The sequence below is a fragment of the Kitasatospora sp. GP30 genome, assembly GCF_029892145.1.
GTDB classification, from domain to species: domain Bacteria; phylum Actinomycetota; class Actinomycetes; order Streptomycetales; family Streptomycetaceae; genus Kitasatospora; species Kitasatospora acidiphila.
The window spans coordinates 1-54,696 of sequence record NZ_JARZAH010000014.1 but is presented as its reverse complement, the minus strand read 5'-3'; the positions used below and the strand labels follow the sequence as shown (position 1 = coordinate 54,696).

Sequence of the window (54,696 nt, the reverse complement as noted above, 5' to 3'; positions counted from 1 at the left end):
GCGCTGCCTCCGGGGCTCAGGCGCTCGCTGGGTCGACCGGTCGGTAGCCGTCCAGCCTCGCTCTCGTGGAACGCGCTTCATGAAGCATGCCGAGCCTTTATGAAACTGGTTGCACAGTAGGCACCCCGGCGCCTACTGTTCAGTAACCACACTCGCGCGAGGAGTCCGGATGACCGCCTACCCCCACCTGCTCAGCCCGCTCGACCTGGGCTTCACCACGCTGCCCAACCGCGTGCTGATGGGCTCCATGCACGTGGGGCTCGAGGAGGCCGAGAACGGCTTCGCGCGGATGGCCGAGTTCTACGCCACCCGGGCCCGCGGCGGCGTGGGCCTGATCGTCACCGGCGGCATCGCACCCAACGAGGCCGGCCGCCCGTGGGGCGGCGGCGCCAAGCTCACCACCGAGGAGGAGGCGGCCGAGCACCGGGCGATCACCGAGGCCGTGCACCGCGAGGGCGGCCGGATCGCCCTGCAGATCCTGCACTTCGGCCGCTACGCCTACCACCCCGAGCTGGTCGCCCCGAGCGCCATCCAGGCCCCGATCAGCCCGTTCGTGCCGAACGAGCTCACCGCGGAGCAGATCGAGCAGACCATCGAGGACTTCGCCCGCACCGCCGAGCTCGCCAAGCAGGCCGGCTACGACGGCGTGGAGATCATGGGCTCCGAGGGCTACCTGATCAACGAGTTCATCGCCGCGCCGACCAACCAGCGCACCGACGACTGGGGCGGCAGCTACGAGAACCGGATGCGCTTCCCGGTGGAGATCGTCCGGCGGGTGCGCGAGCGGGTCGGCGCCGAGTTCATCATCATCTACCGGCTCTCGATGCTCGACCTGATCCCCGGCGGCTCCACGCTGCCCGAGGTGATCCAGCTGGCCCAGGCCGTCGAGCAGGCCGGCGCCACCATCATCAACACCGGTATCGGCTGGCACGAGGCCCGCATCCCGACCATCGCCACCTCGGTGCCGCGCGGCGCCTTCGCCTGGGTCACCAAGAAGGTGATGGGCTCGGTCTCGATCCCGCTGGTCACCGTCAACCGGATCAACACCCCCGAGCTGGGCGAGCAGTTGCTCGCCGACGGCTCGGCCGACATGGTCTCGCTGGCCCGCCCGCTGCTGGCCGACCCGGAGTTCGTCAACAAGGCGGCGGCCGGCACCCCGGAGGCGGTCAACACCTGCATCGGCTGCAACCAGGCCTGCCTGGACCACACCTTCCAGATGAAGATCACCTCCTGCCTGGTCAACCCGCGGGCCTGCCACGAAACCGAGCTGGTGCTCTCACCGACCAAGCTGCGCAAGCGGATCGGCGTGGTCGGCGCCGGCCCGGCCGGCCTCGCCTTCGCCGTCAGCGCCGCCGAGCGCGGCCACGCCGTCACCCTCTACGACGCTGCCGCCCAGATCGGCGGGCAGCTCAACATCGCCCGCCAGGTGCCCGGCAAGGAGGAGTTCAACGAGACCCTGCGCTACTACCGGCACCAGCTGGCCGCGCTCGAGGTCGAGCTGCGGCTCGGGGCGGTGGTGACGGCCGAGCAGCTCGCCGCCGAGGGCTACGACGAGGTGGTGCTGGCCACCGGCGTCACCCCGCGCGGCCCCGAGATCCCCGGCAGCGACCACCCCAGTGTGCTCAGCTACCTCGACGTGCTGCGCGACAAGGCGCCGGTCGGCGAGCGGGTGGCGATCATCGGCGCCGGCGGCATCGGCTTCGATGTCGCCGAGTACCTCACCGACCCCGGCAAGGGCGCCAGCCAGGACCCGGCCGTCTTCTTCGAGCAGTGGGGCGTGGACACCGAGCACACCACCCCCGGCGGCGTGACCCGCCCGGTCCGCGCGGCGTCGCCGCGCACCGTCCACCTGCTGCAGCGCAAGACCAGCAAGGTCGGTGCCGGCCTGGGCAAGACCACCGGCTGGATCCACCGCACCGAGCTCAAGCACCGCGGCGTCACCATGGTCGCGGGCGTCAGCTACCAGCTGATCGACGACGCGGGCCTGCACCTGCTGGTCGACGGCGAACCGCAGCTGCTCCCCGTGGACACCGTGGTGCTCTGCGCCGGCCAGCTGCCGCGCCGCGACCTCCTCGACGGCCTGCGGGCGGCGGGCATCGAGGCGCACCTGATCGGCGGCGCCGACGTGGCCGCCGAGCTCGACGCCAAGCGCGCCATCGACCAGGGCACCCGGCTGGCGGCGGCGCTGTAGCCGCCTGCGGTTCCCGGGGGTGGGGCGGGGTGCCCCACCCCCGGGACGCCGTGTCACTCGCTGATGTAGGCCTGGTACTGCTCCGCGGTCAGCAAGCCGTTGACGGCCTTCGGGTCGGTGACGTCGAGCTTGATGAGCCATGTGGCGTGGGGGTCCTCGTTGATGAGCTCCGGCTCACTGTCCAGGTCGCCGTTCACCTCCTCGACCTTCCCGGCGAGCGGCACGAACAGCTCGCTCACGGACTTGACCGACTCCACCGTCCCGAAGGCATCATCCTGCTCGAACTGCTTGCCGACCTCGGGAAGCTCCACGAACACGATGTCCCCGAGCTGCTTCTGCGCGAAGTCGGTGAGGCCCACCGTCCCCACCTTGCCCTCCAGCAGGATCCACTCGTGCTCCTTGGTGTAGCGGTACTCCGTTGGGTACATGAGGCAGCCTCCCGGTGTGATCGGTGGGTACGGCTGGGAAGCCTACTGACGGACCGTCAGAAAGCTCGTCAAGTACCGCGGGAAACACCAGAACGAGTGATCCCACTGGCCCGTACACCACTCGATCATGTATCGTGCGGCGGCCCTGACCAGGGCTGAGCAGCGGAGATGAGCGAGGACGAGTGGGCAGCTGGGAGCGGGCGCTGGACGCCGCCGGGATACGGGATCCCCGGCTGCGCGATGACTACGGTCGGCAGCGCGAGCAGGTGACCCGCTACCGGCGCGAGGCCGCCCTCGCCGCTCGGCTGCTGCTGCCCGCCGCGCTGGTTCCGCACGTGATCGCCGCCACCGCGTTCATGCACCGCACCGACGGCCTGCTCGACAGCGGGCCGGTCGCCGAGCGCAAGGCGGCGTTCGCGGCCTGGGAGGGTGAGGTCGCCGACAGCCTCGCTGCGGGGACGACGGACAACCCCGAACTGCGCCCGCTACTGAACACCGTGGCCGCGCACCCGGTTCTCGCCGGCCGAGTACGGGACTTCCTCGCCACGGCCACCGCCGACCTCGACTTCGCGGGATTCGCCGCCGAGGCCGACTACCAGCGATACCTGGACGACTACTCGCTGCCCGCCTTCATGGTCGTGGCCGCCCTGCTCGGCCCGACCGGCGACCAGTCCGCCTACCGCGCGGCCTGCCGCACCTACATCGACGGCAGCCAGCGGCTGGACTTCGTCAATGACCTGGCGGAGGACCTGGAAGGCGGCCGACTCACCATCCCCGACGAGTATCTGACGCTTCATCAGGTAGCTCGCGACGACCTGGCGCAGGGGCGCTCCGGTCCGTCCGTCGCGGCCCTGCTCGCCGAGCAGCTGGACCGGGCCGACCGCACCCTGGCCGAGGGGCGGGCCGTCATCGACCTCGTGCCGCCCGCGCACCGCCCGATGGTCCGCTGCATGGTCCGCCTGGAGGAGCTCACCAGCGCCGCCGCCCGTGCCGACATCCCCGCGCTGCTCCGCCGCTCGGCCGGCCCCGGCAAGCCGGCCGCGCTGCGGCTGCTGGGCACCGAGTACCTGCGGGCACGCCGTCTGCGGGGGTGACGAGCACCACTTTCCAGCGCCCGTTCATCGCACCGTAGGCTGGGCAGCTGATCCGACCGCCGCCCCAGGAAGCGAAGACCGCCTGTGTTCGGAGTGCACCACCTGGCCACGTATGTGCTGGGCGCCCTTGTGATCGTCCTGCTGCCCGGCCCGAACTCGCTCTATGTGCTCTCGGTGGCCGCCCGCAAGGGTGTGCGGACCGGGTTCCGGGCGGCGGCGGGGGTGTTCACGGGTGACCTGACGCTGATCACGCTCACCTCGTTCGGGGCCGCCTCGCTGCTGCGGGCCGATCCGGCGGTGTTCGCGGTGGTGAAGTTCGGCGGTGCGGGCTACCTGCTGTGGATGGGCGTGGGCATGCTCCGGTCGGCGCGTGGGCTGTGGCGCCAGCGGGCGGGGGCGGTGGCCGCCGCCACTCCCGAGGCGGTTGCGGAGGCGGAGGCCGCCGCCGAGTCCGTCTCCGGTGAGCGTCCGTTCCGGCGGGCGCTGGTGGTCAGCCTGCTCAATCCCAAGGCGATCCTCTTCCTGCTGTCCTTCTTCACCCAGTTCGTCGACCCCTCCTACGGTCTGCCGGCGCTCTCCTTCACGCTGCTGGGCGGCATCCTGCAGACCTTCAGCGTGCTCTACCTGACCACGCTGATACTGGTGGGCACCTCGCTGGCCGCGGCCTTCCACCGCCGCAAGCGGCTGTCGGCGACCATGACCAGCAGCGTCGCGGTGCTGTTCGCCGGCTTCGCGGCCAAGTTGGCCCTCTCCTCGGCCGCTTGAGCCATCCCGCGAGTCATCCCGCTTGAGCCAACCGGCCGGGCCGCTGGTCGGCTGGGCAGCCGTCACTAGAATCGGCCCATGTCGCTGCCGCACGCCATCCTCACCGCCCTGCTGGAGAAGCCGTCCTCGGGGCTGGAGTTGACGCGGCGGTTCGACAAGTCGATCGGGTTCTTCTGGTCCGCCACCCACCAGCAGATCTACCGCGAACTGGGCCGGCTGGAGCAGTCCGGGTTGATCCGCTCGCTGCCGCAGCCACCGAGCCGGGGGCAGCGCAAGGAGTACGAGGTGCTGCCCGCCGGCCGCGCCGCCCTCGTCGAGTGGGTCGGGCAGCCGCAGGATCCGAAGGCGGTCCGGGAACCACTGCTGCTGCGGCTGCGGGCGGCGGCCACGGTCGGTGGGCGCGGGCTCGCCGAGGAGCTGGAACGCCACCTGGAACTGCACGAACGCCAGCTGGCCGAGTACCTGGAGATCGAGCGGAACGACTTTCCGGTCGAGCGCGCCGCGGAGGAGAACCGCCTGCAGCACCGGGTGCTCAGCGCGGGCATCGGCCTGGAGCGGTTCTGGGTGGAGTGGCTTCGGGAGACGCTGGCGGTGTTGCGGCCGGGCGGGTGAGGCAGGTCACGGCTGCCCGCCCCGCGGGCGCTGTCACATTCGGCCGGGCCGCTCCGTCGGTGCTGTGTAAGCGTCGACACGGCAAGGAGACCACCATGGACGCCCGGCTCAACATCTACGCCAGCCCCGTCGGCGGCACGGTCACGAAGTACCTCAACGCAGCCGGCAAGGCGGTCTCGGACTCGACCCTGCCCGCTGCCACCCAGGAGCTGGTGAAGATCCGCGCCAGCCAGATCAACGGCTGCGGCTTCTGCACCGACATGCACACCAAGGACGCCGCCCACGCCGGGGAGACCTCGACCCGCCTCAACCTGGTCGCCGCCTGGCGCGAGGCCACCGTCTTCACTGAGGCCGAGCGCGCCGCCCTGGAGCTGACCGAACAGGGCACCCGGATCGCCGACGCGGCCGGCGGTGTCAGGGACGAGGCATGGGCGAACGCCGCCGAGCACTACGACGAGGAGCAGTTGGCCGCGCTGGTCTCGCTGATCGCCGTGATCAACACCTACAACCGGCTGAACGTGATCATCCGCCAGCCGGCCGGCGACTACCAGCCGGGCATGTTCGGCTGACGCCGGCAGCCCCGGGGGCCCGCCGGTCCGGCGGACCCCCCGGTTCGGCAACGCGGGGCAACTCTGCGGTAACTCCGAGGCAAAGCTACGAATTGTGAGCAAACGTCAGGAGAAATAGGGGGTATTGGTCACGGCCCGTCGCCGCTATGCTCGGCTCCTGCCAAGCGAGGCACACCCCATGCGCAACCGGCTCAACTCCGGTTGCTGACGCCTGCGCGCACCCGAGTGCGCCGGGCCTGACGGGGTGGTTGCTCGCGAACCTTTCCCAACGCAGGGGGGTACATGACCATCAATCGTGCCCAGTGGCGTGTTGCGACGAGCGTTGCGGCGATCCTGCCGCTGGTCGCCGGCGCGCTCGTGATCGGCATGCCGTCCGCCCAGGCGGACTCCGTTCCGCACGGCCGGGCCGCGCTGAACGACACCAAGCCGGCCTGGGCGACCAGTGCCGCCGACAAGGGCGCCACCGCGGACTCCGCGCCGGTGACCGCCCGGGTCTACCTGGCCGGCCGGGACCCGCAGGGCCTGACCGCCTACGCGCAGGCCGTGTCGGACCCGAACTCGCCGCTCTACGGCAAGTACCTGACGCCCGAGCAGGCGCAGGCCCGGTTCGGCGCCACCCAGGCGCAGATCGACGCGGTCACCAACTGGCTGAAGTCGTCGGGCCTGACGGTCACCGACGCCAACCAGCACTACGTCTCGGTCTCCGGTGACGCCGCCGCCGTGCAGAAGGCGTTCGCCACGCCGCTGCACGAGTACAGCAAGGACGGCAAGACCTACCACGCGCCCCAGCACGCCGCCTCCGCCCCGGCCACCCTGGCCGACGCGGTGCTCACGGTGACCGGCCTGGACAACGCGCCGCACAAGTCCACCCCGCAGGACACCCTGCCCGGCCCGACCGCCGGCTTCCGCAACGCGGGCCCGTTCTCCACCTACTACGGTCAGAACGTCGCCACCACGCTGCCGGACGCCTACGGCAGCAAGGTCCCGTACGCGATCCACGGCTACACCGGCGAGCAGCTGCGGGCGGCGTACGGCGCGGGCAAGTACACCGGCAAGCACGTGACCGTCGCGATCACCGACGCCTACGCCTCGCCGACCATGGCGGCCGACGCGGCCCAGTACGCGCAGCGCAACGGTGACGCGCCCTACCGCAAGGGCCAGTACAGCGAGGAGCTGCCGGCCGCCTGGAACAGCACGGACTCCTGCGGCGCGTCCGGCTGGTACGGCGAGGAGTCGCTGGACGTCGAGGCTGTGCACGCGGTCGCGCCGGAGGCGGACATCAAGTTCGTCGGCGCGTCCTCCTGCAACGACCCCGACCTGCTGGACGCCCTCACCAAGGTCGTCGACAAGCACCTGGCCGACATCGTCTCCAACTCGTGGGGCGACGTGGAGGCCAACGAGACGCCGGACCTGGCGGCCGCCTACGACCAGACCTTCAAGCTCGGCGCGGTCGAGGGCATCGGCTTCTACTTCTCCTCCGGTGACAACGGCGACGAGCTCGACAACACCGGCAAGAAGCAGGTCGACAGCCCGGTCAACTCGGCCTGGGTGACGGCGGTCGGCGGCACCTCGCTGGCCGTCGGCAAGAACGACACCTACAAGTTCGAGACCGGCTGGGGCACCGGCAAGGCGCTGCTCTCGGCCGACGGCAAGAGCTGGGAGAGCCTGCCCGGCGCGTTCACCGGCGGCGCCGGCGGCGGCACCAGCTCGCTGACCCCGCAGCCGGCCTACCAGGCCGGCGTCGTGCCGGACGCGCTGGCCAAGGCCAACGGCAGCACCCCGATGCGCACCGTGCCGGACATCGCGGCCGTCGCCGACCCCAACACCGGCTTCCTGGTGGGCCAGACCCAGACCTGGCCCGACGGCAGCGTCTCCTACGACGAGTACCGGATCGGCGGCACCTCGCTGGCCTCGCCGGTGATCGCGGGCATCCAGGCGCTGGCGCAGCAGGCCCAGCACTTCCCGATCGGCTTCGCCAACCCGGCGATCTACGCCCGCTACGGCTCGCCGCTGTTCCACGATGTGACGGACCACCCGCTGGGTGCCGACAAGGACATAGCGGAGGCCCGGGTCGACTTCGCCAACGGTGTCGACGCCTCCGGCGGTCTGAAGACCTCGGTGCGCACCCTCGGCAAGGACTCCTCGCTGCAGGCGACCGAGGGCTACGACGACGTGACCGGTGTGGGTTCGCCCGCCCCCGGCTATGTCGCCTCGTACGGCCCGCAGTTCAAGCACTGACAGCCGCACCCCACCTGGAACAGCCCCTGGACCCCCGTGGTCCAGGGGCTGTTCCGCGGTCCGGAGCCGATGTGCGGTCAGAACCGCCGGAAGCCTTGCCCACCGGCCCCCGGGGCTCGATCGTTGGACGTGAACCAGTTCTGCGAAGGGGGACGCGGACCATGGCACGGGGGAGCGCCGCGCGCACGCGGCGCGGTGACTTGCTGCGCGCCGCGCTCTGGGGCGGCAGCGCGCTGGCGATCGACGGGGTGCTGCTGTGGGCGGTGTGGCTGCCGGGCCTGCGCGTGGGTGCGGTGGACGGCTCGTTGGCCGAGTTGGAGGTCCAGTCATCGGTGAACCGGACGGTGCTGCTGCTCCTGCTGGTGGGGGCCGGCGCCGGGATCGGGGCGCTGGCGGCCGGCTACTGCCCCTCCGGTGCCCGGCGGCTGCGCTGCGCGGCGGAGGGCGCGCTGCTGGTGCACCTGGCGATCCCGGTCTTCCTGCTGGTCCGCTGGATGATCTACCCGCCGGCCCTCGCCCCCTTCGACCACCTCTAGAAGACTGTCCGGTGGACGGCCAGCTCGATCTCGTGGAACGGACTGTCTCCGGGCACCAGCACGGTGGCGCCGGTGGGTTCGAAGTCGGCTTTGCGGTAGAGGGCCTGGGCTCGGGGGTTGTCCTCGTGCACGAAGAGGCGGACCCGCTCGACCCGGGGCTCGGTCAGCGACCAGAACCACGCGACGGCGGCGCCGAGCAACTGCTCGGCGATGCCCGCGCCGCGAGCCTCGGGCCGCAGGAAGACGCCGAGCAGATGGGTCTGCGGAGCCTTCGGCGCTCCTCCGAAGGCCCAGTCGCCGCTGGGCAGTTCGACCCGCGCCGTGACCGTGCCCAACCACTCCCCGTCCGGGGCCTGCGCCACGAACTGCCGCAGCGACGTCCCTTCGGCGGAGGCCCGCGCACGTCCCTGCCATTCCCCGTCGGACCTGGCGGTCGCCTGCTCCAGCGTCTCCAGGAAGGCCAGGTGCGCGACCGGGTCCCGGAGCGCGAGCAGCCGTATCTCCTTGGCCTTGCGCCAGTCCTCGGCCAGAACGGTCTTGATGGTGTGCGTCATCCTGTGATCACCGCACCCGGTCGCACGGTGTCCGTAGGGACTCTCGACGGCCGCTGGCTGGATGTGGCGGCACTGGACGGAGAACACGCCTCGGGTCTACCACGCTGACCCGAGCAACACCCGGGAGTACCACGAAGTGGTGCTGTCACACGGCCGGTCAACTATGCGGCCCGGGGTAACAGTTGTTAACGACTCATCAAAAATCGGACTGGTGGTCACCTGCTGTCAGCACAGGCCTCTGACCTGCGTGGACGCGACCGATCAGGAATGGCCGGGCTGAAAACTGGCTATCCGTCAGGGAGTAGGCCACGATCGGAGGGTAGGGTCGGTGGGCCGAGGCTGCGGGAGCTTTCGCCGCCTCGCGCCGAGGTGTTGAGGGTTCTGAGAGAAACATGCTGACTGTGCGGGGCGACCGGTGTTCGAGGTTCGGGGCGAGTTCGACGGGAGTGGGGTGGTGAAGGCGCTGCAGGAGGGGGATCCCGCGCGGGTCGGTCCGTACGAGCTGGTGGCCGTGCTCGGCTCGGGCGGAATGGGCAAGGTCTACCTGGGGCAGCGCGACGGCGTCGCGGTCGCGGTCAAGGTGATCAACGGGGAGCTGGCGCACGACGCCGAGTTCCTCGCCCGGTTCCGCCGCGAGGTGGTCGCCACCCGAGCGGTGTCGGGGCCGTACGTGGCCGCCGTGGTGGACCACGACGTCGATGCGGAGCAGCCCTGGCTGGCGACCGAGTACGTGCCCGGTCCCTCGCTGCACGCGGTGATCGCCGAGCATGGTCCGCTCGGGGTCGTGCCAGTGCGGGCGCTGGGGATGCGGTTGGCCGAGGCACTGGCCGCGATCCACGAGGCGGGGCTGGTGCACCGGGACGTCAAGCCCGGAAACATCCTGCTGGGCCCGGACGGTCCCCGGCTGATCGACTTCGGGGTCGCGCGTGGTGCGGCGGTGACCACCCTGACCCAGACCGGGGTGCTGCTGGGCACCCCGCAGTTCATGGCACCGGAGCAGCTACAGGGCAAGGGCCGGGTCGGCCCGGCGGCCGACGTGTTCGCGCTAGGACTGGTGCTGGCCTTCGCCGCGACCGGTCAGCACCCCTTCGGCCAGACCGACTCCTTCGGGTTCGGCTTCCGGATCGTCTACGAGGAGCCGAACCTCGACGCCGTGCCGGCCGAGCTGGTCGAGGTGGTCCGGAGCTGCCTGGTCAAGGACCCCGAGCAGCGGCTGACCACCGAGGCGCTGGGGCGGGCGCTGAACCTGGGCGAGGCGACGCTCGATGTCAGCGGCGTGACCAGTCTGCGCGAGTACGCCGCCCATCCGCCCACCATTCCGGTCCTGCCGGAGGGGCCGAAGAGCGGCCGGCGGGCCCAGCTGCGGCGACCGTGGGTGATCGCTGCGGCGGCCGCGGTGGTGATCAGCGTGGTGGTCGCCGCCGTGCTGGGTCTGGACGGGCGGACGACGGCGGACAACCAGGGCCTGGGATCGCCGAGCGCCAGTCACCCGGGCTCCTCGGTGCCGGCGACTCCCACGGCGGGTTCCTCGGGTGCGAGCGGTTCGCCGTCCTCGGCCGCGCCGTCCTCCTCGCCACCGTCGTCGTCGCCGTCGGCCGCACCGTCGAGTGGCGCGCCCTCGCTCACGCAGACGCCGAGCGGAGCCACCGCCAGCCCGCCCAAGGGCTCCGGCAGTGTGGGCACCGGAGGAGGATCCGCCCCCGGGACGGGCGGGAACCCGGGTGGCATCAGCGGCAGTGCCACGAGCGCAGGCAACTCCGGCGGCACGCCTGGCGGTACGTCAGGAGGCAGCACCCCGCCCCCGAGCCCGGCCCCGCCGCAGGGCTCCCCGCCACCGGACATGACCCAGTTCAGCTACAAGTTCAACGAGTTCTGCGCCGGCGCGTGCTCGATGCCGCTGACCGTGAGCTGGACTGCTCTGTCGGGCGCGACCCGCTACGACATCCACTACGACAACCAGACCGCGAAGGTGGACACCATCTACTCGGCGACTGGTACCAGCTACGTGATCAACGGCCCGTACTCCGGAGACCACATCTGCCTCACGATGCGAGCCGCCAATCAGTACGGGGCCTCGGCCTGGACCCAGACCGGTTGCTTTGACGTGCCGTACTAGGGTCTGTTGCGAAAGCGCTGGTCAAAGCCACTCGTTGATGGCGGCGACCAGCACTGTCGCTTCGTAGTGCACGGCCAACTTGTCGTACCTCGTGGCAACCGCGCGGTGGCGCTTCAGGCGATTGATCCCGCACTCCACAGCGTGGCGCTCCTTGTAGTCCTCCTTGTCGAAGGCCGGCGGCCGGCCGCCTCGGGAGCCGAGCTTCTTCCGGTTGCGGACTTGGTTCGGCCTTCTCCGGGATGGTGCACTCGATCCTGCGTCTGCGCAGGTAGGAGCGGTTCGCGCGAGAGCCGTAGGCTTTGTCGGCGCGAACCTTGTCCGGTTTGGTGCGCGGCCGCCCCGGCCCGGTGCAGGGAACGCGGATGCGTTCGAGGACGGGCTGGAACTGCGGGCTGTCGTGCCGGTGCCCGGCAGTGATCAGCAGCGACAGCGGCTTCTGCCCCTGCTCGGTCGCGAGGTGGATCTTCGTGGTCAGGCCGCCGCGGGAGCGTCCGAGCCCGTGATCGTCTGGCTCGGCGTCGATCCCGCCGGCGGCTCGCGTTGCAGATCCCTTTTTTACGCGCGCCGGCGGCGTGCTGGTGGGCGCGGCAGACGGTCGAGCCCACGCTCACGTCCCAGGTGATCAGGCCCTGCGCGTCTGTCTGGACCTGCAGTTGCTCCAGGATCCGCTTCCAGGTGCCGTCGCGCTGCCAGCGACGAAAACAGGTCGTAGACCCGGTCCCACGGACCGTATCGCTCGGGGACGTTTCGCCACGGGGTGCCCGCCCGGGTCGCCACCGTATCCCGTCGATCAACTGCCGACGAGTCCACGTCCGCGGCCTGCCCGCCTTCTTCCCCACCGGCAGCAACGGCTCCAGCCGAGCCCACTGGCCGTCCGTCAGATCCCCTCGCGCCACACAATGATCATCGCAACCCAAGATCCACTTTCGCAGCAGACCCTAGTTGACCGGCCTTCAGACACGCTGCCCCCGAACGGCGGCGGCCCCTCACCCGGACGGCCGTGCTGACGCGCCGTCCGGTGTGCGGCCCTGAACGCTGGAGGGGTCGCGACACCGAGGAGGCTGTGATGTTCCAGGGCTTCAAGAAGTTCATCATGCGCGGGAACGTGGTCGACCTGGCGGTCGCCTTCGTCATGGGTGCCGCGTTCGTGGCGGTGGTGAACAGCCTGGTCAACGACCTGCTGACGCCGCTGATCGCCGCGATCTTCGGCAAGCAGGACTTCTCCGCGCTCACCTTCACGATCCACCAAAGCCTGTTCCGCTACGGCGCCTTCATCAACGCCCTGATCTCGTTCACCCTGATCGCCGCCGCGCTCTACTTCTTCGTGGTGGCACCGCTGAACGCGTACAACGATCGCAAGCGCCGCAAGGCCGGGCTGCCGGCGGCCGAGGAGCCGCTGACCGAGGTCGAGCTGCTCACCCAGATGCGCGACCTGATGCGCACCCCGCCGCCGCGCATCTGAGCCACGCTCGCCCACCGAAGGCCCACCTGGCGACGGGTGGGCCTTCGGCATGTTCCGGCCCGGCCAGGCGCCCCTATGATGACGCAAAGGTTTTCGGAAAGTTTCCGAAACATCTTGCTTCTCTCGGAGGCGACCTGATGGAACGTCAGACCGATGTGCTGGTGCTGGGCGGCGCGGGAGTGGACAGCATCGTGCACGTCCCCGAACTGCCACTGCCGTACGCGGACAGCTATCCGGTGCCGCGCATCGAGACCCGCGCCGGGCAGACCGGGGACTTCGTCGCGCTCGGCCTGCACGCACTCGGCCTGCGCACCCACCATCTGGACCTGCTCGGCGACGACCACGAGGGCGAGCTGGTCCGGCGGCTGCACCAGGACCGGGGGCTCGGGCTGACCACCTTCCCGCTGCCGGGCGGCACCCGACGCGCCGTCAACCTGGTCGGCCCGGACGGGCGCCGGCTCTCGCTCTACGACGCCTCGCGGACCGAGGCGGCCGACCGGCTGCCCGTCGAGGCGGTCCGCGCGCTCGCGGCCGCCAGTCGCCATGTGCACGTGTCGATCACCCAGCCGTGTGCCGAGGCGCTGCCGGAGCTCGGCGAGTCGGGAGTGACGGTCTCCACCGACCTGCACGACTGGGACGGCTCCGATCCCTACCACCAGCCGTTCGCCGACGCGGCCGACCTGGTCTTCGTCTCCACCGCCAAGCTGGCCGACCCGGAGCGGACCATGCGGCGGATCGTCGAGCGTGGTCGGGCCCGGGCAGTCGTCGCCACGGCCGGCGCCGAGGGCAGCTACCTGCTGGCGGACGGGGAGTTGACGCACACGCCGGCCCTGGCGCCACCGGCCCCGGTGGTCGACTCCAACGGCGCGGGGGACGCGTTCGCCGCCGGGTTCCTGTTCGGCTGGCTGGCGGGGGAGTCACCGCAGCGGTGCGCGCGCTACGGCGCGATCACCGGGGCACACGCCTGTACGGTGCCGGCCACCGGTGTGGATCCGCTCGGGCGGGCCGAACTGCTGGCCCGGGCCGCCCGGTTGGGCTGAGCTGACGCCGCTTGGCGGCGGATGCTGCTGAGCTGCGGATGCTGCCGAACGGCAGGTTTTGCCAGCCGGCAGATTTTGCCAAACGGTCGACCAACGCGGGCGCCGAACCGGATAGCGTGCGAAACATCCACGAAGTGACGCCCGCGAAGGGGGCATTGCCATGCGCGTGATCGATCTGGCGGCGACGGCGGCCGAGTTGCCGCAGGTCTGGACGTCCGACCAGGTGGCCCGGGTGGGCACCGGCGAGATCCGGGTGCTGCGCATGGATGGCGGCGAACTGCCCTGGGAGGTCCACGAGATGGACGAGGCACTGATGGTGGTGACCGGTCGGATCAACCTGGAGCTGGCCGGACGGGAGGTGCCGGTGGCGGCCGGTCAGCTGATGGTGGTGCCGGCAGGCACCGACCACCGGGTGGCGGCGGGAAGTTGGGGCACCCTGGTGCTGCTTCCGGCCGCACCTGTCACAATGGCCCCCGATCCGGGCCGGACCACCGAGACGCCATGAGGTGAGGATGAGCAGCACGCAGCGACCCGTGGCCGCGGCGGGACGGACGCCGGCCCGGCCCACCCTGGAGGAGGTGGCGGCGCTGGCGGGTGTCGGCCGCGGCACCGTCTCCCGGGTGGTCAACGGCTCACCCCGGGTCAGCGAGAAGGCCAGGGCGGCGGTGCGGCAGGCGATCGACGAGCTTGGCTATGTGCCCAACCGGGCGGCCCGCACCCTGGTCACCAGCCGCACCGACGCCATCGCCCTGGTGGTGCCGGAGGCCGAGACCCGGCTGTTCTCGGAGCCCTACTTCGCCGACATCATCAGCGGGGTGTCCGCCGAACTCGCGGAAACCGAGATGCAGTTGCTGCTGGTGCTGGTCCGTGACCAGCGGGAGCGGGACCGGCTGTCGGCCTACCTGCGGGCCCAGCGGGTGGACGGCGTGCTGCTGGTCGCGGTGCACCGGGACGATCCGCTGCCCGGGGTGCTGGAGCAACTGCAGATCCCCACCGTGCTGGCCGGGCGGCGCGGTGAGCGGGAGACGCTCAGCTGCGTGGCCGCGGACAACGCGGGCGGGGCTCGGACGGCGGTGCGCCACCTGCTGCGCCGCGGCTGCCGGCGGATCGCCACCATCACTGGGCCACTGGACCTGGAGGGCGCGCAGGCCCGGCTGGCCGGCTACCAGGAGGCGCTGGCCGACCAGGGCCTCGACGACGTCGGGCAGTTGGTGGCGAACGGCGACTTCACCGAGCAGGGCGGCCGGGCCGCGATGACCGAGCTGCTGGAGCGGCAGCCGGAGTTGGACGCGGTCTTCTGCGGCTCGGATGTGATGGCCGCCGGTGCCCTCCAGGTGCTGCGGGCGGCCGGGCGGCGGGTGCCGCAGGACGTGGCGCTGGTCGGCTTCGACGACTCCATCGTGGCCCGGCACACCGATCCGCCGCTCACCAGTGTCCGGCAGCCGACCGAGGAGATGGGTCGCACCATGGCGCGGCTGCTCCTGACGGAGATCGCCGAGCCGGACCGGGCCCGCCGCCAACTGGTGCTGCCCACCGAGCTGGTGGTGCGAGACTCGGCCTGACGGACCATCAGCTCCACGTCCCGGTGAGGTGCGGCCGGCGGTGCCGCGGTCGGTCCCGTGCCAGGTGGTGCTGCCGCTCAGCGGGCCGCTGCTGCAACGGCCGGTGCTCAGTCGATCGGGTTGTTGAGGTCCCCGCTCAGGTCGGGGATGGTGGCCAGTACCACCGGCGAGACGGGAGCCAGCGGGTCGACCGGGTAGGGCGTGGCGCCCTTGGGCACGGCGACCTCGACGTACAGCTGGTGCAGGGTGAGGGTGAACTTGTAGCCGCCGTACCCGTCGCCCTCCTGGTACCACGTGACGCCGTCCACGTTCGGCCCGATGTCGTGCTTGTGCGCGTCGAGCGAGGCCGGGCGCGGCACACCGCAGCGCAGCACGGTGCGCGGCGAGGTGGCCCAGACGGCCACATACGGTGACGGGTCGGTGCGCGGGTGGCCCTCGAAGGTGGCGGGCAGCTGCTTCATCAGCGCCTGGCAGGGGCCGACGGCATCTGCGGGGGGCCGCGGCGCGGTGGTCGGCGGCTGGTAGGGGCCGGTCATCATCACGGCGGCGACGCAGCCGAGCAGGACCACCGGCGGCGCCAGCCAGCGCACCGGCGCCGGGACGGCCTGGAGCGCGCGCAACGGGCGACGGGATTCGGACACCGGCCGATGGTAACCGGCGCCCGTTGCGCGCTCCCGCCCGGGTCAGTCCTGGCGGATCGCGGAGACGTCGAACTCCAGCGTCACCTTCTCACCGACCAGGACACCGCCGCCCTCCAGCGCGGCGTTCCAATTGATGCCCCACTCCTTGCGGTTGATCGTGGTCGACCCGGTGAAGCCGAGCCGCAGGTTGCCGTACGGGTCGCGGGCGGAGCCGTCGTACTCGACGTCCAGGGTGACCGGCCTGGTGGTCTCCTTGATCTTCAGATCGCCGGTGAGGCTGAACCTCTCACCGCCCTTGGACTCGATGCCGGTCGAGGTGAAGACGATGTCCGGGTAGGTCGGGGCGTCCAGGAAGTCATTGGTGCGCAGGTGCTCGTCCCGCTTGTCGACGCCGGTGGCGATGCTGGCGGTCTTGATGGTGAGCTCGGCGCTGGATTTGGCCGGGTCGGCGCCGTCGATGGTGGCGCTGCCCTCGAACTCGCCGAAGTAGCCGTGCACCTTGGTGACCATGGCGTGGCGGGCCACGAAGCCGATCCTGGTGTGGGCCGGGTCGAAGATGTAGCGCCCGCTCAGCTCGGCGGGAGGAATCGTGGTCATGCGCAGCTCCGGGGGGTTCGCGGGTTCGGGCACCCACGACGGTAGGCGGCCCGCCCGGCGTTCCTGCCGCTACGGCACGGGCCGCTGGGCGAGCCGCCCCCGGATGGGCTAGCGCAGCTGCGGCGGCGGGCCCGGCGGGTTGCCCGGCTCGGGGTCGCTCGGGTCCGGCGGCGGCACCGGCGAGGGCGGGGGCACCGGGCCGGGCTCCGGCGGCAGTGGCTCGGGAGGTATCGGCGGGTGCGGGGGCGCGGCGTCCGGATCCGCCGGGAAGGGGATGGTCATGATCGGTCACCTCACTGTGCCGCCTACCCGGCGATCCCACCCCGAACCGCGGAGACGAGGGGAGATAGGCTCCCGACCATACGTTCGTATTGACCTTGGGAGGGGTTGGGGATGCTCGACGGCCTGGCGGAGTACTGCACCAAGGCGCTGGGGGAGCACGACTGCCCGTCGGTCTCGATCGCGGTGGCCCGGCGCGGTGAGGTGGTGCTGGAACGCGCCTACGGCTGGGCCGACATCGAGGACCGACGCGCGGCGACCACCGCAACTGCCTATGCGTTGGCCTCGATCAGCAAGGCCGTCACCGCAACTGCCGTCTGCGCGGCGGCAGATGACGGGCTGTTCGGGCTGGACGACCCGGTACCGGGCCCGGATGGCGAACCGGCGCCGACGGTCCGGCAGTTGCTGCAGCACCGCGCCGGTGTGGGCGCGTACTACGACTTCCACTACGCGGACACCCCGCGGCCGATCGACAGCGACCGCTACCAGGTGCGGTTCCGCGAGCCGGGCAGCGGCTTCGAGTACGCCAACCTCGGCTACCACCAGCTCGGCCGGCTGCTGGAGCGGGCCGGCGGCCGCAGTCTGGCCGACTGCCTGCGGGAGTGGGTCTTCGAGCCGCTCGGCATGGCCGACACCCACCTCGCCGACCGATACCCCGGCAGCGCCCCGATCGCCCGCCGCTACACCCCGGACGGCCGGGCCTACCCGCCCGTCGCCAGCAGCGGCACTCCGGCCGCCTCTTCGGTCTGGACCACCGCCGCCGACCTGGCCCGCTTCGGCCACCTGGCACCGAGCCTGCTGCGTCCGGAGACCGCCGCTGCGGCCGTTGCGGGGCTGCCGATCACCGAGCACGTCGGCTACGGCCTCGGCTGGATCGTCTCCACCGGCCCGGGGCCGCAGATCCGCAGCCACGGCGGCGGCATGGGCGGGGTGGCCGCGATGCTGATCGCCGCACCGGAGCAGGAGCTCTCCGTCGCCGTGCTGACCAACAGCACCAACAAGGCGGCCCGGGACGCCATCGTCGAGCACGTCATGACCGAGCTGGTCCCCGGCTACCGCACCGAGCAGATCACCCCGTTCGCCGCTGACCCCGCCCGGCCGCTCACCCTGCCCGCCGGCAGCCGCTGGGCCGGGAAGGTCGCCACGGCGGATGGTGAACTGCCAATCGGAATAGAGGTTCTGACGGAGAATCAGATATCGTTCGCGATCGGCGGCGAAGCCGTCACGGCCCCGGCCGGCGCCCATGCGGAAATCGGGCTGCGCGCTGTCGCGGAGCTCCAGCTCCCCACCGCCGACGCCCGGGTGAACAGCCCTTTGCTGGCGCTGGAGTTGAACGAGGTCGACGGCCGGCTGGTCGGCCGGGCCACCGCCTGCAAGGCGGGTGACGGCACCGGCTGGCTGGGCAACTTCCTGCCGCACCGGTGTGAGCTGGATCGAGTCTGACCTCGGTGACCTCGCACAGTTCACCGGGCTTGATCGAGTAGTTGCCGACCGGCCGTCGCGAGGTTCAGGGCATGCACTGAACAATGGGTCGCATGCCCACGTTCAATATCACTCCCGGCGTCGCGGATGCCGCCGAGCTCGGTCGCCTGCTGCTGACCGCCTGGCTGGAGACCTATCCCAACCCCGATGCCGGGATCGACGAGGCCTGGATCCGGTCGGCGCAGGGCCACCAGGTGACGGAGCAGGGCATCGAGCGCTGGCGGACCTTTCTCGCCGACGTCGAGCGGGCGCCGGGCGACCACTTCTGCCGGGCGGTGCACGGTGCGCCGGACGGCCCGCTGATCGGGATGGTCTGCGGGCTGCGGGCCGAGGAGGTCAGCCTGGGGCCGATGTATCTGCTCGGCCCGGCGCAGGGTCGCGGGGGCGGCAGTGCGCTGATGGCCGAGTTCCTGGCCTGGGCCGGGCCCGATCCCATTGCCCTCTGGGTGACCGAGTACAACCAGGCGGCAGTGCGGTTCTATGCGCGGCACGGGTTCGCGGCGACCGGCGAACGCCAGGTGTGGAAGGAGCGGCTGCCCAATCTGCGGATGGTCCGCCCGGGCGGTGGCGTGCGGTGACGAGCCTGTTTCACCAGGTCATCACCATGATCAACATCTTGGGGGCGACTCCGGCCAGTGCGGACACACGTGCGAGAGTTGAGGGCAGAAGGGGACGAGATGACCGTGCAACTGTCTGAAGAACTCTGCGCCGCGGTGGCCGCCGCCGACCCGCTCGGCGCCGATCGGGTCCTCGCCACCCTGCCCGAAGTGAACGAGCGGGGCGACCTGCGCCGGCTCGCCGCCATCCTCGCCGAGCTCGGCGAGGCCGCCGCGCGGGCCGGACTGTTCACGCTGAAGGACCGGTTGGCAGCGATGCGTGACCTCGGGATGCTGCTCGGCTCGTTCAAGCGGTACGGCACGGAGCCGCTGGCCGCCGTGCCCGCGGCCGAACCGCTGCTGCTGCGCCTCGGCGACGGGACCGACATGGTGCCGCGCGACACCGTCCTCCACTACGGCGCCTGGAACCCGTCCGGCGGTCGGCAGCGGATGTACACCGGTGCGTTCGAGGAGGGCGTGCTGATCGAGTCGGTGCGGGTCAGCGCGATGGGCCTGGAGCGGTCCGCGCTGGAGCTCGCCGTGCTCGACAGCCTCGACCCGGCGGATCCGCAGTACGCCGAGACCCTGGCCCGGGCCACCGAGAGCTTCATGGTGCTGCCCGATCAGATCGGTCGAGTGGCCGAACTGGTGCCCCCGGCCGAGTTCTTCATCGCCCGGCTGCGGCCGTACATGGAGGACGTGGCGGTCGGCGGCCAGACGTTCTACGGCCCGGCCGCCGCCCATGTGCCGCTCTACCTGATCGACCACCTGCTCTGGTCCAGCGACCGGGTGGATCCGGAGCACGCCGCCCTCCACCAGGGGCTGCTCGACTACGGCCTGCCGGAGTGGGGCCGGCTCTACCGCAAGCGGCAGGGCTGCGAGTCGGTGGTCAGCCAGGTGGTCCGGGCGCTGCTGGCGGCCGGACCTCAGGCCTCGCCGCAGCTGCTGGCGTCCGGTCACGCGGTGGCCGAACTGCTGCGCTTGCTGGTGGTGTTCCGCGGCCGGCACCTGCGGCTGGTCCGCGACGCCTACACCGTCGAAAGCCCGTACACCACCGGCAGTGCCGGCGCCGCGCCCGAGGTGGTGAAGCTGGTGCTCGACCTCACCCGGGACTGCGAGCGCCAGTTCGCCGGGCCGGTCGGCTCGGCCGACGACCCCACGCCGTGACCATGAAGTTCGGCGTATAGCGGATCTCCTGACGCTGGATCAACTCCAGTGCAGTGTCCAGCTCTTGGGCGGCGATCAGCCCACCGGCCAGCAGTGGGGCGCGCAGCTGGCGCAGGGTCAGCACCAGGAACGGGGTGCCACCGGGCAGCAGCGGCGCGTGCACCAGGGCGCCGATCTCGGTCAGCCCGGCCCGGGCCAGCGCGTCCGGCAGCCACCGGCCGCAGCCGGCATCGCCGCCGGCGCCCCCGAAGACGGCCTGCAGCGCCGAGTACAGGCGCTCGGCCAGCTCGGTGTGGCCGGCCGGCCAGTACCGGGCCGCCGCGGCCGCCATCGCACCCTCGACGTCGAAGTCCTCGACCATCACCCAGCCGCCCGGCCGGGTCGCGGCGGCCAGCCGGTCCAGCGCCTGCTCGCGGGCCGGCAGGTGCTCCAGCAGGGCCCGGGCGTGCACCAGATCGTAGGCGTCGGTGGGCAGCGGGTCGGTGAGCAGGTCCTGCGGGCGCACCGTGAGGTTGGGCAGGCCGTGGCCCTCGGCGAACCGCGGGTCCAGGTCGATGGCCAGCACCGAGCCGCGGGTGCCGACCCGCTCGGCCAGCCAGCGGGCCACGCTGCCGGCCCCGCAGCCCACCTCCAGGCACTGCCAGCCCTCCGCCACGCCGAGCCGGGCCAGCCGGTCCAGGGTCACGCCGTCGTAGACGGCCTCCAATGCGGCCAGCCGCTCGTGTTCGCGCTCCCACTCGCGGTCGAAGACATAGCGGTCGGCGGTGTCGGGCCGGCCGTCGCGTGCGCCATCGGTCACCGGTGCTGTTCCTCCAGGGTGTCGATCCCGTAGTTGTTGATCTTCGACTCTAACCCGTGCCGACCTGCGGCCGTTCCAGCGGGCCGAGCCCGGGCATCGGGCAAGATGGCCGGTGAGGATCGGGCGGGCGTGAGCGGAGGGCGGGCAGGTGCGCGGATTCGGACGAGTGGTGGTCGGCATGGCGGCCGTGCTGGTGCTGGGCTTGGCGGTGCACGGGGTGAAGCACGACGGCGGTACCGGCCGAGCCGCCGCACCGACGGCAGCGGCCTCGGCGCCGGGCGGTCCGTCGGCGAGTCCCTCGTCGGACCCCTACGACCCGGCGCATTTCGCGGCGCAGGTCAAGGCACGGGCCGGGCAGGCCGGGATCGACCCGCAGCTGCTGATGGCGATCCTCTACAACGAGTCCTACAAGCCGCACGACCCGGCCGCGGAACGCGCCTGGCAGGCACTCAAGCCGGACGCGGCGTTCGGCATCGCCAACATGCACCGCGCCGCCTTCGACGACACCAAGGCCGGGCGGGACTTCGCCACCCGGCGCTGGGAGGAACTGCCCGACGACCCGGACCTGGCCGTCGAGGCGGCCGCCTGGTTCCTGCACGACCTGGCCGCCCAGCTGCCCGCGCACCCGGCCGAGGGCCTGACCCGGGACGAGCTGCTGGCCGTCGGCTACAACGCGGGCGCGGGAAACATGCTGGCCATCGCCCGTGGCACCACCCCCGGCCCGGCCGCCCGCTCCTACCTGGACCAGCTGCACGCCAACTGGGACAAGGCGGCCCGAGCAGTGGCCGGCTGATCCGGCCTCGCTGGTTGCTCCCAACGGGTGTGCTTCAGCCCGTTCGGCGCAGTCCGCCTCGTGGCGGGCGGCGAACGGTTCGCAGACTCGCGGCAGGGGGTGAACTCGGACCGGGAGGTCGCTATGAACGAGGTTCTGCGCCACGCCGCCGCCACGGCCGGGATAACCGCCCTCGCTTTCGGGGCGGCTGCCTGCGGCAACGCCAAGCAGGCGGGCGGCGGCGGCAGTGCCACCGGCTCGGCCGCGGCGATCACGATCGGCCTGCTGCTCCCGGAGTCCAAGACCACCCGCTACGAGCAGTTCGACCGCCCGCTGATCGAGGCCCAGATCAAGGCGCTGGCCCCGAACGCGACCATCGACTACTACAACGCCAACCAGGACGCCACGGTCCAGCAGACCCAGGTGGACACCGCGCTGACCAAGGGCGACAAGGTGCTGATCCTGGACGCGGTGGACGCCAAGGCGATCCAGTCCTCGGTGCAGAAGGCGCATGACGCCGGCGCCAAGGTGGTGGCCTACGACCGGCTCGCCCAGGGCCCGGTGGACGCCTACGTCTCCTTCGACAACCGCAAGGTCGGCCAACTGCAGGGCCAGGCGCTGGTGGCGGCGGTCGGCGGCAAGGCGGCGAACGGCCAGATCATCATGATCAACGGCTCGCCCACCGACCCCAACGCGGGCGAGTTCAAGGCCGGCGCGCACAGCGAGATCGACGGCAAGCTGAAGATCGGCAAGGAGTACGACACCCCGAACTGGGACCCGAACAACGCCAACCAGGAGGCCAGCGCCGCGATCACCGCGATCGGCGGGGCCAATGTGGTCGGCGTCTACTCGGCCAACGACGGCATGGCCGCCGGCATCGCCACCGCGCTCAAGGCGGCCAACCTGACCGTGCCGCTGACCGGGCAGGACGCCCAGCTGGACGCCGTGCAGCGGATCCTGCTGGGCACCCAGACCATGTCGATCTACAAGCCGTACAAGCCGGAGGCGAACACCGCGGGCAGCATGGCGGTCGCCCTCGCCCGGGGCGAGGCGCTCGCCGCCTCGGTGGCGCCGACCACCGCCGTCAACGGCAGCAACACCACGGTCAAGGCCGAGCTGATCGCTCCCACCGTGCTGACCAAGGACAACATCAAGACCACCGTGGTAGCCGACGGCCTCTACACCGTCGCCCAGATCTGCACCCCGGACTACGCGGCCGCCTGCAACGCGGCCGGTCTGCACTGACCGGGGGTCCGCCATGACAGCCGGCCCGGTTCTGGCGTTGCGCGGGGTGTCCAAGCGGTTCGGTGCCGTGCAGGCGCTGACCGACATCGAACTGGAGGTGACCGCCGGCGAGGTGCTGGCCCTGGTCGGCGACAACGGCGCCGGCAAGTCGACGCTGATCAAGGCGATCGCCGGGGTCCACCAGCCGGATGACGGAGTGATCGAGTGGGAGGGCCGGCCGGTCACCATCCACCGGCCGCAGGACGCCCAGAGCCTGGGCGTCGCCACCGTCTACCAGGACCTGGCGCTCTGCGACAACCTCGACGTGGTCGGCAACCTGTTCCTGGGCCGCGAGCTGACCCGGTTCGGGGTGCTGGACGAGGTGGCGATGGAGAAGCGCTCCCGGGCGCTGCTCGACACCCTGTCGATCCGGATCCCCAGCGTGCGGATCCCGATCGCCTCGCTCTCCGGCGGCCAGCGCCAGGTGGTCGCCATCGCCCGCTCGCTGATCGGCTCGCCCAAGGTGGTGCTGCTCGACGAGCCCACCGCGGCGCTCGGCGTGGAGCAGACCGCCCAGGTGCTGGACCTGGTGGAGCGGCTCCGGGACCAGGGCCTGGCGGTGCTGCTGATCAGCCACAACATGGCCGATGTGATGGCCGTCGCGGACCGCATCGCGGTGCTTCGGCTCGGCCGCAACAACGGGGTCTTCGCCCGGCGGTCGACCACCCAGGAAGAGATCATCTCGGCCATCACCGGCGCCACGGACAACGCCGTGACCCGCCGCCAGGCCCGTGGCACGGAGGGTTCCGCATGACCTACGACCCGAACGCCCCGCGCCCGGAAGGCCGTTACGAGACCGGCGGGCCGCACCACCGCCTGCCCGAGGAGTCGATGCCCACCGGCGGGGTCAACGCACCCGTCCCGGTCGCCGCGGAGGCCACCCCGGCGGTGGACCCGCGGCTGATCATCCGCCAGGAGGGCGTCAAGGGCTACCTGGGTGAATTCCGGCGCCGGCTGAGCAGCGGTGAGCTCGGCTCGCTGCCGGTGATCCTGGCCCTGATCATCATCTGGGCCGTCTTCGGCAGCCTGAACAGCAGCTTCCTGTCGGCGCAGAACCTGTCCAACCTCTCGCAGCAGATCGTCGGCACCGGGATGATCGCGATCGGCGTGGTCTTCGTGCTGCTGCTCGGCGAGATCGACCTCTCGGTCGGCTCGGTCAGCGGCCTGTGCGCGGCGATCTACGCGGTGCTGGAGGTCACCCACGGGGTCAACCAGTGGCTGGCGCTGCTCTGCGCGCTCTGCAGCGGCGCCGCGGTCGGCCTGGTGCAGGGCTTCTTCTTCGCCCGGGTCGGGGTGCCGGCCTTCGTGGTGACGCTGGCCGGGAACCTCGGCTGGAACGGCCTGATGCTGCAGGTCCTCGGGGCCAGCGGCACGGTCAACCTCAGCGGCCGGGACATCGTCTCGCGGCTCTACAGCACCATCTACGAGCAGCAGATCGCCGCCTACGGGCTGGCCACCGCCGGGGTGGCGCTATTCCTGGCCGCCTCGCTGGTCGACTCGGCGCGGCGCCGGGTCAACGGGGTGCCGTCCCGGCCGGTCACCGACATCGCGCTGCGCACCGTACTGCTGGCGGTGGTGGCCTACCTGGCGGCCTACACCCTCAACCAGTACAAGGGTCTGCCGCTGGCGCTGGTGGTGTTCCTGGCGTTCATCGTGGTGCTGGACTTCGTGCTGCGCCGCACCGGCTACGGGCGGCAGGTGTTCGCGCTCGGCGGCAACATCGAGGGCGCCCGGCGGGCCGGCATCAACGTCGCCCGGATCCGGATGTCGGTCTTCATGATCTGCTCCACCATGGCGGCGATCGGCGGGCTCTTCCTGGCCGCGCAGATCCAGTCGGCGAGCCAGACCTCCGGCGGTGGCAACCTGCTGATGAACGCGATCGCGGCGGCCGTGATCGGCGGCACCAGCCTGTTCGGCGGGCGGGGGTCCACCTGGTCGGCGCTGCTCGGTGCGCTGGTGATCGGCTCGATCCAGTCCGGCATGAACATCGAGGGCCTCAGCAATGCCATCCAGTTCATGATCACCGGTGCGGTGCTGCTGGCCGCCGTGGTGATCGACTCGCTGGCCCGCCGCACCCAGAAGGCGGCGGGGCGGGCCTAGGCCCCGGGCTGGGAGCCAGTGGTGGCGAGGGCGAGGACCGCGAAGGCGAGCAGGATGGCCGCGGCGGCGCGCGGGCCGGCGGCCGGCCCGGGCACCAGGTGCAGCGCCAGGGTGACCGCCGCGACGCCCACCGCGGTGCCCAGGCTGCGGGCCATGTTGACCATGCCGCCACCGGTGCCGGCCGCAGAGCTCGGTATCGACCGCATCACCTGGGTGTTGTTGGCCGGGATGTAGACGCCCAGCGACAGACCGAGCAGGGCCAGCGGCAGCGGCAGCAGGGCGGCGTCGGCGGGCAGCACGACCAGCAGGACCAGCGCGGCCACGCCGCCCAGCGCGCCGGCCCGGCCGCGCTGCCGGTCGCTCCAGCCGGGCGGGAGGATCCGCTCGGCCGCCGTCGCGGCCAGGGCGAACCCCAGCGGCAGCGCGGTCAGCACCAGGCCGGTGGCCAGCGGTGAGCCGCCCCGGTGCGCCAGCGCGGCCGGCACCAGCACCAGCGGGCCGAACAGCACCAGATAGCCGCAGAGCCCGCCGAACAGGCCGGGGCCGAGCCGCCGCTCCCGGAGCAGCGCCAGATCGATCAGTGGGTGCGGGCAGCGGGCCTGGCGACGCAGGAACGCCCAGCCGGTCAGCAGCGCGGCCGCCCCGAGCAGCGCCGCCGACCAGGCCGGCAGGCCCAGCCCGGAGGCCACCGAGAGGGCGAGCAGCCCGGCGGTGCTGGCGGCGGCCAGCAGCAGCACGCCCGGCCGGTCGATCCTGGTGGCGGCGGCGCACTGGCGGGTGCGCGGCAGCAGGTAGTGGCCGGCCGCCAGGGCCAGCACACCGACCGGGACGTTGACCCAGAAGACCCAGCGCCAGCCGAGCGCGCCGACCAGCACGCCGCCGATGGTCGGGCCGAGCGCCAGCCCCAGCGCCTGGCCGGCCGCCTGCATGCCGAGCGCGGCGCGCATCCGGCCCGGCGGTGCGCTGGTGGTCACCAGGGCGACGCTGTTGGCCTGGAGCAGCGCGGCGCCGATCGCCTGCACCACTCGGAACAGCACCAGCGCGGCCAGCGTGGGGGCCAGCCCGCAGGCGGCCGAGGCGGCGGTGAAGACCGCGAAGCCGTAGAGGTACATCAGCTTGCGGCCGCGCACGTCGGAGAGCCGGCCGATCGGGACCAGCAGGGCGGCCAGGGTGAGCAGGTAGGAGAGCGAGACCCACTCCACGCCGGCCGGGCTGGTGTGGAAGTCGGTGCGCAGCGGCTGGTAGGTGAGGGTGACGATGCTGGCGTCCAGCTGGCCCATGAAGGCGCCGAAGCAGACCGTGCCCACCGCGAGCCGCCAGGCCCACCGGGATTCCCGGACCAGCTCGGGCCGGGCGCGCTCGGTGGTGAGCAGTGTGCGCACCGCGTTCACGAATCGGCCCCCCGTGTCTCGTCTTTCCTGTCGGGAACAGAGTACCTCGGTTGCCGACATAATCGGCAGGGGAGGTGTCCGGTGCACGGGGTCCCGACTGTGAGCTGTGGGCTCTTGGCCATGATCGTGCGGGGCGGTAGCGTCCGATCATGATTGATTCGACGATGACCATCCGGGTGGCCAGGCCGTCCCGGGATCTGGCCGCGGCCGAGCGCTTCTACGTCGACGGCCTCGGCCTCGGCGTGCTCTGGCGGACCACCGAACGGGTCTCGGGTGAGCACGATCTGCTGATGGTCGGCCCGGCAGGCGGCGCCTGGCACTTCGAGCTCACCCACGATCCGGAGAATCCGCTCGACCCCACGCCCACGGTGGACGACCTGTTCGTGGTCTACCTCGGCACACCGGTCGACGAAAAGCTGATCGAGCGCCTGCTCGCCGCCGGCGGCACCCGGGTGCCCGCGCACAACCCCTACTGGGACCGCTACGGCGTCACCGTCGCCGACCCGGACGGCTACCGCCTGGTGCTCTGCTCGCGCGGCTGGTCCGCCTGACCCTCCTGACCCGCCGTCAGACGGGCCTGCGCGGCGCCAACCGGACCGGCCAACACCGCTGGTAGCGTCGGGACATGACCACCACTATCCGCCGGGCCGTGATCCCTGCCGCCGGTCTCGGGTCCCGACTGCTGCCGCTCACCAAGGCCACCCCCAAGGAGATGCTGCCGGTCGGTGACAAGCCGGTGATCGAGCACACCGTGCGCGAGCTGATCGCCTCCGGGATCACCGACATCACCATCGTCGTCTCCGACAACAAGGACCTGATCCAGCGTCACTTCCGGCCCAACCCCGCGCTGGTGGACCAGTTGCGGGCGGCCGGCAAGGACGCCTACGCGGACGCCGTCGAGGAGGTCGGCGAGCTCTCCCGGGCCGGCCACCTCACCTACCTCGACCAGTACGGCCCGTACGGCAACGGCACCCCGGTGCTGAACGCCGCGCGCAACCTCGGCGACGAACCCATGCTGGTGCTCTGGCCGGATGACGTCTTCGTCGCCGAGGTGCCCCGCGCCCAGCAGCTGATCAAGGCCTTCGAGAAGACCAACTGCCCGGTCCTGGCCCTGATGCCGATGGAGCGCTCGGAGTCCCACCGGTACGGCGTGCCGGTGGTCAAGGAGGACCTGGGGAGCGGGCTGCTGCGGATCACCGGGCTGGTGGAGAAGCCCGAGCCCGCCGCCGCGCCCTCCGAGTACGCGGCGATCGGCGGCTATGTGATCACCCCGGCCGTCATCGAGGAGCTGCGCCGGCAGACCTCCCGCTGGTACGAGCACCGCACCGGCGAGGTGTACCTGACCGATGCGATCGCCGCCTACGCCGCCGAGCGCGCCGTCTACGGCCAGGTGATCCAGGGGCGTTGGTACGACACCGGCAACCCGCTGGCCTATCTGACCGCGCAGTTCGCCGCCGCCCTGGCCGATCCCGAGTACGGCCCGGCGCTGCGCCGGCTCGCCGCCGAGCTGAGCTGAGGGGTCCCCCGGGGATCGAGCGGGGCCTGGGAGCAGGCCGGCCCCCGTCGCGCGAACCGTCAGGTCAGCGGGTTGAGCGCGAGCGCGGCCAGCAGCGCCGCGCCGTCGGCGAGCACCGACTCGTCGAAGGCGGCCTCGGGGGAGTGGTTGTAGGGCGCGGTGGCCAGCTCGCGCCCCGGCAGCAGGGCACCCAGGAAGAAGTAGGCGCCCGGCACCTGCTGCAGCACGTAGGAGAAGTCCTCGGAGCCCGCCTGCGGGTGCTCGACCTCGGTCAGCCGGTCGCCGCCGAGCAGGGTGCGCACGGTCTCGGCGACCCGGTCCGCGTGCTGCGGGTGGTTGGCGGTGACCGGGTAGCCCCGGTGGTACTCCACGTCGGCGGTCAGCCCGTGCGCCGCCGCGACACCGTGCACCACCGGCGGCAGCACCGCCATCGCCCGCTCCCGCGCGGCGGGGGAGAAGGTGCGCACGATGGCGGTGAACCGTGCCTCGTCCGGGATCACGTTGGGCACCTCGCCCGCGTGGAAGGTGCCAACGGTGACCACCACCGGGTCGAAGATCGAGAAGGACCGGGTGACCGCCGTCTGCAGCGCCGTCACCGCCTCGCAGGCGGCCGGCACCGGGTCGAGCGCGGCGTACGGGGCAGAGCCGTGCCCGCCGCGCCCGCGCACCACCACCCGCAGCTGGTCGGCCGCCGCCATCGCGGTGCCGTGCCGCACCGCGACCTGCCCGGTGGGCAGTCGGCTGGAGAAGACGTGCAGGGCGTAGGCGGCGGCGACCGGGCGGTCCTCGCCGGCGGCGGTGAGCAGCCCTTCGTCGATCATCAGCTGGGCGCCGCCGTCGGTCTCCTCGGCGGGCTGGAACATGAAGACCACGTCGCCCGGCAGCTCGGCCCGCCGCTCGGCGAGCAGCCGGACGGCGCCGACCAGGATGGCCATGTGCAGGTCGTGCCCGCAGGCGTGCATCCGGCCGGGGATCGACGAGACCGGACCGCCGGGCTGCGGGCGTTCCGGCACCGGCAGCGCGTCCATGTCGGCGCGCAGCAAGACCGTCGGTCCGTCACCGGCCCCCCGCAGCACGGCGGTCACCGAGTCCAGCTCGCGGCCGCGGGTCACCTCCAGCGGCAGGCCGTCCAGCGCGGCCAGTAGCAGCCGCTGGGTGCGGGGCAGCCGCAGGCCCAGCTCGGGCACGGCGTGCAGGTCGCGGCGCAGGGCGATCAGGTCGGGTTGCAGGGCGGCGGCACTCTCCCGCAGGTCCATTCGTCGACTCCCTGGGGTTGACGGTATCGGCTGGCTTCCAGCCTGCCACCGGAGGCGGCGGTTGGACCGTCAGGCAGGCTGCGGCAGGTCGAAGAGCGGCAGGCAGCGGTCCAGGCCGTCGATCGCCACCGGGGTGGTGCGGTGCCGCTCCCAGGCGGCGCGGTCGATCCGCAGCCGGGTGTTGGCCACCCGCTCGCCGCGCACCACGTGGTGCTCCACGCCGTCCTCGCGGTAGCCGAGCTTGCGGGAGACGGCGCGCGAGGCGTGGTTGTAGGCCATGGCACCGGAGGTCGCCTCCAGCGCGCCCAGGCCGGTGAAGGCCAACTCCAGCACGGCGGCCCGCATTTCGGTGCCCACCCCCTGGCCGTGGTGCCGCAGGCCGAGCCAGGAGCCGCTGCTGACCTCGCGCCGGACGGCGAAGTCGCGGCCGGTGACGGCCTGCAGGCCGAGTACCTCGCCGCCCCGGAACACGGCGAGGGTGAGCGCCCAGTCCTGCGGCGTCCAGGTGCCCCGGCGCAGCCAGTGGTGCTGGACGACGGAGCGGGCCCGCTCGGCCGGCGGCAGGTCGGTCCAGGGCACCAGGAAGGGCATCCGTTCGGGCTCGTGGACGCCCTCGGCGGCGAGGTCGGCGAGCCGGGCGAGCTCGTCCTCGGTGGGGAGCCGCAGTTCGAGGCGGGGCGTGGTCAGGCGCAGGCCCAGCAGGGGCCAGTGGTCACTCAGCATGACGGAATTGTGGTGAGCCGCCGGGCCGGTCGTCATCCGGTTATTCCGGATCCGGTCGCTCGGAGCCGTCGCCGTCCAGGGTGGCGCGGATGGCGGGGGCGAGCCGGGCGACCAGCTGATCGGGCGTCAGCGCGGCGATGGCGGGCAGCCGGATCAGGTAGCGGCTCAGCGCCAGGCCGAGCAGCTGGGCGGACAGCACCCCGCCCATCCGCGCGGCCGTCTCCGGGCCGATCGCGGCGGCCAGCGAGGGCGCCACCTGCCGGGCGAAGACCTCGTGCAGGCGCTCGGCAGCCCGCTCGTTGGTGACCGCCGAGCGCAGCGTGATCAGCAGCGGATCATCGGCTGCCGCACCCTCCCAGCGCTCCAGGAAGTGGCGCACCACCGCCTCGGCCAGCTCGGCCCGCGGCACCGCCGTGTAGTCGGGCATCTGCAGGTCGATGGCGAGGGCGGTGTCGAAGAGCTGCTCCTTGCTGCCGAAGTAGCGCATCACCATCGACGGGTCGATGCCCGCGTCCGCCGCGATGGCTCGGATGGTGGTCCGCTCGTAGCCGTGGGCAGCGAAACGCTCGCGGGCGCTGCGCAGGATGGCCGCCCGGGTGGTGTCCGCGGACCGGCGCGGGGACGTCTGGTGTTCCTGAATCATGCTGCCCACCATATGCCAACGTTTGTTGGCCAACACCCGTTGACATGCCGTCGCTCTCGGGGGATTGTTGTCAACAAGCGTTGGCCAACAAGCGTTGGCATCAACCGAAGGGGGCACCACCATGACCAGCACCGCACGCTTCGAGGCGGCACTTCCCGAGACCACCACCGTGGCCATCGTGGGCGCCGGCCCGAGCGGTCTCACCCTCGCCATCACCCTCGCCGAGGCGGGCATCGACTTCGTGCTGCTCGACAAGCTCGCCGAGGGCGCCAACACCTCGCGGGCCGGAGTGGTGCACGCCCGCACCCTGGAGGTGCTGGAGCAGCTCGGGACGGCCGAGCAGCTGATCGACACCGGGCTGCGGCTGAGCCGGTTCGCGGTCCGCGACGGCGCCCGCCCGCTGGTGCAGCTGTCGTTCGCCGGCCTGCCGACCAAGTACCCGTTCGCGCTGCTCACTCCGCAGTCCACCACCGAGCGGGTGCTGCGCGAACGGCTGGAGGCGCTGGGCGGCACGGTGCACCGTCCGTACCAGGTGGCCGACCTGGCGCAGGACGCGGACGGGGTCGTCCTCACCATGAGCACCGGGGAGCGGCTGCGGGCGGCCTACGCGGTCGGTGCCGACGGGATGCACAGCACGGTCCGGGAGGCGGCCGGGATCGGGTTCACCGGCGCCAGCTACGACGAGTCCTTCGTGCTCGCCGACGTCCGGATGGACTGGGCGCCGGGCCGCGAGGAGGTCAGCCTGACGCTCGGCGGGGACGGGGTCTTCGTGGTCGCCCCGCTGCCTGGTGACAGCTACCGGGTGGTCGCGGTGGTCGACCAGGCCCGGGCGCAGGCCGCGCCCGACCTGGAGACCGTGCGGCGGCTGGTCGAGGAGCGGGTGCCCGGTCAGGCCGTGGTGCACGAGGTGCGCTGGTCCTCGCGGTTCCGGGTGCACCACCGGGTGGCCGACCGGTACCGGGCCGGTCGCGTCTTCGTGGTCGGGGACGCCGCCCATGTGCACAGCCCCGCGGGTGGGCAGGGAATGAACACCGGTATCCAGGACGGCTTCGCGCTCGGCCGGGCCCTCGCCACCGGCGACCTGGACGGCTACGAGGAGCGCCGCCGGCCGGTCGCACAGCGGGTGGTGGCGTTCACCGACCGGATGACCCGGATCGCCACCGCCACCGGCGTCGGCCGCCACCTGCGCAACGCAGTCCTGCCGGTGCTGGGCCGCACCCCGGCCTTCCGGCGCCGGATGGCCTACGAGATCGCGGAGTTGAGCTACCGCTGAGCGGGCGCCACGGTGCCGGTGAGGCCATCCCAGTTGACGGTGAGCTCGGCACCGTGGAACTCCCGCCCCAGCCGGGCCAGCATCGCCTCGGCGGCGCGCCTGGCCTGGTCGGGGTCGGCGTCGTCCGACAGGCCGCCGAGCCCGCCGCAGACGAAGCCGCCGCCCTCGGGAGTGATGCTGTGCCGCCACTCGCCGCGAGCGCGCAGCAGGGTGATCCGGACCGGCAGGCGCGGTTGGAAGGCGCTCATACCGGCAGCAACCTCTCGATCAGCGCGCCCAGTTGGCGGGCGTTGCGGCACGGGTGCATGGGGACCACCGAGGCGTAGGGGGTGGCCGCCGAGTCGCCGCCGTCCCAGAGGGAGGGCGGTTCGGGGTTGAGCCAGAAGACCCGGCGGGCCCGGGCGGCGATCAGGCGCAGGGCGGGCAGGTTGGGGTCGCGGCGGTTGGTGCGGGCGTCGCCGAGGATCAGCACCGAGGTGCGCGGGCCGACCGCGTCCAGCCAGCGATCGGCGAACTCGCCCAGCGCCGTGCCGTAGTCGCTGTTGGTGTGCAGCCCCATCACCGGGGCCTCGGTGAGGATCCGCTGCGCCGAGGAGCCGAGCGCCGGGCTGATCAGCTCCGTCACCTCGGCCATCCGGTTGACGAACCCGAACACCCGCACCCGGCTGAACTCCGCGCGCAGCGCCTGCACCAGCAGCATGGTGAAGTCGGCGAACCCGGCCACCGAACCCGAGATGTCGCACAGCAGCACCAACTCCGGGCGCTGCGGCCGCCGGTGGCGGTACGCCGGGCGCAGCGGAACCCCGCCGGTGGAGAGCGAGCGGCGCAGCGTGCGGCGCAGGTCGATCTCGCCGTGCGAGGTGCGGCGGCGGCGCGCGGCCAGCCGGGTGGCCAGCTTGCGGGAGAGCGGGCGGACGGCGCGGCGCAGCTCGGCGAGTTGGTCCCGTCCCGCGTACAGGAAGTCGATCTGGTCGACGGTGGGCGCCACCGCGCGGCGGGCGATCCGGTCGGTGCCGCGCAGTTCGGCGATCCGGCGGCGGGCGTCGGTGCCGACCATGCCGCGGAACGCCTGGATCCGGCGGCGGATCTCGTCGGCCTCCAGCCGCTCGGTGAAGTCGGGCGCGCTGTCGCGGTCCGCGCGCAGGGCGGCCAGCACACGGGCCAGCAGGATCTGCGGGCGCAGCCGGTCCAGGGTCTGGGAGGCCGAGTAGCCGTTTGAGCCGGGGGAGTTGCCGTAGCGGCCGAGCGCCTGCACCGCCTCGGCGGCCAACGCCGCCATCGCGGCCTGGTCGTTCGCGGCCAGCGCGGCGGCCAACCGGTCGCGCAGCTCGGTGACTTCCGCGGTGGGCTCATCCGGCGCGCCCACCCGCAGCGGGAAGTACAGGTCGAACGTCGCGTCGAAGACCGCCCGTTGCCGTTCGCCGCGCAGCAGTGCGGCGGCCAGGCCCTCGCGCAGCCGCTCCCGGTGCGCCAGGCCCAGCACCTCGACCACCGCCGCCGCGTCCACGGTCTCGCTCGGGCCCACCCGCAGCCCGTTCGCCCGCAGCGCGTGCACGAAGGCGGTCAGCCGCTCGGCGATCACGCCAGCGCCAACTTCTCGGTGGCGCGCCCGATGTCCTCCTGGTGCTTGAGCAGCACGCCGAGGGTGGCCCGCACCACGGCGTCGTCCAGAGTGTCGGCACCGAGCGCCAGCAGGGTGCGGGCCCAGTCGACGGTCTCCGCCACCGAGGGGTGCTTGCGCAGCTCCATGGCACGCAGCGCACCGACCACCGAGACCACCGACGCGGCCAGCGCGGCGTCCAGCCCCGGCACCCGCAGTCGGACGATCCGCTGCTCCAACTCGGCGTCCGGAAAGTCCAGGTGGAGGAAGAGGCAGCGGCGGCGCAGCGCCTCGGAGAGCTCCCGGGTGGCATTGGAGGTGAGCACCACGAACGGCCGGCGCTCGGCGGTGACGGTGCCCAACTCGGGGATGGTCACCTGGAAGTCGCTGAGCACCTCCAGCAGCAGGCCCTCGACCTCGACATCGGCCTTGTCGGTCTCGTCGATCAGCAGCACGGTCGGCTCGCTGCCGCGGATCGCGGTGAGCAGCGGGCGCGGCAGCAGGAACTCCTCGCTGAAGATGTCGGTGCGGGCCCGGTCCCAGGTCTCGTCGCGCCCGGCGGTGATCCGCAGCAACTGCTTGGCGTGGTTCCACTCGTAGAGCGCCCGGGCCTCGTCGACACCCTCGTAGCACTGCAGCCGCACCAGCCGGGCGTCGGCCACGGCGGCCACCGCCTTGGCGAGTTCGGTCTTGCCGACGCCCGCCGGGCCCTCGACCAGCAGCGGCTTGCCCAGCCGGTCGGCCAGGAACACCGTGGTGGCGACCGCCGTTGAGGCCAGGTAGCCGGCCTCGGCCAGTCGCGTCGTGACCTCGTCCACCGAGGTGAAGAACCCCGTCGTCATGCCGTCAACTCCCACCCGTCGAGTCTGCCGCGGCTCAGCTTAGCCGCGGGACCAGCCGGAGGTTACTGTCTGGTAGCCGATTGCGGTCTCACCTTCCGCCGCCCGGCTGCATAGAGTGGGCCGTCGCACCCCAGCGACGTTGACGGCCCGGAGGTTTGTGGATGGACGCCCGCCCGGTGACGCTGCCCGGTCCGGAGGGCGGCCCGGGGCAGAGCCAGCCGTGGAACCGGCAGCGGTTGCGCAGCAACAACGAGTGGCTGCTGCTGGAGCGGCTGCGCACCGCCGGGCCGGTGTCGCGGGCCCAGCTCGCCCGCGACACCGGACTCTCCAAGCCGACCGTGTCGGCCGCGCTGGCCGTGCTGGAGCAGGTCGGGCTGGTGCGGGAGGCCGGGCGGCTGACGCCGGAGCGCGGGCGGGTGGCGGTGCTCTACGAGCCGGACCCGGCCGCCGGGCACGTGCTCGGGGTGGACATCGGGCGGGCCCGGCTGCGGGTGGCGGTCGCGGACCTGTCGGGGCGGATCACGGCCCGGCGGGACGTGCCCAACCGGGGCCGCAGCGCCAACGCGGTGGCCGACGCCGTGGTGGCCGCCGCCCAGGAGGCGATCGCCGAGGCGGGCCTGGCACCCGGCGAGGTGGTGCACGCGGCGGTCGGCTCGCCCGGTGTCTGGGACGAGTCGCAGCAGCGGGTGCACTACGCCACCAAGCTGCCCGGCTGGGGGCGGCGCGGGCTGTTCGAGCGGATCGAGGCGGGCCTCGGCACCCGGATCAGCGTGCACAACGACGCCAACCTGGCCGCCCTCGGCGAGTACGCCGGCGGGGCCGGAACCGGCAGCCGGGTCTTCGTCTACCTGCTGATCGGCTCCGGGCTCGGCATGGGCGTGGTGGTCAACGGCGAGATCCAGCAGGGCGCGCACGGTGCCGCCGGGGAGATCGGGTTCCTGCCGCTGCCGGGGAGCGGCGTCAACCTGGAGCAGGCGGCGGCCGCCGAGTCGGTGGTGCGCGAGGCCAGGGCGGCGGGGATGACCGGGCCGCTGACCGCCAAGCGGGTCTTCGCGGCGGCCCGGGCCGGTGACGCGCGGGCGATGGCGGCGGTGCTCCGCGAGTCCGAGCAACTGGCCTTCTCGGTGGCGGTGGTGGCGGCCGTGCTGGACCCTGACCTGGTGGTGCTGGGCGGCGGCCTCGGCAACGGCGCAGACCTGCTGCTCGCCCCGGTGGAGCAGGCCCTGCACCGCCTCAGCCCGCTGCGGCCCCGGATGGCCGGGAGCCTGCTGGGGGACGAGGCGGTGCTGCGCGGCGCGTTGGCGACGGCGCTCGGCACCGCCCGGCCCGAGGTCTTCGAAACCCTGACCTCAAACCCGAGCTGACTGGACGTCAGCTTCCAGATACTCCTCGCGGATCTCCTGCGGGCCGAACGGCCAGACCCGCTCCACCTTGGACCAGATCAGGAAGGCCAGCACCCCGGCCGCCACCCAGGCCAGCGACCATTCGATCGGGTGGTAGCCCGGCGCGTTCCGGTCGGCATAGCCGTAGACGACCAGCCAGCCGATGGCGGCCACGATGCCCGGCACCGGATAGAGCCACATCCGGTACGGCCGCGGCAGGTCGGGCTGGCGCCGGCGCAGCACGGTGACGGCCAGGATCTGGGCGAAGGCCTGGACGATCACCATCACGGTGGTGAGCAGGTTGATCAGGGTGTTGAGGTCGGTGTGCCGCCCGATCAGGAAGCCGACCGCGGTGACCGCGCCCATGGTGAGCAGGCCGAGCACCGGAAACTCGTGCCTGGCGTGCAACTTGGCGTAGGAGCGGAAGAACACCCGGTCCCGGGCCGCGTCATACGGCACCCGCGAGCCGCCCAGCAGCCCGGTCAGCACCGAGGCGAACGCGGTGACCAGGATCAGCACGGTGACCACGTCGGCAACCCTGGTGCCCCAGGCCAGTTTCAGCACGGCGGAGGCGACCGACTGGGAGGCCACCGAGTTCTTGTCCAGCATGTCCTGCCAGTTGATCGCGCCCAGTACGCCGATCTGCAGCAGCAGGTAGATCACCATGATGCCGAGGATCGAGTAGCCGATGGAGCGCGGCAGCACCTTGCCGGGCTGCTTGACCTCGGCGCCCAGGTAGGCGGTGGTGTTGTAGCCGAGGTAGTCGTAGATGCCGATGGTGAGGCCGGCTGCGAAGCCCAGCCAGAACTGACCGTGCGTCAACTCGACTGCGTGCGCCGGCCAGGTGAAGGCCCGAGTGGCGGAGAAGCGGCTGTAGGAGGCGGTCAGCACGGCGGCCACGGCGACGATCATCACACCCCACATCGCGGTGGCCAGTTTGGCGATCCGGTCCACCTTGCGCCACAGCAGCAGGACCACCGCCACTACCGTGGCCAGGCCCACCAGATCGCCCTGGGTCTTCGTCATCTCCGGCCACAGGAAGCCGAGGTACTGCACGAAGCCGACCACACCGGTGGACATGATCAGCGGGATGAAGAGCATCGCGGTCCAGACGAACAGGAACGGCATCAACCGCCCGCTGCGGTACTGGAAGGCCTCGCGGAGGTAGACGTAGGAGCCGCCGGCTCCCGGGAGCGAGGCGCCGAGCTCGGCCCAGACCAGCCCGTCCACCAGGGCCAGCACCGCGCCGGCGATCCAGCCGATGATCGCCTGCGGGCCGCCGAACGCGGCGACCATCAGCGGAATGGTGACGAACGGCCCGATGCCGCACATCTGGCTCATGTTGATCGCGGTCGCCTGGAACAGGCCGATCCGTCTGCTGAGGGTGCCGGACACGGGCAACTCCGTGGGGTGGAGGGGCAGGTGGGGGTGTCGCGGGGTGGACCATAAGTTAGGTTTCCTAACTTGCCCCGTCAAGACCCGGGGCGGCGGATGAGCCCGGTACCGCGACGTCCGGCTGAGTTCACTCGACGTTCACCGCCCGTGCGTCGGGCGGTCCGGGGACTGCTCTTATGTTTCCCCGTGGAGTAAGTTGTCCATACAACTCAGGGATGGGAGCAACGTGAGCAGCACGCTGGACTCGGCCGATGTGGTGATCGTCGGCGCCGGTATCGTCGGCCTGGCGCATGCCTTCGAGGCGGTGGAGCGCGGCCTGACGGTCGCCGTGGTGGAGCGCAACGACCGGGCCGTCGGCGCCTCGGTGCGCAACTTCGGGCACGCCTGCGCGACCGGGCTGGACAGCGACGGGCTCCGCTACGGCCTGGCGGCCCGGTCACGCTGGCTGCGGCTGGCCGAGGAGGCCGGCTTCTGGGCCCGGCGCACCGGCACCGCGATGGTCGCCCGGGCTGCCGACGAGCTCGCCGTGCTCACCGAGTTCGCCGAGCTGCGCGGCACCGACCAGGTCCGGCTGCTCACCCCCGCCGAGCTGGCCGAGTACGTGCCGACCGGCCCCGGGGTGCTCGGCGGCGCGCTCTTCCCCGATGACCTGCGGGTCGACCAGCGCGACGCCGTCGGCGCCATCGCCCGCTACCTCGCCGGGCGGGGCGTGCGCTTCCACTGGGCCACCGCCGCGCACGGCGTGGACACCGGCACCGTGCGCACCAGCCGGGGCGAGGTGCACGCCGACACCGTGATCATGGCCACCGGGCACGACGTCGACCGGCACTTCCCCGAGCTGGCCGACCGGGCCCGGATCAAGCGCTGCGTGCTGCGGATGCTGCGGGTCGCCAACCCGTTCGGCGACCGCGTCATCGAACCGGCCGTGCAGACCGGCTTCTCGCTGCTGCGCTACGACGGCTTCGGCGCCTGCCCCAGCCTGGCGGCGGTGCGCGAGCGGCTCACCCGCGAGCAGCCGGAGCTGGTCGGCATCGGCCTCAACCTGATGTTCACCCAGCGCCCCGACGGCACCCTCACCATCGGCGACACCCACGCCTACGACACCACACCCGAGTTCTTCGACGAGGAGCGCCTGGACGCCGCCGTGCTCGGCGCGACCGCCGGCCTGCTCGGCGTCGACCGCCTCGACGTCCTGGAGCGCTGGCGCGGCGTCTATGCCTCCAGCACCGAGCCGTTCCTGATCGCCGAGCCGGTCAAGGGCGTGCACGTCGTCTCGGTCACCTCGGGCGTGGGGATGACCACGGCCCTGGGCCTGGGCGCGGAGGTGCTGGCGAGCATCGCGGGCTGAGCAACGACGCGGCCTGCCGCCCGGCCGAACTCGGCCGGGCGGCGGGCTCTTTCGCGGGGGCTTTCCGTGCAGGCCTTTTCACGCGGGCTCTTTCACACGGGCCTTTTCATGCGGGCTCTTTCACACAGGCTTTTTCACGCGGGCTTTTTCACGCGGGCCCTCTCATGTCGTCCGCTCCCAGTCGAGGCGTTCCTGCGCGGTGGCGCCGCGGCGGGCGATCGGGAGCACGCCGGTCGCGGCGGCCAGGCCGTAGGGCGGCATGTCGCCGTAGATGGACTCGTAGTTGCCCGCCGGCACGAGGTAGGTCTCGTGCCAGATTCCCACATGCCGACCGGACTTGCGCTCCATCCGGTTGCCCATCGCCCAGGCCTTGCGGTGCAGGCGCGCGGGGTCGATGGCGTACTTCAGCAGCTGCTCCTTGGACCGCCAGTACTGCACCACGTAGTAGGTGCGCGGGGAGCCGGTCAGCAACTGGTAGCCCAGCAGGCCGCTCTGCTCGTCGGCGCGGAGCTCGCGCAGCATCCGGGGCATCGCCGTCAGCACCGGTAGCCAGTGGTGCGGTGCCCAGAAGTGGTTGATCCGCATGCCGATCAGGAAGACGACGAGGTCGCCTTCGGCCGCTGCGGTGGTGCGTCCGCCATGCGGTTTGGCGAACATCGTCGGTTTGGCGAACATCGGCTGCCCCCATGGCCCGTGGTGTCGGCGCGTAGCACCGTGACTGGAGCGCCGCGCCCGTCCATGATGGGATAGTGGCACTAACCAATGAGGGGCACAAGAGGATGCGCTTGGCCGAGCTGAGCGAGGCGAGTCAGGTCTCCATCCCGACCATCAAGTACTACCTGCGCGAAGGGCTGTTGGCGCCCGGCCGGCGGGTCAACGCCACCCAGGCCGAGTACGACGAGTCGCACCTGCGCCGGTTGCGGCTGGTGCGCGCGATGATCCAGGTCGGGCGGATCCCGGTGGTCACGGTGCGCGAGGTGCTGCGGCAGGTCGACGACGACTCGCTGGGCCGCAGCATCCGGCTCGGCGCCGCGCTCTGGGCGCTGCCGAGGGCCGAGGACCCGGATCCGGCCGATCCCCAGGTGCGCGGCGCCACGGCCGAGGTCGACCGGATGCTCGCCGAGGTGGGCTGGGATCACGCCGCCAAGATCGGTCAACTCTCGCCAGTCTACCGGGAGTTGGTTGACGCAGTGGCCTCGCTCGGGCGGCTCGGCTACCCCGTGGACGCGGCCGAACTGGCGCCCTACGCCCGGCTGATGGAGCAGACCGCGACGCACGACCTGGACCGGATGGAGCAGCAGGACGGCGAAGTGGCGCAGGTGGAGGCCGCGGTCGCCGCCGCGGTGCTGTTCGAGCCGGTGCTGCGCTGCCTGCGCCGGCTCGCCCAGGAGCAGGAGGCCATCCGCCGGTACGGGCTGTAGGTGCGCGCCGGGCCGCCTCACGCGGGAGGCAGCCCGGCGTTTGTGACGGTGCGTCAGTAACGCGGGGTCGCCGTCAGCGGCGCCGTGGCGTGGTGGTGGCGGGCCGGCGCGGCACCCGACGGCACGATGGAGAACGAACCGCCCTGCAGCGCGGTCTCGGTGTACTGGCCGCTGTCGATGGCCTGCGGGCCGACGGCGTCGAAGGACTGCCCGTTGACCGTGACGTTGGAGAAGTCCAGCTGATTGAAGGACGGGTAGCTCTGGGTCGGCGACTCGATGACGGCCTCGGCGCTGACGTCCTGGCCGTTCAGCTGCTGCTGGGTGCTCTCGGTCCAGCCCAGGGTGTTGTCGGTCAGCGAGATGGTGTACGTGCCGGAGCCGTCGGTTGTCACCGAACCGGTTAAGCTGTCACCCGAGTTGACCTGGTCGTTGAAGTAGACCGGCGCCGCGGGGTACATCTCGTACCAGGCGGAGAGGGCCGGCGAGCCGCTGGAGCAGTCGACCTGCACGCCGGTCTGCTCCACGGTCTGCGAGCCGTAGCCGTCGATGCCGACCCAGGGCGCGAACAGGTCGTTGCTGGTGTTGCAGGTCACCTGCGGCATGGTCCAGGAGCCGGAGATGGACTGGAAGTTGCTGCCGGTGGCGACATAGCCGCCCCAGTTGCTGCCGCCGGCGAACCCGGTGGTGTGCTGCCCGAACGCCGGGTGGGCGGTGGACGTGGCGAGCGCGGGGGTGGTGGCGGCGACAGAGGCCGCGAGGGCGAGGGCGGCCGCAGCGGCGGCGGCCCGCAGACGAGCGTGGGACATCGTCGAACTCCCTGGATGTCGTGGGGGACTGACGACACCCGAGGCCTGTTGTGGGGTGGCCCGGGGTGCCGTTGGTGCCGACCAGCCTGAAGTCTGGGAGGACGCTGGGAGAAGGGAGGGCGGGCTACCGGAATACGACATGGCGGGAACCTGTCAGCGGATCCGGCGGGCACCGGGCTGGTGACCTCGCCACGTGCCGAAGCCGGGTGGCGCGGTGATGAGCCACCCAGCTCACGTAGTACGGCAGTTGCTACTGCGTCAGGGTCCAGTTCTGGTGGCTGTCGCCCGTGCATGCCCAGTCGCCGAGCACCGAGCCGAGGGCGTTCGCGGTCAGGCAGCCGTTGTCATTGGCGATGATCCGGTAGGTGCCGTCGCCGTTCGGGGTGACCCGCCAGTGCTGCTCGGGGCTGTTGCCGTAGGTCCAGAGCTGGGCGAAGTAGCTGGTGCCGTCGACCACCGTGGAACGGTTTGTGTTGGCGTCCAGTGAGCTGGTCGAGGAGAGCAGCGGCTGGAACCAGTAGCTGCCGTCCGGCTGCTGGATGAGGTTCCAGTGCTGCGCCTGCGGGTAGCCCGGGTTGGGGCTGTAGGCCTTGACCTTGGTGCCGTCGGCGGGGTTGGCGTTGTCCATGTCGGCGACCCAGCCGGTGGCCGGGTTGGTCAGCAGCACATTGCTGGTCGGCAGGCCGGGGCCCGGTACCGGCTCGCCGAGCATGCAGCCGCCGGCCCGGTTGGACCAGAGTGGCTGGGCGGCGAAGGTGCCGCTGGGCAGCGAGATGTTGCCCAGACCCTGCCAGGCGCACTTGTCGCCGATCTCGCCGTCGGTGGCGGTCCAGCCGGAGCCGACCGCGAAGTCGGTCACGGTCTCGGCGTACTCGTGACCCTCGACGATGCCGAAGCCGTCCAGGTAGCCGTTGGCTCCGTTGACCGCGCCGGTGCCGCAGCTGCCGTCCGGCTGGTAGGGCAGGTTGGTGTAGGCGATGTTGCCGTACTGGGTGTTGGCATCGCTGTGCCAGGCGCAGAAGCCCCCGCTGGTCGGGAACCCGCCAGGGTGGGTACCCGAGGGGCTGACCACCACGTACTGGGAGTTGGCGTTGGAGCCCGCGTTGGTGTTGCCGAAGTAGGCAGCCGCGCGGCCGGCCTCGTTGGCCAGGTCGCCGTCGGAGGCGTTGGCCGGTGCCGCCGAGCCGTTGTCCATCCAGACGCCCGCGTAGACCGGGCCGCTCTCGGTGATGTGTGCGGCACTGGCTGGGCAGCTGGTGCTGCCACTGGCGACACCGTTGCAGTACTGCGTCATGACGGCGGACCAGGTGTCGTTGGCGGTGCCGAGGCCCTGGAACATTCGGGTCAGGTAGTCCGGAACGTTGTGGGTGTCGCTGTTCCACTGCGAGCCCCAGAAGACCAGGTAGACCTTGGGGTTGGTGGAGACACCCTGTGCGCCGCCGTTGAAGGTCAGCGGCGCCCCGGCGTTGGCGGCCTGCGGTGCGGCCGCCCGGCTGCCGCGCTGCGGCACCTTGCCCGCGATCGGGTCGAGCCGGTCGATCCGCACCTTGGCCGGCACCGCGGCGGCGTTGCCCCCGCTCTTGGCGGGGACCGGCGCAACCGCGGTCGACGGCGTGGCCGCGGTCGCGGCCTGCGTGCCGGCGAGCAGCACGGCGCAGAGCGCACCGGCCAGCCCGCCGATCCTGCGCGAAACGCGCATGGTGGAACCTCTCTCGCAACAGCCGCCGGCCACTCCGGCGGCGGGTACGAGCACCGTAGGAGCGGCCGATCGACAGCGCGTCGACGGTTCGTCAGAGCGCCGTTCAGCGATCGCTCATCGCGGATGGATTCCGAGCCAGTCGGCGGCAGGGGCGCCAACGGCCAAGCTGAAGCGGCGGCAGACGTGCACCCGGGAGAACTGGCGCCGCATCAACTCCTCGTCCTGCAAGGCGGCGTGCATGAACAGCATCACCGGGCGCAGGTCCGCGCGCGGCTCGGGAACCGCGCGGGCCGGCTCGCCGCCGTCGGTGTAGCGGTTGGCGTAGACGTGCAGGTAGTGGCTGCTCTCGGCGAACCCCATGGCCCGGTACCAGGCCAGGGTCTCCGGCCGGTCCCTGGTCCAGGCATCCAGTACCGGCACGCCCGACGCTCGGACGCGCCGCAGCGCCTCGTCGAACAGCGCCCGCCCGATGCCCCGGCGCTGGTGGTCCGGGTGCACGGCGATGGTGTCGATGGTGGCGAGCCCGTCCTCCACCGCCACATCGATGATGCCGGCGACCTCGCCGCCGGCATCGGCCATCAGCAGCTCGAACCCCGGGCGGTCGATGCGGGGCTTGCTGGTGACGACGTCGTCGAAGTAGGGCGTGGCGAGGAAGGAGAGCACCCGGCAGCGGAGCCAGGACGGCTCGTCAGCGGGGGTGTACTCGCGCAGGGTGTAGGTGCTGTCCGGCATGGTGATCCTCACGGTGTTCGGGTGTCTGGGGGACGCGGAGGCACGGTGGTTGGATCACGTCCGCCATCCTGCGCGGCTGCGGTGCACGGGTCAACGGGGTTTCGGGCCGCCGATGATGGTCGCCGCGGCGTTCGCGCGGGAGATTGTTACAGTCCGGCTCGGGATGGTGATCGTCGCGCCGGGTAGGGTCCGAATTCCGAACAGGAGGTGGGCCTTGGGTGGTTGGGGAGTCTGGTTGGCGAGCGCCGTTGGGGTGCTCGTGATGGGGGCGGCATGGTGGCGGTTCGGGCCGTGGGGGCGCGGGTGGGCCGATCTGCGGCAGCGGGCGCGGGCGCGGCGGCGACTGGCCGCCGAGCAGGGCTGGGAGTACGTCGACGAGCGGCCCGAGTTGCTGCGGCGCTGGCGGCAGGCGATCGTCGAGTCCAACGACGGGTCGAGGGCCAGATTCGTGGTGACGGGCACCCTGGACGGCCACCGGGTCACCGTCTTCGACGCCGTCACCCCGCAGCCAAAGTCGCCATGGGACTTCCGGCTGGCGCCGCACACCCTGCGCACCGTGCACCTGGCGGAACTGCCCGACCGGCTGCCCCTGGTCGTGGTGTCCCGGCACTCGCTCGCCGTGGACACCATGGTTCCGCTGCTCAAGCAGGCTGCCCTGCGGCGTGGGCACCGCCTGTACGAAACGGGTGACGCCGCGTACGACGCCGTACACGTCGTGGAGACCACCGATCTCAACCTGGCCGAGCGCCTACTGACCCGCGGCGTACGGGAGTTCACCGACGACCGGCCCTGGCTGGAGTGGCGGGTGGACGGCGACCAGCTCTGCTACGTGGGCCCGTACGGGCCGGCCCTGTTCCGCGAGGACCGGCAGCCGCTCCCCGAACTGCGCTCGCTGGTCCGGCTGGTGGCGGAGTTGGACCCGCGGCTGTGGGGCGAGGCGCAGGACGCCGGCCCCGGCACGCCCGCCGGTCGACGCGCAACGACTCGCGAGCACCGCCCCACCACCATGTACCGCGGCGGACCGGCCCACACCGGCGTCTTCCCCGAGGGCACCCCGCCAGCCGGATTCCGGCCCTGGCGGGTCCGCCTCCCCTCGGGCCTCGGCTCCGCGCCCGCGGTCTGCGACGGCACCCTCTACCAGGGCAGCCTGAGCGGCCACTGCTTCGCGCTCAACGCGGCGACGGGCGAGGAGCGTTGGCGGTTCGCCGCCGGCGCCAAGGTCGACGGGACCCCGGCGGTCGGCGACGGCGTGGTGTACTTCACCACCGAGGACGGCCTGCTGCACGCGGTGGGCACCGACGACGGCCGGGAGCGCTGGCAGCGCCGCGTCGGCCAGTCGGCGCCGCTGGCCCTCGATGACGGCGTGCTGTACGTGGTGCACGTTCCGCGGGATGTGATGCGCGGCGCGAGCTCGCTGCGGGCGCTGGATGCGCAGACCGGGGAGCCGCGTTGGGAGGTCCGGCTGCCCGACGGCTCCGCGTCCGGCCCGGCGGTCGCCGACGGGCGGGTCTATGTGCAGGGCGCCAAGGCCGAGTTGAGCGCGTTCAGGGTGCGCGACGGCAAGCGGCTCTGGCACAACGACGCCGGCGAGCGGTACATGGCGACCTGCGCGCCGACGGTGGCGGACGGCACGGTCTACATCGGCACCGGCTCCGGCCGGTTGGACGCCTTCGACGCGCGCACCGGTGAGCACCGCTGGGGCGCGCAGGCGTCCGGCACCATCGACAAGAGCCCGGCGGTGCTCGGTGACACCGTCTACATCGGCGACAGCGCCGGCGGCGTGTACGCGGTCGACGCGGTCGAGGGCCGGCAGCGCTGGCAGCTGCCCAGCCCGCACGGCGGCTCGGCGGTCACGCTCAGCGGGTCCTCGGCCTGGGTGGTCAGCGGCGTCGGCAACCGCACCCTGCTCCGGCTCGATCCGGCCGGCGGCGCGGTGCGTTGGCGTGTGCCGCTGGACAGCCCGGGGAGCGATCCGGTCGTCGCCGATGGTGTGGTCCATGTGGTCACCATGAAGGGAAGCGTGCTGGCGGTGGATGCCATGACGGGGCAGAGCCAGTCCAAATGGCGCTCAGCTAGGCGGATATGATGGACAATCAGAAAGACGGGCGAATCGAGCGACTGCGCAGCTCCGTCGCCCACCTGCTGCGCGACGCCGACCCCGCCACCGGCTCACAGCTGCTGGCCCTGGAGGCGGCCCGGTTCGGCTACCCCGACCTGGCCGCCGAGTTGGACGAAGTGGCGTCCACCGGGCAGCCAGGCGGTAGCTGGACGGTCGACTGGGCCACCGGTCGCCAGGCCGACCAGCGGCTGATCCAGGTGCTGCGCGCCGGCGGACTGCAGCCGGCGCTGACCGAACTCGACGGCCGTCCGGTCGTCGTCGGTGACGAGTGGCCCGACCAGGTGCGGGTCTGGGACGCCCTGACCGCCGAGACGGTGAACGCCTTCGAGGTCGAGCGGGACGCCCGGGTGGTGGCGGCGCTGACCATCGGCGGCCGCCCGCTGGTCCTCACCGGACACGAGCAGCACGATCCCGAGTACCGCTTCGACCCGGCCCGCAGTGGCGACCGGCTGCGCGCCTGGTGCCTGCGCACCGGCGAACCGGTCGGCGAGCCGCTGACGGTGGCCAAGGGCAGGATGATCACGGCGGCGAGCGTCACCCTGGACGGCCGTGAGTTGCTGGTGACCGGCGGGTGGGACGGGCTCACTCGGCTGTGGGACCTCGCCACCGGCGAGCAGGTCGCCGAGCTCGTGGGCGGCCACCACGGCTGGGTGGTCGCGGTGGTCACGGTGATGCTGAACGGCCGGCCGGTCGCCATCACGGCCGGCGAGCGGGACTGCGAGGTGCTGGTCAGGGATCTGACGAACGGTCAGACCGAGCCGCTGGTCGGCCATCGGGCCCGGGTGGCGGCCGTGGCGACGGCGGAGTCGGCGGGGCGGACGGTCGCGGTCACCGCCGGCGACGATGGCGCCGTGCAGGTGTGGGATCTGACGGAAAGTCATCTCATCCACAGCCTGCTGACCAGCCGTGGCGACCGGGTCGGCGCAGTGGCCGCCGCCACCGTCGACGGCCGCACCCTCGTCGTCACCGGCGGCTGGGACGGCGGGGTCCGGGTGTGGGACCTCGCCACCGGCCGGCCGATCGCCGAACCGTTCACCGGCCATGAGCAGCCCATCGACCGGGTCGCCCTCACGATGATCGACGGCCGCCCCGCCGTGGTCGCCACCGCCACCGACGGCCTGGTGCGGGTGTGGTGGCTCACCGGAATCCGCCTCGACAGCGCGCCGCCCACCATCGCGCAGGCCGCCCCGGCGTGGCTGGGCAGCAGCGTGCTGGACGAGCGTCGGGTGGCCGTCAGCTGCGGCCATGACGGCGCGATCGGTCTCTGGGGAGTGGCGGAAGGGCCGCGGGAGGTGGCCGCATTGCCCGGTCACGGCGCCGGGGTCGCCGCTGCGACCACCGTCGAGTCCGACGGCCGCCGCCTGCTGATCACCGCAGGCCGGGACGCGACGGTGCGCGTCACCGATCTCACCACCCGCCGGAGTGCCGCCCGGCCGCTCACCGACTTCCCGGCCGAGGTCAACTCCCTTGCCACGGCCGTGTTGGACGGCGTGCCGGTGCTGCTGGCGGGGTGCGACGACGGGACCGTGCACGTGCGGGACCTCGCCTCCGGCATACCGGTGCTGCCACCGCTGAAGACCGGCGACTCGCCCGTCCACGCGGTGGCGACCGCGGTGGCGGACGGGCGGACCGTCGTCCTCACCGGCCACTCGCACCATCGCGTACAGCGCTGGGACCTGGCAGAGCGACGGCAGTTGGGCATTCCGCTCACCGGCCACCGGCGCGCGGTGAGCCGGATCGTGACGACCGTGCTCAACGGCCGGACCGTCGCCGTCACCGGGGCCGGCTACGACAACTGGATGCGGATCTGGGATGTCGCGACCGGCCTGGAGACCGGGATGGGCCTGCGCGGGCACGGCCGTGGCCGGCTCACCGCGATCGAGACGATCGAGTGGGAGGACCGGGTGTACGTCGTCAGTGGCGGCGACGACGGTACGGTACGGCTGTGGGATCCCGTGGCGCACACCCCGGTCGGGTCACCCCTGCGATTCCCTTATCGGGTAGGGATGTTGGCCGTCACCGGACCAGGTGAGCTGCTGGTGTCCTTCGGCGACGAGCTGGCGCTGCTCAGCCTGCGACCGCATCCGCGTCACGGCTCAAGCTGACGCAGCCTCAGGTACCCGGCGCCGAGCGCCAAGCAGACCCACGCCACCAGCACCGCCAGCCCGCCGCCCGGACCGAGCCGGGCGGCGTGGTGCGCCCCGCCCACCGCGAACATCCGCAGCCCCGCCTGGTCGGGCAGATAGGCGGCGAACCGGCCGGTGGCGTGAATGGCGGTCAGCAGCTGGGAGATGAAGAAGTACAGCGGGGCCAGCACTGCCAGCGCCGCCACCGGGCTGCGCAGCACGGCCGCGACGCCGGTGCAGAACAGGCCGGTCAGCACCAGGTAGAGCACGCCGCCGGCCAGGGCACGCGGCAGTTCGGGAGCGTCGAGCGTCGTCCCGTAGCGGCCGAGCCCGGCCTCGGTGGCCAGGTAGCCGAAGAAGACCGCCGGGATTGCCACGGCCAGTGACACCGCCGCGCTCACCAGCAGCTTCGCCGCGTAGAAGGCACCCCGCCGGGGCACGGCGAGCAGCGACTGCCGGATCATGCCGGAGGTGTACTCATGACTGATCGTCAGCACCCCGAAGACGATCAGCGCGAACTGGCTGTAGCCGATCACCGACAGCCCGGCCGACTCTGGGTCCCAGTCGGGGGAGAGCTTCGAGGAGCCCTGGGCGATGGCGCGTTGCACCGACCAGCCGGCGACCGCGCCGAGGCCCACCTCAAGGAGCAGCAGTACCCCCAGGCAGACCATCGCCGAGCGCTGCGTGCGCAGCTTGGTGAGTTCGGAACGCAGGACCGCGAGCCTCATCACGCCTCCTTCAGCAGGTTGAGATAGGCCTCCTCCAGGGAGCCCGCCGTTCGGCTCAGCCCGTCCAGAACCAGCTGGTGCCGGGCGGCCAGCGCCCCCACCTCGGCGGCGGTGACCCCGGTGACCGCGAGCGTGCCGTCCGGAGTCTGCTGCGCCACGGCACCGGCGTTGCGCAGCAGGTCGGCCAGCCGCGCCGGTTCGGTACAGCTCACCCGCACACCGGGCGCGACATGCCGGGCGATCAGCTCGGCGGTGGGCAGGTCGGCCAGCACCCGGCCGCAGCCGATCACCACCAAGTGGTCGGCGGTGCGGGCCACTTCGGCCATCAGATGACTGGACACCAGCACCGTCCGTCCCTCGTCGGCGAGTTGGCGCAGCAGCGAGCGCAGCCGGCTGATCCCCTCGGCGTCCAGGCCGTTGAGCGGCTCGTCGAGGACCAGCACGCCCGGGTCGCCGAGCAGTGCGGCGGCCAGGCCCAGGCGCTGCGTCATGCCCAGGGAGTAGCCGGCGATCCGGGTGCGCCCGCGCGCCGCGAGACCGGTCTGCTCCAGCACGGTGCGCACCCGGGCCGCCGGTAGCCGGTTGCTCTCGGCCAGCCAGCGCAGATGCTGGTAGCCGGTGCGGCCCTTGTGGACGGCCCCGGCCTCCAGGAGGGCCCCGACCTGCTTCAGCGGTTCGTCCAACTCGCGGTAGCCGGTGCCGTTGATCAGCGCGCGGCCGTCGTCGGGCCGGGCCAGCCCGAGCAGGATCCGCAGGGTGGTGGACTTGCCCGCGCCGTTGGGGCCGAGCAGGGCGGTCACCCGGCCGGATGGTGCGCGGAAGCTGACGTCGTCGACGGCCAGTGTGCCGCCGTAGCGTTTGCTGAGTTGCTCGACCTCGATCACGCCCGCCAGAGTGGCAGCGGCCCCGCCCGGCTGTCGTCAGAGCGGGAGGGGACTTCGGCCGTCCCCCCAGGGGCGGACGCACCCGTAGGATCACTCGCGAAAGCCGGCCCGGATCAGCCCCGACTCATAAGCGACGACCACCAGTTGGGCCCGGTCCCGGCTGTTGGTCTTGGCCAGCAGCCGGCTCATGTGCGTCTTCACGGTCGCCGGACCGACCCGCAGCCGGGCGGCGATCTCCGGGTTCGACAGCCCGCGCGCGACCAGCTCCAGGACCTCGCGCTCGCGGGCCGTCAGCCCGTCCAGCAGTCGGGCTGCCGCGGCGGCGAGGTCGGGGCGGACCGGACGAGCAGCCGTGTACTCGGCGATCAGCCGGCGGGTGACGCTGGGTGCGAGCAGCGCCTCGCCGGCCGCCACGGTCCGGATCGCGGTGAGCAGTTCGGGCGGCGGCGTGGTCTTGAGTACGAAGCCGCCGGCACCGGCGGCCAGCGCGCCGAAGACGTGCTCGTCGGTGTCGTAGGTGGTGAGGACCAGCACCCGCGCCGCCGCCGTGCGCGGATCGGCGGAGAGCAGCCGGGTGGCCGTCACACCGTCGGTTCCCGGCATCTGGATGTCCATCAGCACCACGTCGGGGCGCACCCGCGCGACGACCTCCACGGCCTCCCGGCCGTCGCCCGCCTCGCCGGCCACGGTCAGATCCGGCTCCGAGTCGACCAGCAGCCGCAGCCCCGCCCGGATCAGGTCGTGGTCGTCCACGATGACCACCCGGATCCCGCTCAACGGCCCGCCTCCTCGCCCATCCGGCTGATCGGTGCACCCTCGTCCAGCGCCTTGTCCGCCAGGCCCGCGCCCAGCGGTATGGCCGCCAGCAGTCGGAACCCCCCGCCGCGGACCGGCTCGGCGGTGAGCGTGCCGTCCAGCGCGGTGACCCGCTCCCGCATACCGGTCAGCCCACGCCCGAAGGAGAGCCCCGGCGGCAGCGGCGCGGCCCCGGCGGGCCCCGCATCGGTGATCTCGACCTCGGCGCGCTGCGCCCGCACCGACACCCGCACCCGGCAGCGGGTCGGCGCGGCATGCCGGATCACATTGGTCAGCCCCTCCTGCACGATCCGGTACACGGCCTGGTTCACCCGGGGCGGCAGCACGTCCAGGCCGGCGAACTCGGCGGAGGTCTCGACTCCCACGGCGCGAGCGGTGTCGACCACCCGCAGCAGGCGGGCCCGCAGCGGCTCGTCGGCGTCCCCGGGCGGGCCGTCGGTTCGGAGTATGTCGAGCATCTCGCGCATCTCCGCGATGGCCTCCTTGCTCGCGGTCTCGATCAGCCCCAGCGCATCGACCGGCCGTGCCGGCTCCCGGTCCGCGAGGTGCCGGCCCACCGACGCGTGGACCAGGATCACCGCGAGCGTCCCCGACACCACGTCGTGCAGTTCCCGGGCCAGCCGCAGCCGCTCCTCGGTGACCGCCCGCCGGGCCGCCTCCGCCACCGCGCGCTCCGCCTGCGCCCGCCGCCCGGCGGCTGCCCGGGCCAGCGTCCAGGAGCCGGCCAGCGCGAGGGCGCCGAGCACCGCGGTGCGGACGGCTGACGCCGCCACCCCGACGCCGCCCGTGGCCGCCGCGAGCACCAGCAGCGCGGCGGCGGGCCCGCCCCCGGCACGCAGCAGGCCCCGCCGCTCCCGGGGCGCGGCGCCGAGCGCCGCCGGGTAGAGCGCGAAGGCGGCCGCGAGTAGCGGATCCCGGACGACGCCCAGGCAGCAGGCCACCAGGTTGCCGACCAGCACCACGCAGAAGACGGTTCTGGGCCAGCGCCAGCGCAACGGCAGCGGGGCCACCACGGTCAGCAGCGTGCCGGCGACCAGCCAGGCGCGCAGCGCGGGTTCGACGGCACCGGGGGTGAGGAACACCAGCGCATACCCGACGGCGACCAGCACCTCCACCGCTGTGGAGCGATGCCACGGGGTATTGCCGCGCGAGCCGTCCATAGGGCAGAAACCTACACCGGGCCCGCGATTCGCCTCGCGCTCGTCAAACCTGGGCCCTTCGGCCGACGGCGTCGGACCGGCAGCGCGTCCACCACCGGCTGACGGTCCCGCAGGATCTGGCTGCACCGACGCCGTGATCTGCCGGCTGCGATTCCGGTTGGCGATCCCGGACTGACCTTCTGTGTAAGGGATTCATCAGGGCGGGTGAGTCGCGCTTGCCTTCCGATCCCCGGCGTACTTGAATCACCGCCATGACCTGCCCGGCCCGCTACCACGACCGTCCGCCGCATCCGCGGACGCCCGCTGGCGTGTCCGTGCTCCGCCGCGCCGCCCACTGACGGCTGCCCGGCTTCTCTTCCAGGCTTTGTGCTCTGACGTCACGTCAGAGGCCTGCCTTCATCGACTCTTCTGCTCACCCCGGCACCCGCCGCGCTCCGCTCGCCTTTCCAAGCGCGCTCGGTGGCACCCCGGGCGTGGCCGCACACCCTTGGAAGGACCATGTCCGCAGTCCTCGCACACCGCAACGCCCTTGTCACCGGCGCCTCTTCGGGCATCGGCTGGGAGACGGCCCGGCAGCTGGCCGAGCTGGGGGCCACCGTGCTGGTCCATGCCCGCACCGCCTCGGAGGCCGAGAACGCCGTCGAACGGCTGGCCGCACAGGGCGTGGACCGTGCTCAACTTCGGTCCTATGCAGCTGACTTCGCCGCACTGGCCGAGGTCGAGGCGCTGGCCGCGGCGGTCCGCCGGGACTTTCCACAGCTGCACCTACTGGTCAACAACGCCGCCGTGATGGCGCCGGAACGCTGCACCCTGTCGGCCGACGGCGTCGAGGTGTCCTTCCAGGTGAACTTCCTGGCCGGCTACCTGCTGGCCGGGCGGCTGCGTGAGCCACTGGCGGCCGCCGGGGACGCGCGGATCGTCAACGTCTCCTCGTCGCTGCACCGCACCGCGTCGATGAACTGGACCGACCCCAACCGGACCAAGAAGTACTCCCGGGTGGCCGCCTACGCCCAGTCGCAGCTGGCGCTGTCGATGGCCGCCGGAGCGATGGCCCCGGCGGGCTCGGGCATCACCAGCGTCAGCCTCAACCCGGGGCTCTGCGACACCGCGCTGCTCCCGCTCTACGGCCGGGTGGGTGCGCCCCCGGCGGAGGGCGCGGCGGCCGTGGTCCGCCTCTGCCTGCCCGAGGCGGCGCTGGTCAACGGCGAGTACTACGACGGCGGCGACATCGCACCGACCGCCGTGGCCGTGCACGAGGAGCGCTCGCAGCGCCGACTGGCCAAGCTCGCCGACCAACTGGCGCTGAAGGCCGCCTGAGAACCAAGAGGAGACCGAGACGATGTCCAAGCGTGCCCGCAAGAAGAATGCCCGGCGCAAGAAGAAGGCGAACCACGGCCGCAAGGCCTGCCGGTAGCCACCGAGACCGCCCGGCGCCGCGTGCCACCGGCGCCGGGTGCCAGTGAGTCGTCAAGATCCGCTTCGGGCGCGTGAAGAACGCGTCAGGAGTGGCGGCCGGCCGACCCGGGTCGCCTAGGTTCTTGGACGACGGACCGGCGCCGACTTCGTGGGGGAGTAGCGCACCGGTCAAGGAGGATCGAGCGCAGGGCCTGGCATGGCGGCCGGGCTCTGCGCTCGTCCGTCCGTCCGTCCTTTTGTCCTGAGTGCGCGGCCTAGGATGGTCGGCATGAGCAAGGGCGTGCAGGTCTCAGGTGCGAAGCATGTGCAGCAGCTGGTCGGCGACGAGCAGTTGGACGTCGCGGCCGGGATCCTGGCACTGCTCTCCGACCGGACCAGGCTGGCCCTGCTGCACCGGCTCGGGCAGGGCGAGGCCGATGTCAGCACGCTCACCGAGGCCAGCAACGCCACCCGCACCTCGGTCAGCCAGCACCTGGGCAAGCTGCGGCTGGCCGGGCTGGTGACCACGCGGAAGGACGGCCGCAGGGTGGTCTACGCCCTGAAGCACGGCCATCTGCGCCGGTTGGTGGACGAGGCGTTGAACGTGGCGGACCACGAGATCGGACGTCTGCCCTCGCACGACTGAGGCCTTGTGGCGTCGGCCCCAGGGGCCTCGTCGACATGTGCGCAGGTGCGCACGCATTGAGCTATCCTCGTGCTGCTGCCAAGCCGCTCTGTCGCCATGCCGTCGACCCTGCCGAGGTCCGCCATGCTCACGCTCTTCCGCCACCGCGCCTACCGCCGACTCTTCGCCGCCCAGGTCATCGCACTGCTGGGCACCGGCCTGGCCACGGTGGCGCTCAGCCTGCTCGCCTACGACCTCGCGGGCGCGCGGGCCGGCTCCGTGCTGGGCACCGCGCTGGCGATCAAGATGATCGCCTTCGTCGCGCTGGCGCCGCTGATCAGCGCCCAGGCGCACCGGCTGCCGCGACGGGTCCTGCTGGTCGGCGCGGACCTGATCCGGGCCGCCGTGGCCCTCGCGCTGCCCTTCGTCACCCAGGTGTGGCAGGTCTATCTGCTGATCTTCGTGCTCCAGGCCGCCAGCGCCTCCTTCACCCCGGCCTTCCAGTCGGTGATCCCCGAACTGCTGCCCGAGGAACGCCAGTACACCCGCGCGCTCTCCCTCGCCAGCCTGGCCTACGACCTGGAGAGCCTGGTCAGCCCGGCGCTGGCCGGCGCGCTGCTCACCGTGGTCGGCTACCACCAGCTCTTCTTCGGCACCACGCTCGGCTTCCTCGCCTCCGCCACGCTGGTGGTCTCCGTGGCGCTGCCCTCCCCGGCGCGCACGGTGGTGCCGGGCGGGGTGCTCACCCGGGCCACCCACGGCATGCGGCTGTTCTGGCGGGCGCCGCGGCTGCGCGCGCTGCTGGCGCTCAACCTCGCGGTGGCCTGCGGGGGAGCCGTGGTCTTCGTCAACACCGTGGTCTACGTGCGCGACCAGCTGCACCGAAGCGCCGCCGACGTGCCGTTCGCGCTCGGGGCCTACGGCGCCGGGTCGATGACGGCGGCGCTGCTGCTGCCCCCGGTGCTGGAGCGGCTGCGCGAGCGCACGGTGCTGCTCGGCGGCGGATTCGCGATCACGGCCCTCTTCCTGCCACTCGCAGCGGTGACCTGCGGCCCACCAGGCGCCTGGAAGTGGCCGGCCCTGCTGGCGACTTGGGCCGCCCTGGGGGCTGCCTGCGCCGTGGTCAACGCCCCCGCGGGCCGCCTGATACGCGCCGCAACCACCCCCGAGCACCGGGCCGACGCCTTCGCCGCCCAGTTCTCCCTCTCCCACAGCTGCTGGCTGCTCACCTACCCCTTGGCCGGCTGGCTCGGCGCCACCGCAGGCCTGCCCGCCGCCCTGGCGGCCCTGGGCGCACCGGCGCTGCTGGCGGCCGTCACGGCGGCCAGGCTCTGGCCGGCCGGCAGCCGGGTGCGGCCGCCACGGGAGGCCGTCGCGGCACCCGTCGGATGATGGGTTCAGGTTCGATAGCGCACATGCTCCACCGCCAACCCGTTCTCCCCGCACACCAGTACGTGCCGGATGCCCCGATCGGCGAGGAGTGCGCGCTGCTCGGCGGTCGGGCTGCGCGGGTTCAATGCGAGGTAGCCGCAACCGTACTTGCGCGCGCCCAGCGCCCCGACGACGATCAGCCAGCCGTGGTCCAGGCGCAGGCCCAGGGTGCTGCCACGAGGGATCCGGCTGTGGCCGAACTCCGCGGCCAGCCGGCTGCTCGCCGCGTCCAGGTCGCGGCAGCTGAGCAGGAACTCGCCGTCCCGCAGGGCCACCGAGTCCGGGGACCGCGCGGCCTGGACCGCGAAGTCCCGGACCAGGCTGTACGGGAACTCCTGGGACACGGCCCCTCCCTGGGAAAGCGGTGGTGCGGGGGGGGGGGGGCCCCCCCCCCCCCCCCCCGGGGGGGGGGGGGCCCCCCCCCCCCCCCCCCCCCGGGGGGGGGGGGGGCGCCCCCCCCCGGGGGGGGGGGGGGCCCCGCGGCATGCCGCACCGGGGAAG

At 72.3% G+C, this 54,696-nt stretch carries 53 protein-coding genes and 1 pseudogene; 30 read left to right on the top strand and 24 right to left on the bottom strand.

The window, feature by feature from the left end:
• Nucleotides 1–169 precede the first annotated feature (169 nt).
• Nucleotides 170–2,191, top strand: coding sequence for an NADPH-dependent 2,4-dienoyl-CoA reductase (locus tag P3T35_RS20995; protein ID WP_101378983.1), 2,022 nt, complete (start codon nt 170–172; stop codon nt 2,189–2,191).
• Nucleotides 2,192–2,244: 53 nt separating this feature from the next.
• Here the strand turns inward: P3T35_RS20995 and gcvH are convergent, their stop codons facing one another.
• Nucleotides 2,245–2,619: a glycine cleavage system protein GcvH gene (gcvH, locus tag P3T35_RS20990; protein WP_101378982.1), complete on the bottom strand. Its 375-nt coding sequence runs from the start codon at nt 2,617–2,619 to the stop codon at nt 2,245–2,247.
• Nucleotides 2,620–2,801: 182 nt separating this feature from the next.
• On the opposite strand from gcvH, the gene P3T35_RS20985 reads away from it, so the two are divergent.
• The 6 genes from P3T35_RS20985 to P3T35_RS20960 all read left to right on the top strand — a co-directional run bounded on the left by P3T35_RS20985 (nt 2,802) and on the right by P3T35_RS20960 (nt 8,433).
• The gene (locus tag P3T35_RS20985) at nt 2,802–3,713 is read left to right on the top strand and encodes a squalene/phytoene synthase family protein (RefSeq protein ID WP_101378981.1); all 912 of its coding nucleotides are present in this window, start codon (nt 2,802–2,804) and stop codon (nt 3,711–3,713) included.
• A gap of 84 nt (nt 3,714–3,797) precedes the next feature.
• Nucleotides 3,798–4,478: a leucine efflux protein LeuE gene (leuE, locus tag P3T35_RS20980; RefSeq protein ID WP_101378980.1), complete on the top strand. Its 681-nt coding sequence runs from the start codon at nt 3,798–3,800 to the stop codon at nt 4,476–4,478.
• 78 nt (nt 4,479–4,556) lie between these two features.
• The gene (locus tag P3T35_RS20975; protein ID WP_101378979.1) at nt 4,557–5,090 is read left to right on the top strand and encodes a helix-turn-helix transcriptional regulator; all 534 of its coding nucleotides are present in this window, start codon (nt 4,557–4,559) and stop codon (nt 5,088–5,090) included.
• Nucleotides 5,091–5,185: 95 nt separating this feature from the next.
• Nucleotides 5,186–5,659: a carboxymuconolactone decarboxylase family protein gene (locus tag P3T35_RS20970; RefSeq protein WP_101378978.1), complete on the top strand. Its 474-nt coding sequence runs from the start codon at nt 5,186–5,188 to the stop codon at nt 5,657–5,659.
• 282 nt (nt 5,660–5,941) lie between these two features.
• Nucleotides 5,942–7,897: a S53 family peptidase gene (locus P3T35_RS20965; RefSeq protein WP_101378977.1), complete on the top strand. Its 1,956-nt coding sequence runs from the start codon at nt 5,942–5,944 to the stop codon at nt 7,895–7,897.
• A gap of 161 nt (nt 7,898–8,058) precedes the next feature.
• Nucleotides 8,059–8,433, top strand: coding sequence for a hypothetical protein (locus tag P3T35_RS20960; RefSeq protein ID WP_101378976.1), 375 nt, complete (start codon nt 8,059–8,061; stop codon nt 8,431–8,433).
• Here the strand turns inward: P3T35_RS20960 and P3T35_RS20955 are convergent.
• Nucleotides 8,430–8,987 (bottom strand): GNAT family N-acetyltransferase, encoded by a 558-nt coding sequence (locus tag P3T35_RS20955; RefSeq protein WP_101378975.1) that lies wholly within the window; start codon nt 8,985–8,987, stop codon nt 8,430–8,432. The genes P3T35_RS20960 and P3T35_RS20955 overlap by 4 nt on opposite strands.
• Nucleotides 8,988–9,402: 415 nt before the next feature.
• Here P3T35_RS20955 and P3T35_RS20950 point away from each other — a divergent pair, with 415 nt between their 5' ends.
• Entirely contained in the window at nt 9,403–11,103 is a 1,701-nt protein-coding gene (locus P3T35_RS20950; RefSeq protein ID WP_101378974.1) for a serine/threonine-protein kinase, read from the top strand.
• 21 nt (nt 11,104–11,124) lie between these two features.
• Here the strand turns inward: P3T35_RS20950 and P3T35_RS20945 are convergent.
• A pseudogene (locus P3T35_RS20945) lies at nt 11,125–11,999 on the bottom strand (IS5 family transposase).
• A gap of 170 nt (nt 12,000–12,169) precedes the next feature.
• On the opposite strand from P3T35_RS20945, the gene mscL reads away from it, so the two are divergent.
• The 4 genes from mscL to P3T35_RS20925 all read left to right on the top strand — a co-directional run bounded on the left by mscL (nt 12,170) and on the right by P3T35_RS20925 (nt 15,167).
• Nucleotides 12,170–12,565 carry a large conductance mechanosensitive channel protein MscL gene (mscL, locus tag P3T35_RS20940; RefSeq protein ID WP_101378973.1) on the top strand — a complete coding sequence of 132 codons (396 nt, stop codon included), beginning with the start codon at nt 12,170–12,172 and terminating at the stop codon, nt 12,563–12,565.
• A 137-nt stretch (nt 12,566–12,702) separates the two neighbouring features.
• Nucleotides 12,703–13,605, top strand: coding sequence for an adenosine kinase (locus P3T35_RS20935; RefSeq protein WP_101378972.1), 903 nt, complete (start codon nt 12,703–12,705; stop codon nt 13,603–13,605).
• Between the two features lie 160 nt (nt 13,606–13,765).
• A complete protein-coding gene (locus P3T35_RS20930; protein WP_101378971.1) occupies nt 13,766–14,110 on the top strand; it encodes a cupin domain-containing protein in 345 nt (114 codons plus the stop codon).
• A 7-nt stretch (nt 14,111–14,117) separates the two neighbouring features.
• The gene (locus P3T35_RS20925; RefSeq protein ID WP_101378970.1) at nt 14,118–15,167 is read left to right on the top strand and encodes a LacI family DNA-binding transcriptional regulator; all 1,050 of its coding nucleotides are present in this window, start codon (nt 14,118–14,120) and stop codon (nt 15,165–15,167) included.
• A gap of 107 nt (nt 15,168–15,274) precedes the next feature.
• Here the strand turns inward: P3T35_RS20925 and P3T35_RS20920 are convergent, their stop codons facing one another.
• The 3 genes from P3T35_RS20920 to P3T35_RS20910 form a co-directional block, all read right to left on the bottom strand.
• Nucleotides 15,275–15,808, bottom strand: coding sequence for a DUF3515 family protein (locus P3T35_RS20920; RefSeq protein ID WP_143676733.1), 534 nt, complete (start codon nt 15,806–15,808; stop codon nt 15,275–15,277).
• A 42-nt stretch (nt 15,809–15,850) separates the two neighbouring features.
• Nucleotides 15,851–16,405: a YceI family protein gene (locus P3T35_RS20915; RefSeq protein ID WP_101378968.1), complete on the bottom strand. Its 555-nt coding sequence runs from the start codon at nt 16,403–16,405 to the stop codon at nt 15,851–15,853.
• Between the two features lie 108 nt (nt 16,406–16,513).
• Nucleotides 16,514–16,687 carry a hypothetical protein gene (locus P3T35_RS20910; RefSeq protein ID WP_180356326.1) on the bottom strand — a complete coding sequence of 58 codons (174 nt, stop codon included), beginning with the start codon at nt 16,685–16,687 and terminating at the stop codon, nt 16,514–16,516.
• 111 nt (nt 16,688–16,798) lie between these two features.
• On the opposite strand from P3T35_RS20910, the gene P3T35_RS20905 reads away from it, so the two are divergent.
• The 3 genes from P3T35_RS20905 to P3T35_RS20895 all read left to right on the top strand — a co-directional run bounded on the left by P3T35_RS20905 (nt 16,799) and on the right by P3T35_RS20895 (nt 19,929).
• The gene (locus tag P3T35_RS20905; RefSeq protein WP_101378967.1) at nt 16,799–18,127 is read left to right on the top strand and encodes a serine hydrolase domain-containing protein; all 1,329 of its coding nucleotides are present in this window, start codon (nt 16,799–16,801) and stop codon (nt 18,125–18,127) included.
• Nucleotides 18,128–18,219: 92 nt separating this feature from the next.
• Complete coding sequence (locus tag P3T35_RS20900) at nt 18,220–18,744, top strand: GNAT family N-acetyltransferase (RefSeq protein WP_180356325.1); 525 nt, start codon at nt 18,220–18,222, stop codon at nt 18,742–18,744.
• A gap of 99 nt (nt 18,745–18,843) precedes the next feature.
• Nucleotides 18,844–19,929 carry a monodechloroaminopyrrolnitrin synthase PrnB family protein gene (locus P3T35_RS20895; RefSeq protein ID WP_101378965.1) on the top strand — a complete coding sequence of 362 codons (1,086 nt, stop codon included), beginning with the start codon at nt 18,844–18,846 and terminating at the stop codon, nt 19,927–19,929.
• Here the strand turns inward: P3T35_RS20895 and P3T35_RS20890 are convergent.
• Nucleotides 19,865–20,728 (bottom strand): class I SAM-dependent methyltransferase, encoded by an 864-nt coding sequence (locus P3T35_RS20890; RefSeq protein WP_180356324.1) that lies wholly within the window; start codon nt 20,726–20,728, stop codon nt 19,865–19,867. The genes P3T35_RS20895 and P3T35_RS20890 overlap by 65 nt on opposite strands.
• Nucleotides 20,729–20,906: 178 nt before the next feature.
• Between P3T35_RS20890 and P3T35_RS20885 the strand changes: the two genes are divergently transcribed.
• From P3T35_RS20885 to P3T35_RS20870, 4 genes are all read left to right on the top strand, one after another.
• On the top strand, nt 20,907–21,521 hold the full coding sequence (locus P3T35_RS20885) for a transglycosylase SLT domain-containing protein (RefSeq protein WP_101378963.1): 615 nt from the start codon (nt 20,907–20,909) through the stop codon (nt 21,519–21,521).
• A gap of 123 nt (nt 21,522–21,644) precedes the next feature.
• Nucleotides 21,645–22,745, top strand: a complete 1,101-nt coding sequence (locus tag P3T35_RS20880) for a substrate-binding domain-containing protein (RefSeq protein ID WP_101378962.1) — start codon at nt 21,645–21,647, stop codon at nt 22,743–22,745.
• 13 nt (nt 22,746–22,758) lie between these two features.
• Entirely contained in the window at nt 22,759–23,538 is a 780-nt protein-coding gene (locus P3T35_RS20875) for an ATP-binding cassette domain-containing protein (RefSeq protein ID WP_101378961.1), read from the top strand.
• A gap of 77 nt (nt 23,539–23,615) precedes the next feature.
• Nucleotides 23,616–24,884: an ABC transporter permease gene (locus P3T35_RS20870; protein WP_101384821.1), complete on the top strand. Its 1,269-nt coding sequence runs from the start codon at nt 23,616–23,618 to the stop codon at nt 24,882–24,884.
• On the opposite strand, the gene P3T35_RS20865 is transcribed toward P3T35_RS20870, so the two are convergent.
• Nucleotides 24,881–26,275 (bottom strand): MFS transporter, encoded by a 1,395-nt coding sequence (locus P3T35_RS20865; RefSeq protein WP_280707236.1) that lies wholly within the window; start codon nt 26,273–26,275, stop codon nt 24,881–24,883. The genes P3T35_RS20870 and P3T35_RS20865 overlap by 4 nt on opposite strands.
• Before the next feature lie 149 nt (nt 26,276–26,424).
• Here P3T35_RS20865 and P3T35_RS20860 point away from each other — a divergent pair, with 149 nt between their 5' ends.
• Together P3T35_RS20860 and P3T35_RS20855 are read left to right on the top strand one after the other, a co-directional pair.
• Entirely contained in the window at nt 26,425–26,826 is a 402-nt protein-coding gene (locus P3T35_RS20860; protein ID WP_101378960.1) for a VOC family protein, read from the top strand.
• 74 nt (nt 26,827–26,900) lie between these two features.
• Nucleotides 26,901–27,791: a sugar phosphate nucleotidyltransferase gene (locus tag P3T35_RS20855; RefSeq protein WP_101378959.1), complete on the top strand. Its 891-nt coding sequence runs from the start codon at nt 26,901–26,903 to the stop codon at nt 27,789–27,791.
• Between the two features lie 59 nt (nt 27,792–27,850).
• Here the strand turns inward: P3T35_RS20855 and P3T35_RS20850 are convergent, their stop codons facing one another.
• From P3T35_RS20850 to P3T35_RS20840, 3 genes are all read right to left on the bottom strand, one after another.
• A complete protein-coding gene (locus tag P3T35_RS20850; RefSeq protein ID WP_101378958.1) occupies nt 27,851–29,047 on the bottom strand; it encodes a M20 family metallopeptidase in 1,197 nt (398 codons plus the stop codon).
• Between the two features lie 69 nt (nt 29,048–29,116).
• Complete coding sequence (locus tag P3T35_RS20845; RefSeq protein ID WP_101384820.1) at nt 29,117–29,770, bottom strand: GNAT family N-acetyltransferase; 654 nt, start codon at nt 29,768–29,770, stop codon at nt 29,117–29,119.
• 40 nt (nt 29,771–29,810) lie between these two features.
• Nucleotides 29,811–30,413, bottom strand: coding sequence for a TetR family transcriptional regulator (locus tag P3T35_RS20840; protein ID WP_180356322.1), 603 nt, complete (start codon nt 30,411–30,413; stop codon nt 29,811–29,813).
• Nucleotides 30,414–30,534: 121 nt separating this feature from the next.
• On the opposite strand from P3T35_RS20840, the gene P3T35_RS20835 reads away from it, so the two are divergent.
• The gene (locus P3T35_RS20835) at nt 30,535–31,686 is read left to right on the top strand and encodes an FAD-dependent monooxygenase (RefSeq protein ID WP_101378956.1); all 1,152 of its coding nucleotides are present in this window, start codon (nt 30,535–30,537) and stop codon (nt 31,684–31,686) included.
• On the opposite strand, the gene P3T35_RS20830 is transcribed toward P3T35_RS20835, so the two are convergent.
• Genes P3T35_RS20830 through P3T35_RS20820 form a run of 3 tightly spaced genes read right to left on the bottom strand, consistent with a single transcriptional unit; the run spans nt 31,677 to nt 34,128 of the window.
• On the bottom strand, nt 31,677–31,934 hold the full coding sequence (locus P3T35_RS20830; RefSeq protein ID WP_101378955.1) for a hypothetical protein: 258 nt from the start codon (nt 31,932–31,934) through the stop codon (nt 31,677–31,679). The genes P3T35_RS20835 and P3T35_RS20830 overlap by 10 nt on opposite strands.
• Nucleotides 31,931–33,268, bottom strand: coding sequence for a VWA domain-containing protein (locus P3T35_RS20825; RefSeq protein WP_101378954.1), 1,338 nt, complete (start codon nt 33,266–33,268; stop codon nt 31,931–31,933). Before P3T35_RS20825 ends, P3T35_RS20830 begins: the two co-directional genes overlap by 4 nt.
• Nucleotides 33,265–34,128 (bottom strand): MoxR family ATPase, encoded by an 864-nt coding sequence (locus tag P3T35_RS20820; RefSeq protein ID WP_101378953.1) that lies wholly within the window; start codon nt 34,126–34,128, stop codon nt 33,265–33,267. The genes P3T35_RS20825 and P3T35_RS20820 overlap by 4 nt, the downstream gene beginning before the upstream one ends.
• Before the next feature lie 161 nt (nt 34,129–34,289).
• On the opposite strand from P3T35_RS20820, the gene P3T35_RS20815 reads away from it, so the two are divergent.
• Nucleotides 34,290–35,492, top strand: a complete 1,203-nt coding sequence (locus P3T35_RS20815) for an ROK family transcriptional regulator (protein WP_101378952.1) — start codon at nt 34,290–34,292, stop codon at nt 35,490–35,492.
• On the opposite strand, the gene P3T35_RS20810 is transcribed toward P3T35_RS20815, so the two are convergent.
• Nucleotides 35,478–36,905 carry an APC family permease gene (locus P3T35_RS20810; protein WP_280707228.1) on the bottom strand — a complete coding sequence of 476 codons (1,428 nt, stop codon included), beginning with the start codon at nt 36,903–36,905 and terminating at the stop codon, nt 35,478–35,480. The genes P3T35_RS20815 and P3T35_RS20810 overlap by 15 nt on opposite strands.
• A gap of 226 nt (nt 36,906–37,131) precedes the next feature.
• Between P3T35_RS20810 and P3T35_RS20805 the strand changes: the two genes are divergently transcribed.
• Nucleotides 37,132–38,253 carry a TIGR03364 family FAD-dependent oxidoreductase gene (locus P3T35_RS20805; protein ID WP_101378951.1) on the top strand — a complete coding sequence of 374 codons (1,122 nt, stop codon included), beginning with the start codon at nt 37,132–37,134 and terminating at the stop codon, nt 38,251–38,253.
• 162 nt (nt 38,254–38,415) lie between these two features.
• Here the strand turns inward: P3T35_RS20805 and P3T35_RS20800 are convergent, their stop codons facing one another.
• Nucleotides 38,416–38,910, bottom strand: coding sequence for a DUF4188 domain-containing protein (locus tag P3T35_RS20800; RefSeq protein WP_101384818.1), 495 nt, complete (start codon nt 38,908–38,910; stop codon nt 38,416–38,418).
• 122 nt (nt 38,911–39,032) lie between these two features.
• Here P3T35_RS20800 and P3T35_RS20795 point away from each other — a divergent pair, with 122 nt between their 5' ends.
• A complete protein-coding gene (locus tag P3T35_RS20795; protein ID WP_101378950.1) occupies nt 39,033–39,674 on the top strand; it encodes a MerR family transcriptional regulator in 642 nt (213 codons plus the stop codon).
• Nucleotides 39,675–39,727: 53 nt separating this feature from the next.
• Here P3T35_RS20795 and P3T35_RS20790 read toward each other — a convergent pair whose 3' ends face one another.
• The 3 genes from P3T35_RS20790 to P3T35_RS20780 all read right to left on the bottom strand — a co-directional run bounded on the left by P3T35_RS20790 (nt 39,728) and on the right by P3T35_RS20780 (nt 42,911).
• Nucleotides 39,728–40,480, bottom strand: coding sequence for a G1 family glutamic endopeptidase (locus P3T35_RS20790; protein ID WP_101378949.1), 753 nt, complete (start codon nt 40,478–40,480; stop codon nt 39,728–39,730).
• A gap of 250 nt (nt 40,481–40,730) precedes the next feature.
• A complete protein-coding gene (locus tag P3T35_RS20785; protein ID WP_101378948.1) occupies nt 40,731–42,179 on the bottom strand; it encodes an RICIN domain-containing protein in 1,449 nt (482 codons plus the stop codon).
• Between the two features lie 114 nt (nt 42,180–42,293).
• Nucleotides 42,294–42,911 carry a GNAT family N-acetyltransferase gene (locus P3T35_RS20780; protein ID WP_101378947.1) on the bottom strand — a complete coding sequence of 206 codons (618 nt, stop codon included), beginning with the start codon at nt 42,909–42,911 and terminating at the stop codon, nt 42,294–42,296.
• A 235-nt stretch (nt 42,912–43,146) separates the two neighbouring features.
• Here P3T35_RS20780 and P3T35_RS20775 point away from each other — a divergent pair, with 235 nt between their 5' ends.
• Nucleotides 43,147–44,997, top strand: coding sequence for a PQQ-binding-like beta-propeller repeat protein (locus P3T35_RS20775; protein WP_143676732.1), 1,851 nt, complete (start codon nt 43,147–43,149; stop codon nt 44,995–44,997).
• Nucleotides 44,997–47,135, top strand: a complete 2,139-nt coding sequence (locus tag P3T35_RS20770; RefSeq protein WP_101378945.1) for a WD40 repeat domain-containing protein — start codon at nt 44,997–44,999, stop codon at nt 47,133–47,135. The genes P3T35_RS20775 and P3T35_RS20770 overlap by 1 nt, the downstream gene beginning before the upstream one ends.
• Here P3T35_RS20770 and P3T35_RS20765 read toward each other — a convergent pair.
• The 4 genes from P3T35_RS20765 to P3T35_RS20750 form a co-directional block, all read right to left on the bottom strand.
• Complete coding sequence (locus P3T35_RS20765) at nt 47,120–47,884, bottom strand: ABC transporter permease (protein WP_101378944.1); 765 nt, start codon at nt 47,882–47,884, stop codon at nt 47,120–47,122. The genes P3T35_RS20770 and P3T35_RS20765 overlap by 16 nt on opposite strands.
• On the bottom strand, nt 47,884–48,768 hold the full coding sequence (locus P3T35_RS20760; protein ID WP_101378943.1) for an ATP-binding cassette domain-containing protein: 885 nt from the start codon (nt 48,766–48,768) through the stop codon (nt 47,884–47,886). Before P3T35_RS20760 ends, P3T35_RS20765 begins: the two co-directional genes overlap by 1 nt.
• 90 nt (nt 48,769–48,858) lie before the next feature.
• Nucleotides 48,859–49,545 carry a response regulator transcription factor gene (locus tag P3T35_RS20755; protein WP_101378942.1) on the bottom strand — a complete coding sequence of 229 codons (687 nt, stop codon included), beginning with the start codon at nt 49,543–49,545 and terminating at the stop codon, nt 48,859–48,861.
• On the bottom strand, nt 49,542–50,744 hold the full coding sequence (locus tag P3T35_RS20750) for a sensor histidine kinase (RefSeq protein ID WP_101378941.1): 1,203 nt from the start codon (nt 50,742–50,744) through the stop codon (nt 49,542–49,544). Before P3T35_RS20750 ends, P3T35_RS20755 begins: the two co-directional genes overlap by 4 nt.
• A gap of 498 nt (nt 50,745–51,242) precedes the next feature.
• On the opposite strand from P3T35_RS20750, the gene P3T35_RS20745 reads away from it, so the two are divergent.
• The 3 genes from P3T35_RS20745 to P3T35_RS20735 all read left to right on the top strand — a co-directional run bounded on the left by P3T35_RS20745 (nt 51,243) and on the right by P3T35_RS20735 (nt 54,156).
• Entirely contained in the window at nt 51,243–52,061 is an 819-nt protein-coding gene (locus tag P3T35_RS20745) for an SDR family NAD(P)-dependent oxidoreductase (RefSeq protein WP_101378940.1), read from the top strand.
• 367 nt (nt 52,062–52,428) lie between these two features.
• The gene (locus P3T35_RS20740; protein ID WP_101378939.1) at nt 52,429–52,785 is read left to right on the top strand and encodes a metalloregulator ArsR/SmtB family transcription factor; all 357 of its coding nucleotides are present in this window, start codon (nt 52,429–52,431) and stop codon (nt 52,783–52,785) included.
• A gap of 123 nt (nt 52,786–52,908) precedes the next feature.
• On the top strand, nt 52,909–54,156 hold the full coding sequence (locus P3T35_RS20735; RefSeq protein ID WP_101384817.1) for an MFS transporter: 1,248 nt from the start codon (nt 52,909–52,911) through the stop codon (nt 54,154–54,156).
• A gap of 5 nt (nt 54,157–54,161) precedes the next feature.
• Here P3T35_RS20735 and P3T35_RS20730 read toward each other — a convergent pair whose 3' ends face one another.
• A complete protein-coding gene (locus tag P3T35_RS20730; RefSeq protein ID WP_101378938.1) occupies nt 54,162–54,539 on the bottom strand; it encodes an AMP-binding protein in 378 nt (125 codons plus the stop codon).
• Nucleotides 54,540–54,696: the final 157 nt, after the last annotated feature.

What these genes read in the sequence shown, in the direction of transcription:
- P3T35_RS20855 (WP_101378959.1), top strand. Translation starts at nt 26,901, where the DNA reads ATGACCACCACTATCCGCCGGGCCGTGATCCCTGCCGCCGGTCTCGGG.
- P3T35_RS20840 (WP_180356322.1), bottom strand. Translation starts at nt 30,413, where the DNA reads ATGATTCAGGAACACCAGACGTCCCCGCGCCGGTCCGCGGACACCACC.
- P3T35_RS20835 (WP_101378956.1), top strand. Translation starts at nt 30,535, where the DNA reads ATGACCAGCACCGCACGCTTCGAGGCGGCACTTCCCGAGACCACCACC.
- P3T35_RS20875 (WP_101378961.1), top strand. Translation starts at nt 22,759, where the DNA reads ATGACAGCCGGCCCGGTTCTGGCGTTGCGCGGGGTGTCCAAGCGGTTC.
- P3T35_RS20960 (WP_101378976.1), top strand. Translation starts at nt 8,059, where the DNA reads ATGGCACGGGGGAGCGCCGCGCGCACGCGGCGCGGTGACTTGCTGCGC.
- P3T35_RS20955 (WP_101378975.1), bottom strand. Translation starts at nt 8,987, where the DNA reads ATGACGCACACCATCAAGACCGTTCTGGCCGAGGACTGGCGCAAGGCC.
- P3T35_RS20790 (WP_101378949.1), bottom strand. Translation starts at nt 40,480, where the DNA reads ATGTCCCACGCTCGTCTGCGGGCCGCCGCCGCTGCGGCCGCCCTCGCC.
- P3T35_RS20935 (WP_101378972.1), top strand. Translation starts at nt 12,703, where the DNA reads ATGGAACGTCAGACCGATGTGCTGGTGCTGGGCGGCGCGGGAGTGGAC.
- P3T35_RS20845 (WP_101384820.1), bottom strand. Translation starts at nt 29,770, where the DNA reads ATGCTGAGTGACCACTGGCCCCTGCTGGGCCTGCGCCTGACCACGCCC.
- P3T35_RS20895 (WP_101378965.1), top strand. Translation starts at nt 18,844, where the DNA reads ATGACCGTGCAACTGTCTGAAGAACTCTGCGCCGCGGTGGCCGCCGCC.
- P3T35_RS20770 (WP_101378945.1), top strand. Translation starts at nt 44,997, where the DNA reads ATGGACAATCAGAAAGACGGGCGAATCGAGCGACTGCGCAGCTCCGTC.
- P3T35_RS20930 (WP_101378971.1), top strand. Translation starts at nt 13,766, where the DNA reads ATGCGCGTGATCGATCTGGCGGCGACGGCGGCCGAGTTGCCGCAGGTC.
- P3T35_RS20910 (WP_180356326.1), bottom strand. Translation starts at nt 16,687, where the DNA reads ATGACCATCCCCTTCCCGGCGGATCCGGACGCCGCGCCCCCGCACCCG.
- P3T35_RS20925 (WP_101378970.1), top strand. Translation starts at nt 14,118, where the DNA reads ATGAGCAGCACGCAGCGACCCGTGGCCGCGGCGGGACGGACGCCGGCC.
- P3T35_RS20820 (WP_101378953.1), bottom strand. Translation starts at nt 34,128, where the DNA reads ATGACGACGGGGTTCTTCACCTCGGTGGACGAGGTCACGACGCGACTG.
- P3T35_RS20785 (WP_101378948.1), bottom strand. Translation starts at nt 42,179, where the DNA reads ATGCGCGTTTCGCGCAGGATCGGCGGGCTGGCCGGTGCGCTCTGCGCC.
- P3T35_RS20995 (WP_101378983.1), top strand. Translation starts at nt 170, where the DNA reads ATGACCGCCTACCCCCACCTGCTCAGCCCGCTCGACCTGGGCTTCACC.
- P3T35_RS20905 (WP_101378967.1), top strand. Translation starts at nt 16,799, where the DNA reads ATGCTCGACGGCCTGGCGGAGTACTGCACCAAGGCGCTGGGGGAGCAC.
- P3T35_RS20780 (WP_101378947.1), bottom strand. Translation starts at nt 42,911, where the DNA reads ATGCCGGACAGCACCTACACCCTGCGCGAGTACACCCCCGCTGACGAG.
- P3T35_RS20860 (WP_101378960.1), top strand. Translation starts at nt 26,425, where the DNA reads ATGATTGATTCGACGATGACCATCCGGGTGGCCAGGCCGTCCCGGGAT.
- P3T35_RS20900 (WP_180356325.1), top strand. Translation starts at nt 18,220, where the DNA reads ATGCCCACGTTCAATATCACTCCCGGCGTCGCGGATGCCGCCGAGCTC.
- P3T35_RS20850 (WP_101378958.1), bottom strand. Translation starts at nt 29,047, where the DNA reads ATGGACCTGCGGGAGAGTGCCGCCGCCCTGCAACCCGACCTGATCGCC.
- P3T35_RS20880 (WP_101378962.1), top strand. Translation starts at nt 21,645, where the DNA reads ATGAACGAGGTTCTGCGCCACGCCGCCGCCACGGCCGGGATAACCGCC.
- P3T35_RS20830 (WP_101378955.1), bottom strand. Translation starts at nt 31,934, where the DNA reads ATGAGCGCCTTCCAACCGCGCCTGCCGGTCCGGATCACCCTGCTGCGC.
- P3T35_RS20765 (WP_101378944.1), bottom strand. Translation starts at nt 47,884, where the DNA reads ATGAGGCTCGCGGTCCTGCGTTCCGAACTCACCAAGCTGCGCACGCAG.
- P3T35_RS20915 (WP_101378968.1), bottom strand. Translation starts at nt 16,405, where the DNA reads ATGACCACGATTCCTCCCGCCGAGCTGAGCGGGCGCTACATCTTCGAC.
- gcvH (WP_101378982.1), bottom strand. Translation starts at nt 2,619, where the DNA reads ATGTACCCAACGGAGTACCGCTACACCAAGGAGCACGAGTGGATCCTG.
- P3T35_RS20740 (WP_101378939.1), top strand. Translation starts at nt 52,429, where the DNA reads ATGAGCAAGGGCGTGCAGGTCTCAGGTGCGAAGCATGTGCAGCAGCTG.
- P3T35_RS20750 (WP_101378941.1), bottom strand. Translation starts at nt 50,744, where the DNA reads ATGGACGGCTCGCGCGGCAATACCCCGTGGCATCGCTCCACAGCGGTG.
- P3T35_RS20870 (WP_101384821.1), top strand. Translation starts at nt 23,616, where the DNA reads ATGCCCACCGGCGGGGTCAACGCACCCGTCCCGGTCGCCGCGGAGGCC.
- P3T35_RS20965 (WP_101378977.1), top strand. Translation starts at nt 5,942, where the DNA reads ATGACCATCAATCGTGCCCAGTGGCGTGTTGCGACGAGCGTTGCGGCG.
- P3T35_RS20745 (WP_101378940.1), top strand. Translation starts at nt 51,243, where the DNA reads ATGTCCGCAGTCCTCGCACACCGCAACGCCCTTGTCACCGGCGCCTCT.
- mscL (WP_101378973.1), top strand. Translation starts at nt 12,170, where the DNA reads ATGTTCCAGGGCTTCAAGAAGTTCATCATGCGCGGGAACGTGGTCGAC.
- P3T35_RS20800 (WP_101384818.1), bottom strand. Translation starts at nt 38,910, where the DNA reads ATGTTCGCCAAACCGCATGGCGGACGCACCACCGCAGCGGCCGAAGGC.
- P3T35_RS20815 (WP_101378952.1), top strand. Translation starts at nt 34,290, where the DNA reads ATGGACGCCCGCCCGGTGACGCTGCCCGGTCCGGAGGGCGGCCCGGGG.
- P3T35_RS20885 (WP_101378963.1), top strand. Translation starts at nt 20,907, where the DNA reads ATGGCGGCCGTGCTGGTGCTGGGCTTGGCGGTGCACGGGGTGAAGCAC.
- P3T35_RS20795 (WP_101378950.1), top strand. Translation starts at nt 39,033, where the DNA reads ATGCGCTTGGCCGAGCTGAGCGAGGCGAGTCAGGTCTCCATCCCGACC.
- P3T35_RS20735 (WP_101384817.1), top strand. Translation starts at nt 52,909, where the DNA reads ATGCTCACGCTCTTCCGCCACCGCGCCTACCGCCGACTCTTCGCCGCC.
- P3T35_RS20970 (WP_101378978.1), top strand. Translation starts at nt 5,186, where the DNA reads ATGGACGCCCGGCTCAACATCTACGCCAGCCCCGTCGGCGGCACGGTC.
- P3T35_RS20975 (WP_101378979.1), top strand. Translation starts at nt 4,557, where the DNA reads ATGTCGCTGCCGCACGCCATCCTCACCGCCCTGCTGGAGAAGCCGTCC.